Here is a 48,369-nt window from a genome sequence, read left to right as displayed (position 1 = left end):
TCGGCCGGGTGCCGCACGCCTCCCGGGCGGACGTGGACCGGGCCGTGGCCGTGGCGCGCCGCGCCTTCGATCAGGGGCGCGGGGAACTGCGCGATCAGCCACAGCGCACCCGCAGATGCAGACCGGCCGCCCCACCCCGTTCCCCCGCCCAGCGCAATACGCTCCCCAGCCGTTCGTGTACGGTCCGCGACACTCCCCTGCACCCGCCGATCGCAGAGTTCACGCACCGTTTGCCTCTATTCGATAACGGCGTCGCGAGAGGTGTTTTTCTGACATCTACGCGCGTTACGATGCCGCGAAGCCGACGCCGCCGGGGCGTCTCGGCCCGAGCACTGGCATGGTGCTCACATCAAGCGCCGACATGGCGCTCAGGTCAGGTGAAGGAGCCTTCCCGTGCGCCGGGTAGCCAAGCTTTCCGCTGCGGTTGTCGCATCCGCAGCTCTCGCCATGTCTGCCACCGCGTGTGGCAGCACCTCCTCCGACAACTCCTCCTCGTCCTCGTCCTCCGGCGGCGGCAAGGGTGTCAAGATCGGCCTCGCCTACGACGTCGGCGGCCGTGGTGACCGCTCCTTCAACGACTCCGCCGCCCGCGGTGCCGACAAGGCCGAGAAGGAGTTCGGCGGCTCGATCAAGGAGCTGACCGCCAAGACCTCCGACACCGAGGCCGACCGTGAGCAGCGGCTGACGGACCTCGCGGACGCCGGCTACAACCCGATCGTGGCCGTCGGCTTCTCCTACGCCACCGCGATGGGCAAGGTCGCCGCGAAGTACCCGAAGACCAGCTTCGGCATCGTCGACTCGGTCGTGGACGCCAAGAACGTCGACAGCATCACCTTCACCGAGGAGCAGGGCTCCTACCTGGCCGGCGTCGCCGCCGCGCTGAAGACCAAGAAGGACCACGTCGGCTTCATCGGCGGTGTCGACACCCCGCTGATCAAGAAGTTCGAGGCGGGCTACGTCCAGGGCGTGCACGACACCAACGCCAAGGTCAAGGTCGACGTCCAGTACCTGACGCACGGCTCCGACCTGTCCGGCTTCTCCAGCCCCGACAAGGGCAAGGCCGCCGCGCAGGGCATGCTCGACAAGGGCGCCGACGTCATCTACACGGCGGCCGGCTCCTCCGGCAACGGCGCGATCGAGGCCGTCAACGGCACCAAGGGCGCCTGGGCGATCGGCGTGGACTCCGACCAGTACAACATCCCGGGTCTGGCCAAGTACAAGAGCTCGATCCTGACCTCGATGGTCAAGAACGTCGACGTCGGCGTCTACGACTTCATCAAGTCCGTGCACGACGGCAAGCCGCTGACCGGCAACCAGGTCTACTCGCTGTCCAAGGGCGGCGTGAAGCTGGCCACCAGCGGTGGCTTCATCGACGACATCCAGCCCAAGCTGGACGCCGCGAAGAAGAAGATCGTCGACGGCACCATCACGGTCAAGACCGCCCCGTGACCTGATGCGTCCGACCCCGGCGGGACCCGCACCGGTCCCGCCGGGCCCCGGCTCGGCGCAGGGGCGCGGCCCAGTCCTCAGGGCCTGTACGCCACGTCCCTCGCCGAGCCATAACAATGTGTCAACTCTACGCGTGTAGCGCGGAGTTGCCGCGCTAGCGTCGCCGACGCCTGCCCTCCCCTACGCAGCCCCTTTCCCCGAGGAGAGTGCGCCATCAACGCGTCCAGCCCTCCCGCTGCCGTCGAACTGCGCGGCATCACCAAGCGCTTCCCCGGCGTCGTCGCCAACCGCGACATCGACATCACGGTCCGCACGGGCACCGTCCACGCCCTGTGCGGTGAGAACGGCGCCGGCAAGTCCACCCTGATGAAGATCCTCTACGGCATGCAGCAGCCGAACGAGGGCACCATCACCGTGAACGGCGAGCGGGTCACCTTCAAGACCCCCGCCGACGCCATCGCCTGCGGCATCGGCATGGTGCACCAGCACTTCATGCTCGCCGACAACCTCACCGTCCTGGAGAACGTGGTCCTCGGGGCGGAGAAGCTGTACGGCATCGGCGGCAAGGCGCGGGGAAAGATCAAAGAGATCTCCGAGGCGTACGGACTGAACGTCCGCCCGGACGTCCTCGTCGAGCAGCTGGGCGTCGCCGACCGCCAGCGCGTGGAGATCCTCAAGGTCCTCTACCGCGGCGCCAAGACCCTCATCCTCGACGAGCCCACCGCCGTCCTCGTGCCGCAGGAGGTCGACGCGCTCTTCGACAACCTGCGCGAGCTGAAGGCCGAGGGCCTCACCGTCATCTTCATCTCCCACAAGCTGGGCGAGGTGCTGTCCGTCGCCGACGAGATCACCGTCATCCGGCGCGGCACCACCGTCGGCACGGTCGAGCCGAAGTCGACCACCACCAAGCAGCTCGCCGAACTGATGGTGGGCAGCCAACTGCCCACCCCCGAGACCGCCGAGTCCACCGTCACCGACGTCCCGATGCTGGACGTCGCCGGACTGCACCTGGCGCAGACCGACCTCGACGGCATCGAGCGCATCATCCTCGACCAGATCTCCCTGACCATCCACAAGGGCGAGGTCCTCGGCATCGCCGGCGTCGAGGGCAACGGCCAGTCCGAACTGGTCGAGGCGATCATGGGCATGCGGCAGCCGGACGCCGGCACCATCACCCTCGACGGCACCGACATCTCCCAGGACGCCACCCGCCGCCGCCGCGAGGCCGGCATCGGGTACATCCCCGAGGACCGCCACCGCCACGGCCTCCTGCTGGAAGCCCCGCTGTGGGAGAACCGCATCCTCGGGCACGTCACCGAGAAGCCCAACTCCCGCGGCGGACTCCTCGACCCCCGGGCCGCGCGCTCCGACACCGAGCGGATCGTGCAGGCGTACGACGTCCGCACCCCCGGCATCGAGGTCACCGCGGCCTCCCTGTCCGGCGGCAACCAGCAGAAGCTGATCGTCGGCCGCGAGATGAGCCACAGCCCCAAGCTGCTCATCGCCGCCCACCCCACCCGCGGTGTGGACGTCGGCGCGCAGGCCGCCATCTGGGACCACATCCGTGAGGCCCGCCGCGAGGGCCTGGCCGTGCTGCTGATCTCGGCCGACCTGGACGAGCTGATCGGCCTGTCCGACACCCTGCGGGTGATGTACCGCGGCCGCCTGGTCGCCGACGCCGACCCCGCCACCATCACCCCCGAGGAGCTGGGCTCCGCCATGACGGGCGCCGCGGCCGGCCACCTGGAGCATGGCGAGCAGACGGACCCGGAGCAGACGGGCGGCCCGGAGCAGACAGAGGACGACGAGCGATGAAGAAGCTGACCGCACGGATCGACAAGGAGCGGCTGCTCCTCGGGATCGCCGCCCCGCTGCTGGCGATCGTCGCCGCGATCATCGTCACCACCCTGGTGATCCTCGCCACCGGCAAGAACCCGGGCCCCGCCTTCAGCGACATGCTGAACTACGGCTCCGCCAGCGACAGCCAGGTCTACATCCTCAACAAGGCGACGACCTACTACCTCGCGGGTGTCTCGGTGGCCATCGGCTTCCGGATGAACCTGTTCAACATCGGCGTCGACGGCCAGTACCGGCTCGCCGCGTTCTTCGCCGCCGTCCTCGGCGGCGCGCTCGCCGTGCCCGGCTGGCTCGCCATCCCGCTGATCATCATCTGCGCCATGGCGACCGGTGCCGTGTGGGCGGGCATCGCCGGTGTCCTCAAGGTGACCCGAGGGGTGAGCGAGGTCATCTCCACGATCATGCTGAACTCGATCGCCACCGCGATCATCGCCTACCTGCTCCAGCCCGGAAAGCTCGGCGAACTCCAGCAGGGCGGCACCCTGGTCTCCACCAAGCCGCTGCCGCACGCCTCGTTCCTGCCCAACATCAACGCGGGCCCGGCCGGCTCGGTCGACAGCCTGATCATCCTCGCCGTGCTCGTCGGCGTCGCCTACTGGTTCGTCCTCGGCCGCACCCGCTTCGGCTTCGACCTGCGCACCGTCGGCCAGTCCGAGACGGCCGCCGCCGCGAGCGGTGTCGGCGTGAAGAAGATGGTCGCCACCAGCATGATCATCTCCGGTGCGGTGGCGGGCCTGGTCGGCCTGCCCACACTGCTCAACGAGAGCCACCAGTTCGACAACAGCTTCCCCGCGGGCATCGGCTTCACCGGCATCGCGATCGCGCTCCTCGGCCGCAACCACCCCATCGGCATCGCGCTCGCCGCCCTGCTCTGGGGCTTCCTGGAGCGCACCACCAACCACCTGGAGTTCCAGGGCTACGACAAGGAGATCCTCGGCGTCATCCAGGGCGTCATCGTCCTCTGCGTCGTCATCGCCTACGAAGTCGTACGCCGCTACGGCCTCAAGCGCCAGCAGCAGCGGGTCGGCGCCGAACTCGCCGCCCAGGCCGCCGCCACGACGAAGAAGCAGGAGGTGGCGTGATGACTGCCACGATGACCGACGCGCCGCCGCCCGCGGCGCCCAAGGCGGACGCCGCGGCCACCCGTTCGGGCCGCTCCCTCGGCCAGATCCTCATGCTCGTCGCCGGCGCGCTGATCCTCCTCGCCGCGATCCGCATGATCACCGGCTCCGACCAGCTCGACTCCGCCGGACAGGTCAGCGCCGCGCTGGGCCTGGCCGTACCCATCGGCCTCGCCGGACTCGGCGGCCTGTGGGCCGAACGGTCCGGCGTGGTCAACATCGGCCTCGAAGGCATGATGATCCTCGGCACCTTCGGCGCCGGCTGGATCGGCTGGCAGACCAGCCCCTGGCTCGGCCTGCTCTGCGGCATCGGCTTCGGTGTCCTCGGCGGCCTGCTGCACGCCGTCGCCACCGTCACCTTCGGCGTCGACCACATCGTCTCCGGTGTCGCGATCAACCTGCTCGCGCTCGGCGCCACCCAGTACCTCGCCAAGATCTTCTTCGCCACCGGCAAGGCCGCGGAGGCGGGCGGCGACCCCAAGCAGTCCCCGCCCGTGGACTCGCTGCCCAACGTCACCGTGCCCGGCCTCTCCGACGGCCTCGCGTCGATCGAGAAGCACCACTGGTTCTTCGTCTCCGACATCGCCGGCATCCTCGGCGGCCTCGTCACCAACCTGTCCGTGGTCACGATCCTCGCCGCCGTCCTGTTCGTCGGCAGCTGGTGGATCCTGTGGCGCACCCCGTTCGGCCTGCGGCTGCGCTCCTGCGGCGAGAACCCGACCGCCGCCGAGTCCCTCGGCGTCGACGTCTACCGCTACAAGTACGCGGCCGTCGCCGTCTCCGGCGGCCTCGCCGGACTCGGCGGTGCCTTCCTCTCCCTGGTCACCTCGCACATCTACCTGGAGAACCAGACCGGCGGCCGCGGCTACATCGGCCTCGCGGCGATGATCTTCGGCAACTGGCGTCCCGGCGGCCTCGCCATGGGCGCCGGCCTGTTCGGCTACTCCGACGCGCTCCAGCTGCGCAACGGCGGCGTCACCGTGCACGCCCTGCTCCTGCTGCTGGTCGTCCTCCTCGCGGTCCTGGCCGGCTGGAAGATGTACCGCAAGGCGCTGTGGCAGGGCGTGATCAGCGCCGTCATGGCCGCGCTGGTCCTCGTCTGGTACCTGGTCACCGACGAGGTCCCGGGCGACTTCGTGGGTGCGACGCCGTACGTCGTCACGCTCCTCGTGCTGTCCCTGTCCGCCCAGCGGCTGCGCATGCCGAAGGCGGACGGCATGCGGTACCGGAAGGGCCAGGGCAAGTGACCGCCGCGGACCGGGCGGCCGGGTTCGACTGGGAGGCGCTGCGCGCCGAGGCACGGGACGCCATGTCCCACGCCTACGCCCCCTACTCCGGCTACCCGGTCGGCGTGGCGGCCCTCGTCGACGACGGCCGCACCGTCACCGGCTGCAACGTGGAGAACGCCTCCTACGGCCTCGGCCTGTGCGCCGAGTGCGGCCTGGTCTCTCAGCTCCAGCGCACGGGCGGCGGCCGCCTCACGCACTTCACCTGCGTGAACGGCGAGGGCGAGCTGCTCGTGCCGTGCGGCCGCTGCCGCCAGCTGCTGTACGAGTTCGGCGGCGCCGGCCTGCTCATGGACACCCCCGGCGGGATCCTCCCGCTCTCCGAGATGCTCCCGCAGGCCTTCGGCCCGGACCACCTCACCAAGTAACTCCGGTACGGCCCCTCCGCCCCGCGCGGCAGGGGCCGTACAGTTCCACACCCCCGGAAGGGAAAGTCATGGCCATGGACGCCATCTCCGTCATCCGCAGCAAGCGGGACCGCGGCGAGCTGACCGACGAGCAGATCGACTGGGTCATCGACGCGTACACCCGCGGCGAGGTCGCCGACGAGCAGATGTCCGCGCTCGCCATGGCGATCCTGCTCAACGGCATGAACCGGCGCGAGATCGCCCGCTGGACCGCGGCCATGATCGCCTCCGGCGAGCGCATGGACTTCTCCTCCCTGACCCGCCCGACGGCCGACAAGCACTCCACTGGCGGCGTCGGCGACAAGATCACCCTCCCGCTGGCCCCCCTGGTCGCGGCCTGCGGCGCGGCCGTCCCCCAGCTCTCCGGCCGCGGCCTCGGCCACACCGGCGGCACCCTGGACAAGCTGGAGTCGATCCCGGGCTGGCGGGCCCTGCTCTCGAACGACGAAATGCTCTCGGTCCTGGACGGCACCGGCGCGGTGATCTGCGCGGCCGGCGACGGGCTCGCCCCGGCCGACAAGAAGCTGTACGCCCTCCGGGACGTCACCGGCACGGTGGAGGCGATCCCGCTGATCGCCTCCTCCATCATGTCCAAGAAGATCGCCGAGGGCACCGGCTCCCTGGTCCTGGACGTCAAGGTCGGCTCGGGCGCCTTCATGAAGACCCTGGACGACGCCCGGGAGCTGGCCTCCACGATGGTGGGCCTGGGCACCGACCACGGAGTCCGCACGGTCGCCCTCCTCACCGACATGTCCACCCCCCTCGGCCTCACCGCCGGCAACGCCCTGGAGGTCCGCGAGTCGATCGAGGTCCTGGCCGGCGGCGGCCCCGCCGACGTCGTCGAACTGACCCTCGCCCTGGCCCGCGAGATGCTCGACGCGGCCGGGGTGAAGGACACCGACCCGGCGAAGGCCCTCGCCGACGGCTCCGCGATGGACGTCTGGCGCCGCATGATCACCGCCCAGGGCGGCGACCCCGACGCGCCCCTGCCCACCTCCCGCGAACAGCACGTCGTCAAGGCCCCCTCCTCCGGCGTCCTCACCCGCCTCGACGCCTACGACATCGGCATCGCCGCCTGGCGCCTCGGCGCCGGCCGCGCCCGCAAGGAGGACCCGGTCCAGGCCGGCGCCGGCGTCGAACTCCACGCCAAGCCCGGCGACACCGTCACCGCGGGCCAGCCCCTCCTCACCCTCCACACCGACACCCCGGACCGCTTCGACTACGCCCTCCAGGCGGTCGAGGGCTCCTACGACGTCGCAGCCCCGGGCACCGGCTTCACCCCGTCCCCGGTGGTGCTGGAGCGCATCGCCTGACCAGTGCTTTCCCCCTTCGGGTGAACGGGGCCGGTGGACCGACGCCGGTCCCGTTCGGCATGCTGGGATCGGTGACGCACCGATGGGAGAAACCGCCATGAGCGCACTCAGCGTCGAGTCCGAGCTTCCTGAGGGATCGGGCTGGGACGAGATCGTCCGTGTCTGGGAGGAGACGGGCGCACCCGAGGGCAGCAAGGTGGAGATCATCGAAGGGATCGTCACCGTGTCGCCGCCACCGACCGAAGAGCACAACGACACCACCGAGCTGCTTCACGAACGTCTCTACGGCGCCATCCCGCAGGGCAGTGACTGGGGCATCTACCAGACACTCGGGCTGCTGTGTCCAGAGACGGGCGGTCTGTTCGTCCCCGACCTGTGTGTGGTGCCGCGGAGTGCCCTACGCCGCAAGACACGGGTACACGCCGGCGAAGCCGAACTGGTCGTCGAGGTCACCTCGAAGAGCAATGCGAACCACGATCGCATCAAGAAGGCCCATGGCTACGCCGTGGCCGGTGTGCCGTTCTACCTACTCCTGGACGCCTGGCAGTCGGGTCGTCCCACGGCAACGCTCTACGGGGAACCGCAGAAGGGTACGTACCGCGTCCTTGCCTCGGTCGAGTACGGCGAGGAACTGACACTGCCCGCGCCGTTCAAACTCGTCCTCGACACCGGGATCCTGCCGTTGGACTGACGCCAGTCACCCCAGCACCGCCGCCACCCCCACCAGTACCGGTACCGATACCACCGTGGACAGCAGGATGGACTCGCGAGCCAGGGATTCGGCGACGTGGTAGCGCTTGGCGTAGGTGAAGAGGTTCTGGGCGGCGGGGAGCGCCGAGGTGACGACCACGTCGAGGAGGGGCGCGCCGTGGAGGCCGAAGACGGCACTGGCCAGGGCCCAGGCCGCGAGGGGCTGGCCGACTGACTTCAGGGCCACGGAGAGCAGGACCAGGCTGCGGTCCCGGCCGCGGCCGGGGGCCGCGCTGCCGTGCAGGGACATGCCGAAGACCAGCAGGGCCGCCGGCACGGACATGTTGCCGATCAGGGTGAGTGGCTCCAGCACCGGGCCCGGAATGCGCCAGCCCGCCGCCGAGACGACCACACCCGACAGGGAGCCCACCGCGATGGGGTTGCGCAGCGGGGTCAGCAGACGACGCCACAGCGTGCCCTTCTCGCCCATGCCGGACAGGTCCAGCACCGTGAGCGCGACCGGCGTGACCAGGACGACCTGGAACAGCAGGACCGGTGCCACCAGGGACGCGTCGCCCAGGACGTACGCGGCGATGGGAATCCCCAGGTTGCCCGAGTTGACGTAACCGGAGCACAGGGCGCCGATCGTGGTCCGGCCGATGCCCCAGTGCCGTACCGCGCCCACCGCCAGGAACACACCGGCGACGGCCACCGTGCTCAACGCGGTCACCAGCAGCCGGCTGGAGAACAGCAGCGTCAAATCGGCCTTCGCGAGGGTCGTGAAGAGCAGGGCCGGACCGGCCACCGTGAACGCCAGCCGCGTCAGTACCTCCCCGGCCTGCTCACCGAGCAGCCCACGCCACCCGAGCACATAGCCCACCCCGATGACGACCGCGATCACTGCGAACCCGCTCAAGACCCCCTGCACGCCCCAACCCTCCGGGGCGCGGCCCCGCCAGGTCAATGTGATTCTCGCCGGACCCCGGCCGATGAGTTCCGCCCGTCACCGCGGTCTACCGGACGTGGATGCCAGGACACCGCCCGTACTCGTGCTGCCCGGCCCCGATCCGCTCGCGGCGGACGAGGTGGCGGGGTGGTGTGCCGCCGTGCGGGAGCTGGTGGGGGGCGGCGGGGTCGTGGTGTGCGACGTCGGGGCGGTCAGGGCGCCGGCGCTGGGTGTCGTCGAGGTGCTGGCCCGGCTCGAGCTGGCCGCCCGGCGCGGCGGTGGGCGGATCCGGCTGCGCGCACCCGCCCCGGGCCTACTCGCCCTGCTGGACCTCGTCGGGCTCCGCCTCGAGGTGGAGGGGCAGGTCGAAGAGGGGAAACCAGCGCTTGGTGTCGAGGAAACAGTGGAAACCGGTGATACGGCCCTCTGACAGCTCCAGCACCTGCACCGCCCACGGAGTGAAGCCGCCCGCCTCCTCGTCCGGCTTGTAGTGGGCGAAGCCCGGCAGCCCGTTCGCCGTGACCGGCAGCAGACGGGAACCCGCGCAGGAGGCGCCCAGCGTCGTCATGAAACCGGTGATGTCGGACGGACCGCGCAGCCACAGGTCGAACGGCGGCATCGTCATCACCGCGTCCTCGTGAAGCAACGCCGTCAGCGCCGACATGTCGTACCCCTCGAACGCCTTCACATAGCGCTCCAGGAGTCTTTGCTGCTCCTCGTCCAGCGGATCGGACACCGCCCCGGCCGGCCCCGCGTCCCCGCGCTCGGCGAGCGTCGCCCGCGCCCGCTGCAACGCGCTGTTGACCGACGCGACCGTGGTCCCCAGCAGCTCGGCCACCTCGCTCGCGCGCCAGGCCAGCACCTCGCGCAGGATCAGCACCGCCCGCTGCTTGGGCGGCAGTTGCTGGAGGGCCGCCATGAACGCCAGCCGCACCGACTCCTTGGCGACGGCGGCCTCCGCCGGATCACCGGTCGTCGGCAGCACGCGCGCGTCCGGCACCGGCTCCAGCCACGTGTTGTCCGGGCGCGGTGCCAGGGCCGCCTGCGCGAGCGGCGTCGACTCCGTCAGGTCCATCGGCCGGGCCCGCTTGTTCCCGGCCGACAGCATGTCCAGGCACACGTTCGTCGCGATCCGGTACAGCCACGAACGCAGCGACGAGCGGCCCTCGAACTTCTCGTAGCTCCGCCACGCCCGCACCAGGGTGTCCTGCACCGCGTCCTCGGCCTCGAAGGACGAGCCGAGCATCCGGTAGCAGTACCCGGTCAGCTCGGTCCGGTGCTTCTCCAGTGCGACGTCCAGATCCGCCGTCGCCGTGCCGTTGCCCATCGTCGTCCACCCGCCCCTGTGGCCGTCCCGCAGCGCCGGTGCGCTCCTTCAATGACAAGACGGACGCTACCGTGCCCCACTGACATTCGGCCTGCGGAATGGGGAAACAGGAGGTCAGCGCAGTGCCGTAGGCTCCGCGCCCGTCGCCGCCGCCCGGGCCGCCCGGGAGCCGAGGACCGTGATCGCCACGACGCCCAGCACCGCCAGGCCACCCACCCCGACCGTGCCGCCCCAGCCGCCCGCGTGAAACGCCATCGCACCCACCGTGCTGCCCGCGCTGGAACCGATGTAGTACGTCGACTGGTACAGCGCGGCGGCCTGGGCGCGGCCGTGCGTGGCCGTCCTGCTCACCGCCGACGACGCCACCGCGTGGCCCGCGAAGAACCCCGCCGTGATCAGCACCAGACCCAGCAGCACCAGAGGCAGCGAGCCGGCCAGGGACAGCAGCAGCCCCGCGGCCGTCGTCCCGGCCGCCAGGTACAGCGCGCCCCGGCGTCCGAGCCGGCCCACCAGGCGCCCGGCGGTCGACGCGGACACCGTCCCCACCAGGTAGACCAGGAAGACCGAGCCGACGATGCCCTGGGGAAGACCGAACGGCGCCCCCGTCAGGCGGTAGCCGATCACCGTGTAGACGCCGCCGAACACCACCATGAACAGCGCGCCGATCGCGTACAGCCGGCGCAGCAGCGGGTCGGCCAGATGGTCGCGGACGGTACCGGCCAGCACCCGCGGCCGCAGCGAGCCGGCCGTGAAGTGCCGCGGCGCCGGCAGCAGCAGCCGGAACGCCACCGCGCACCCCACCGCGATCACACCGACGACACCGACGGCCACCCGCCAGCCCCACGCCTGCGCGACCCAGCCGGTGATGACCCGGCCGCTCATCCCGCCCACGCTGTTGCCCGCGACGAACAGCCCGATCGCCGTGACCAGCGCCTTCGGCCGGACCTCCTCCGCCAGGTACGCCGTCGCCGACGCCGGCAGCCCGGCCAGCGCAGCGCCCTGCACCGCCCGCAACGCCACCAGCGCCCCGATCGACGGCGCGAACGGCACCACCAGTCCCACGGCCACCGCGACGGCGAGCGATCCCGTCATGACCGTACGCCGTCCGAACCGCTCGGACAGGGCGCTCATCGGCAGCACGAACAGGGCCAGACCGCCGGTCGCCGCCGCCACCGTCCAGCTCGCCTCGCCCGCCGCGACCCCGAACTCCCCGGAGATCAACGGCAGCAGGGCCTGGGTGGAGTACAGCAGCGCGAAGGTCGCGACACCGGCGAGGAACAGGGCGAAGCTCATCCGGCGGTAGCCGGGACCGCCGGGGAACATGCGCGCGTCGACGGTCGTGGCGGCGTCGGAGTCGGGGGCGGAGGCGGACGGTGCGGCGCTCACGCGGGTGAGCGCCCCGGTACTGGCGGGAGACATGCCTCGAAGCTACGGACGGGCCGCTCATCCGTCCAATGCATGGATTCGTCATAATCGTTCCCATGCAGCATCAGCAGAGGTCACAGCCCCGCCTGTCACCGTCCGGTGACACAGAAGACATGGCGCTGTTGCTCGCGCCACGGCTCGCCCACTTCGCCGGGGTCGCCCGCACCGAGCACGTCACCCGCGCCGCCCGGGACCTGAACGTCCCCCAGTCGACCCTGTCCCGCGCGATGGGCCGCCTGGAACAGGACCTCGGTGTCGACCTGTTCGCCCGGCACGGCCGTACCGTCTCCCTCACCCCCGCCGGCCGCACCTTCCTGGTCTCGGTCGAGCGGGCCCTCGCCGAGATCGAGCGGGCCGCCGAAGAGGTCCGCGCCGACGCCGACCCGGCCACCGGCAAGGTCGCCTTCGGCTTCTTGCACACCATGGGCGCCGAGACCGTACCCGGCCTCCTGCACGCCTTCCGCGCCGACCACCCGCGCATCCGCTTCAGCCTCGTCCAGAACTACGGCGAGGCCATGCTGGAACGCCTCCGCGCCGGTGAACTCGACCTCTGCCTGACCTCCCCGGTCCCCGACGCCCCCGACCTCGTCGCCCGCCGGCTGGACGAGCAGAAACTCCGGCTGGTCGTCCCCGCGGACCACTCCCTGGCCGTCCGCAGGCGCATCCGCCTCGCCGAGGCCGCCGACGAAACCTTCGTCACCCTGGAACCCGGCTACGGCCTGCGCCGCATCACCGACGACCTCTGCAGCCAGGCCGGCTTCCGCCCCCGGGTCGCCTTCGAGGGCGAGGAGGCGGAGACCCTGCGCGGCCTGGTGGCGGCCGGCCTCGGCGTCGCCCTCCTCCCGCCCCCCACGGTCCCAAGACCCGGTGTCGTGGAACTCACGGTCACCGCCCCCAAGGCAGCCCGCGAAATCGGCGTAGCCTGGCTCGCCGACCGCCCGGACACCCCACCCGTCGCCGCCTTCAAAAAGTTCCTCCTCTCCAAAAGGGGCCAACTACTACCCACCTAGGGGCGCGGGGAACTGCGCGACAAGCCCCCCCACACACACCCGCACCCCGAATCCAACCCAAGCCCCCCGAGCTCTACCGCCGCACAGACTTCCCGAACCCAGAAGCCAAGGGCATCCTCAAACCGATCGGCGGCGGCGCAGCCAACGCGTCCTGGACCGGCCGGGACACCCGGCACCCGAACAACGCCCCCAGCACGAAGTCCACCGCCAGGCACCGCACTTCCTCCCGGTGCTGCCGCAACCCGTGCCCGTCCGAATGGACCTCGAACCGGCACACGTCCCGGTTCGCCTTCTTCGCCCGCGCCGCCAGCCGGAACGACAGCTCGGGGTCGGTCCGTTCGTCGTTCGTGCCGTGCACGATCAGCACCCGCCGCCCCACCAGCTGCTTCACCGGCTCGACGGGTGCGGCCACATCGTCCTCGGGAAGCCAGGGCGCGATGGCCACCACCGAGTTGACGGCCTCGTGCCCGGCCGAGCGGAGGGCCGCGCGGCCGCCCATGTCGAGTCCGACCAGGCACACGGGGACATCGCCGTAGCGTCGTACGACCTCGTCGACGGCCCAGGCGGCGTCGGCGGCGGGGTGGGCGTCGGTGCCGTTCCAGCCCCGGTAGCGGTAGTGGACGGGGTGGACGGCGAGCCCCTCCGGCCGCCCGGCGCGGGCGAGCCGGCGGCCGAGGGAGCGGATGTGGACCGTCGCCCGGACGGCGGACGGCCGGCGGACGGAGGTCTCCTCACCGCCGGGGAGCAGCAGGACCGCCCCGCACGCGGTCGCCGGTTGTGCTCCGACTGCCTTGCCGAGCCTGGCCGTTCGGGCCGGCGTCGTTCGCTCTCCCATGCCAGAACAGTGTCAGAAGGCGCCGTGGTCCAAACCTGTCCCGGCGGTCACTGTTGCGTATCGGCGGAAATCCGGGGCGTGTCGAGCGGCCAAGGCCGCGACATCACGTGACATCGCGCCGACACGGCGCTCTCTACGCGCGTAGGAGATAAAGTGCGGAGATGACGAGCCAGACTGCACCGACGGGGAGTAGCCCGGGGAACGCTCCGAGGAACATCCCGACCGAGGATCAGATCCGACGCGCTCCCAAGGTTCTGCTACACGATCATCTCGACGGCGGTCTCCGCCCCGAAACCGTCGTCGAACTCGCCCACGAGGCCGGCTACACCCAGCTCCCGGACACCGACCCGGACAAGCTGGGCCTCTGGTTCCGGGAGGCCGCCGACTCCGGTTCGCTCGAGCGGTACCTGGAGACGTTCTCGCACACCGTCGGCGTGATGCAGAACCGGGACGCGCTGGTCCGGGTCGCCCGCGAGTGCGCCGAGGACCTCGCCGAGGACGGGGTCGTCTACGCCGAGGTGCGGTACGCCCCCGAGCAGCACCTGGACGGCGGACTGAGCCTCGAAGAGGTCGTCGAGGCGGTCAACGAGGGGTTCCGGCAGGGCGAGCGCCTGGCCCGCGAGAGCGGCCGCCGGATCAGGGTCGGCGCCCTGCTCACCGCGATGCGGCACGCCGCCCGGTCCCTGGAGATCGCCGAACTCGCCAACCGCTACCGGGACTTCGGCGTCGTCGGCTTCGACATCGCCGGCGCCGAGGCCGGCCACCCGCCCACCCGGCACCTGGACGCGTTCGAGTACCTGAAGCGGGAGAACAACCACTTCACCATCCACGCCGGGGAGGCCTTCGGGCTGCCCTCCATCTGGCAGGCCCTGCAGTGGTGCGGCGCCGACCGGCTCGGGCACGGCGTGCGGATCATCGACGACATCGAGGTCGGTGAGGACGGTTCCGTACGGCTCGGGCGGCTGGCGTCGTACGTCCGGGACAAGCGGATCCCGCTGGAGCTGTGCCCCAGCTCCAACCTGCAGACCGGGGCCGCGGCCTCCTACGCCGAGCACCCCATCGGGCTGCTGCGCCGGCTGCACTTCCGGGCGACGGTCAACACCGACAACCGGCTGATGTCCCACACCAGCATGAGCCGGGAATTCGAGCACCTCGTCGAGGCATTCGGATACACGCTCGATGACCTGCAATGGTTCTCCGTCAATGCGATGAAATCAGCGTTCATTCCTTTCGATGAACGACTCGCCATGATCAATGACGTGGTGAAGCCCGGGTATGCCGAGCTGAAATCCGAATGGCTGTTCAGGGAGACCGCCTCCACCAGCGGTTCTTCCGGTTCGGAGAAGTAGGCTAGGGAGAAGGTGCGCACGGAATGCGGACGGCCTTTCACGGGTCGTCCGCATTTCGGTGTTTGCGGGGCCAGGTCCGCCGTGTTTACGGTCGGGCACCGCTCAGATCGTCAGTGATCACCCGTCTCCGCATTCAAGGACGCATTCACCATGAAGCAGTCTGCTGCCAAGACCCTCGGTGTCGCCGCCCTCGGTGCCGCCTTCGCCGCCGTCGGCGCGGGCGCGGCCGACGCGGCCCCGGCCGTCCCGCAGTCCCAGGCTCTGGACTCCGTCACCCGGACGCTGCCGGCCGAGAACGTCTCCCAGGCGCTGCCGGGTGCCACCGAGGCGCTCAGCCAGGGCCAGGGCGCGCTCAGCGCCGGGGTCGCCGCGGCCAAGCCGACCGCCGACCAGGTGCTCAGCAAGGGCCCGACCGCGCCGGTCGCCGGGATGCTCGGCGGGCTGCCGGTCAAGGGCCTCCCGACGCACGGCCTGCCCGTGAACGGGATCCCGGTGGGCTGACCCGCCCCGAACCCCCATGACGCCGTTGGGGCGCCCCCGGTACGGAACCGGGGGCGCCCCAACGGCGTGTGCGTTCGCTGCTGGTGTGCGGCCGCGTCACCAGGCCGTCCGGGCCTTGTCCTCCGCCGGGAGCAGGATCCACAGGGCTATGTAGAGCAGGAACTGCGGGCCCGGCAGCAGGCAGGACAGCAGGAAGATCACCCGCATCGTCGTCGCCGAGGTGCCGAAGCGCCGAGCCAGCGCTGCGCACACTCCGCCGATCATGCGGCCGTGGGTGGGGCGGGCAAGGCGGGACATCCGCGACTCCTTCGTGAGTACCGGCGAGGCGGCCGGCCGGCTGCCTCATCTGCCCTCAACGGTACGGAGACGAACGGGGCGAAGAGTCGCTCTACGGGGCGATCCCGACCCTGGGAATCGTCGGGGTCCTACCCTGAGCCGGCTCCTCCTGGAAGACGGTCGTACGACCGCTCGTGGCACCGCCGTCCCGCGCGCCCCGCCGGCGCAGCAGCCAGGTCCGTCCCGCCGGCACCACGGCCAGATGGGCCACGGCCACGCCCACGGTGTTCAGCAGCACCGAGTCGACGTCCACGATCCGGCCGGGCACACCGGTCTGCAGCAGGGCGATGCCGACCGAGACGAGGGCGCCCGCGGCCGTGGTACGGACCAGGGATGCCAGACGGGACCCGGTGAGCCTGCCGTGCGCCATCGGCAGCAGCACGCCCAGGGGGGCGAGCAGCGCCAGCCCCTCCCCGATCCGCCGGGCCGCCTCGGGCCGGCCCAGCGCCAGGTCGGCACGGATACCGGCCAGCGGGTGCAGATTGGGTGGCGTCACCCACGGCACGTCCAGGGGCCGCAGCATCAGCCAGGCGACGAACGCGAGATGGACGACGAGGAGGACACCCCCCGCCGCGCGAACCCGGACCGCGGCGCTGTCACCGATGAAGCCTTGACGCTGCACGCCCCCCTAGACGCACCCCCACACACGATCGGTTCCCCACCCCCACGCCCCGGCGCAAGAGGCACCCGCCACACCCGCCCGGCCACCCCCACTGGACGCCAACCCACGAAACGGCCACCACCGCGCGACGGAACCGCCCACGCTCCACCGGCCACGGCCGCAAGCTCACCGCGGCCTCCGGGCCCTGCGCCCCTCGACCCCCGGCCCCGGGCGGCCCCGCGGTCCTCGGGTGGCCCTGCGGTCCTCGGGTGGCCCTGCGGTCCTCGGGTGGCCCTGCGGCCCCCGGCCTTCGGCGGCTGCCCCATGTCGTAGTACTCGACCCCCGGCCCCCGGCCCCCGGCTCCCGGCTCCCGGGCCCCGCGGCCTCGCCCCCGGCCCGCGGTCTCCGGCTCCCGGCCCGCGGTCTCCGGCTCCCGGGCCCTAGCCTCCCGGCTCCCGGGCCCTAGCCTCCCGGCCCTGGCTTCCCGCCCCCGGAGCCCACCTGGCCCCCGAGTCGCCCCAGCCCCGCGCACGCGGATCCCTCAGCCGCTCTTGACCTCGCCGGACGGCGGTTTCGTTTCGCCCGGGTGGGAGCGGACGTCGTCGGTGCAGTCGTAGCGGCGTAGGGGGGAGGGTGCGGGGCCGCCCAGGATGACCGAGCCGTCGCCCTCGGTCGCGGAGGAGTCGGAGAGGGTGCAGACCAACTGGGCCAGGGCGTACGACGTGAGCCCGGCCGGGGGTGTGCTCAGGCGCAGGGTGTCCTCGGGGTCCTTCGGGCCGGGCCCGGTCACGCCGATGCCGCCGGGCACGTACGTCAGGTAGCCCGCCGCCTTCTCCGCGGCCGACGGGGACGCGGCCAGCTGGTCCAGCAGACCCTGCGCCACGATGACCCGGCGCCGCGCGTCCGGCGTGCCCTCCGGGACCCGGACCGTGCGGTCGACCGTCACCAGGGAGGAGCCGCACAGCAGGAAAATCTGGACGGGCACCCCGTGCGCGGTCTGCGTGGACGTGTCGGGGCTCGCCAGCGAGCACGGCGTCCGCGAGGGCGCGCCACCGAAGTCGGTCGGCACCTCGGTGGCCCGGATCCCGCACCCGGTGAGCAGCGCGGCGAGGAGCGCGGCGAGGAGGGGCAGTGTCGGCAGGCGTCGTACGCTCATGCCCCTTCCCCCTCCGTGCCCCGGGCACCCCCGGTGTCCCCGGCGTCCGCGGCGCCCTCCTCCGTCAGCCGGGCCGCGTCCCTCGGCAGCCGCAGCGTGAACACCGCGCCGCCCTCGGGGGAGTTGGCCGCGGTGATCTCGCCGCCGTGGATGTGGGCGTTCTCCATCGCGATGGACAGGCCGAGGCCGCTGCCCTCGGAGCGCGGCCGGGAGGCGCTGGCCTTGTAGAAGCGGTCGAAGACGTGCGGCAGCACGTCCTCGGGGATGCCGGGCCCGTGGTCGCGTACGGCGATCACCAGGTCGTCCCCGTCGATGCGCACGGACACCCGGACCGGGGACCCGCCGTGCTTGAGCGCGTTGCCGATCAGGTTGGCGAGTATGACGTCGAGGCGGCGCGGGTCCAGCTGGGCGTGGATACCGCGCTCGGCGTCCAGTTCGACCGCGTCCAGCCAGGCGCGGGCATCGATGCAGGCGGTGATCTGGTCGGCGAGGTCGACGTCGTCCAGGACCAGCCGGGCCGTGCCCGCGTCGAAACGGGTGACCTCCATCAGGTTCTCGACGAGGTCGTTCAGCCGCCGGGTCTCGCTCACCACGAGCCGGACCGCGGGCTCGATCATCGGGTCGATGCCGCCGCTCTCGAACTCCAGCTCCTCCTCCAGCACCTCCGTCACGGCGGTGATGGCGGTCAGCGGCGTCCGCAGCTCGTGGCTCATGTCGGCGACGAACCTGCGGGACGCGTCGTCCCGTGCCGCCATGTCGGCGACCCGTTTCTCCAGCGCCTCGGCCGCGTTGTTGAACGTCCGCGACAAGTCGGCGAGTTCGTCGGTCCCGGAGACCCTGAGCCGGGTGTCCAGCTTGCCCTCGCCGAGCCGCCGCGCCGCGACACCCAGCCGGTGCACGGGCTTCAGTACGGTCGTGGCGGCGGCCTGCGCCAGCAGCGCGGAGCCGATCAGTGCCAGGCCCGTCGCGATCCCCAGCGACCAGGCCAGCGAGTTGAGGTCCTTCGCCTCCGGCTCCAGCGACTTCGCCATGTAGCCGGTCGGACCGCCCCCGATGACCTTCGTGCCGGCCACCAGGTAGGGCGTGCCGTGGTCGACGATCCGCTGCCAGTACAGGTGGTACGCCGACTTGTTGCCGTCGGACACCTCCTGCCGCTTGTTCACCGCCGTACGCAGCGACCTGGGCACGTCCTCCAGCGAGAACCCGTTCAGGGCGCCCGAGTTGCCGTAGACCGTCTTGCCGTTCGCGTCCTGCCCGACCAGCAGCACGCTGAAGCGCTGGCTGCTGCCCGCCATCTGGCCCGCCGCGCGCTGCAGTTCGTCCTGCGTGGGATGGGCCGGCAGCGCGCCCGCCCGGTTCTGCATCTCCTGCTGGAAGTCGCGCAGCACCGCGTCCTGGGCGCGGGTGAGGACCGCCTCCCGGTTCAGCCAGTAGGCGATGCCCGACGCCGACACCGCGGCGGTGAGCGCGACCAGCCCGAACACCACCACGAGACGCAGCCGGAGGCTGGTGAACCTGAGCCGCGACAGACTTCCCCTGCGCCCCGCGGCCCAGCCGCGCAGCCCCCCTTGCGTGTCGGTCACTGAGGCGCGTCCAGGCGGTAGCCGACACCACGGACCGTACGGATCAGGGTCGGGGACGACGGCACGTCCTCCACCTTGGCGCGCAGCCGCTGCACGCACGCGTCCACCAGGCGCGAGTCGCCCAGGTAGTCGTGCTCCCACACCAGCCGCAGCAGCTGCTGCCGGGACAGCGCCTGACCGGGCCGCCGGCTCAGCTCCAGCAGCAGCCGCAACTCGGTCGGCGTCAGCTGGAGGTCCTCGCCGTTCTTCGTGACGGTCATCGCCGACCGGTCGATGACCAGGCTGCCGAAGGTCGCCGAGTCCGTGGACTCGCGCTCCCCGCGCCGCAGCACGGCCCGGATCCGGGCGTCCAGCACGCGGCCCTGCACGGGCTTGACCACGTAGTCGTCGGCGCCGGACTCCAGCCCCACGACCACGTCGATGTCGTCGCTGCGCGCGGTCAGCAGAATGATCGGCAACTGGTCCGTGCGCCGGATGCGCCGGCACACCTCGAACCCGTCGATGCCGGGCAGCATCACGTCCAGCACGATCAGGTCCGGCCGCTGCTCACGCAGCAGCTTCAGACCGTCCTCGCCGCTGGCAGCGGTGGCCACGCGGTGTCCCTGGCGGGTCAGGGAGAGCTCCAGGGCCGTACGGATGGCGTCGTCGTCCTCGATCAGCAACAGGGAAGGCACGAGGCTCATTCTGGCCCATGAAGGGGGTGCCGTACGACCTGTGGGCCCGATACCGCGCGGACGGCGACCACCTGTGTGCCCCGTGTGATGACCATGTGACGAACCCCTGTGACAGGTCTGTGACAGTCGGCGGACACGGCGATGAAGTGCCCCGGGCAAGCTTTTCGGCACAAGGCAACACCGCAATACCGCAACACGGCGACACCGCACCACAGGCAAGACGAACTACCGGAAGTCCACGACGGGGGGCGCGAGATGAACACGCTGCACAGCACCAGCACCAGCGCAGTGATCACGCGTCTGCACGACGTGAACGGGGGACTGAACGGGGGCCGGGGTTCGGAGAAGTCCGGCGCAGTGAGCGGACGGGGGTGCGCTCGCGGCGCCGGGCGTCAGCACACCGGGTACATGACGGTGGTTGACGCGCACGAGGGGGGAACGCACGGGGGTTCCGCGTACAGGGAGGACTCGGGGGAGTGTCGTCGCTCGCTGTCGGAGGCGGAGTTCACCGCCTACGTCCAGGAGCGCCGCGCCTCCCTGTACGCCACCGCCTACCACCTGACCGGTGACCGCTTCGAGGCCGAGGACCTGCTGCAGAGCGCGCTGTTCTCGACGTACCGGGCGTGGGACCGGATCAGCGACAAGGCCGCCGTCGGCGGATACCTGCGTCGCACCATGACGAACCTGCACATCAGCGCGTGGCGCCGCCGCAAGCTGAACGAGTACCCGACCGAGGAGCTGCCGGAGACGCCCGGCGACACGGACGCGATGCGCGGCACCGAGCTGCGCGCGGTCCTGTGGCAGGCGCTGGCACGGCTGCCCGAGCTCCAGCGCACCATGCTGGTCCTTCGCTACTACGAGGGCCGCACGGACCCGGAGATCGCGGACATCCTCGGCATCAGCGTCGGCACGGTGAAGTCCAGCATCTGGCGGTCGCTCCGCCGGCTGCGCGAGGACGAGGTCCTCAGCTTCGGCCGTGACGAGGAGAGCGCCTTCGGCGAACTGGTCGCCTGAGGTCAGGGGGGAGCACCGGGGGGAACGGGGTCACGGGGGACCACGGGGGAGCCACTGGGGGGTGGATCCCACGAGGATCGGGGCTCACGGGGGAGAAAAGGGAGCGGGACCGGAAGGCCGAAGGCCGATCCGGTCCCGTTTTCCTTGCGGTCGTTCTTTGCGTCACGCCGCCGTCTGGCGCTGCCGCACCTGCCGGCCCGCGGCCGCCGCCAGCCGGCCGAGGGCCTCCTCGCGCCCGCAGGGATGCGCGCCCAGCGACACCTGGCGGGCCACGATCGACCGCTCGGCACGCATCAGCCGCCAGCCGCGGCGCAGCAGGAACGGCACCGACTTGCGGCCCTCCTTCAGATCGCGCAGGAAGCGCCGCCGGAAGGTGGTGACCGGGCCGCGGGACAGGCACAGCGCGTCCGCGAGGACCCCCCGCTCCCGGCAGCGTTCGACGATCTCCGCCGCGAAGATGCCCTCCGCGATGAACAGCGGGGTGCGTCCGATGTGCAGGGCCTCCTCGCCGGTGCGGGCGCTCAGCGAGAGGTCGTACACCGGTACGGGCGTGGAGCCGGTGGCGCACAGCCGGGCGATGGCGTCGACGGCCACGTCCGCGTCCCAGGAAAGCGGGTGGTCCCAGTCGATGTCCGAACTGCTGTCCACCAGGGGCAGGGTCGGGTCGTCGCCCTCCTTGTAGAAGTCGTCGAGGCGCAGCACGGGCAGCCCGGAGCGGGCGGCGACGAGGGACTTGCCCGAGCCCGAGGGGCCGCAGAGCAGCACGACGCGGGCGGGAGACGGCGGAAGAGGGCTCACGGAACACCAGTTTGACGCATGGGGGCGCCGCTGCCGACCCCGCGGGTCGGCTTTGGTGTGCGCGTCACACCTCAACTACCCTACGTGTCGACCGTATTACCCTGCGCACCAGAAGGCGGCACCAGCGATGGCCCGACACACTTCGTCCCAGCATCCGGTCGCACAGCGCGCCCTGATCGCCCTGGCGACCGCCGGCGCGGCCCTGGGGGCGGGCGCGGCCACGGCCCACGCGGACTCGGGCGCCGCCGAGCTCGTGAACGTGCCCTGGCGCCCGACCTCGCTCGGCAACATCAACCCGGAGGCCGGTCTCGCGAGCCTGACCGGCACGGCCGGCTACGTCACCGGCCCGGTGGCCGGCCTCAAGCCCAACCCGCTGGCGGGCACGGGCGTCGACCCCCTCGACAACGGCGTCGGCACCCAGCTCGCCGACTTCAAGCCGGTCGGCTCCCGGATGGTGACGGCACCCGTCGCCGAGGCGGAGTCGGTGGGCGAGATCCCCGTGGTGAGCGGCGTGACGCAGCTGCTGGGCGGCTGAGCACGCGAGCAGCGGCGGGCCGCGTTCCCCTTGACGGGGGGCGCGGCCCTTTCCGTGCGCTGACGCAGTGGTCGTGCGTACCAGCGGCTATGACTCGGGCTCCGGCTCTGGCTGGGCGGGGTCGACCACCACACAGCAGCGGCCGGGACGGGGGGCCAGGACCGCGCGGGCGGGAGGCTGGCCGCCCGCTTCGAGCATGCCGCGCACCAGGTGCAGGTTGAGCCAGCAGACCAGTTCGGTGTGCTCGCGGGCGAGCCGGTGGAAGGGGCAGTTGCGCAGGTCGATGGTGCCGTCGTCGGTGGGTGAGGGTTCGTAGCCGCACGCGGTCAGCGCGGCCGTCAGGTCCGGGCCGCCCGCCGCCCGCCCGGTCGCGCGCGCGGCCTCGGCCACCGCCTCCCGCGCGGTGCCGGACCGGTCGGCGGCCATCGCCCCGGCCAGCACCTCGGCCAGCAGGCCGTAGTCGCGCGGGGGCGCGCTGACGGTCAGCTCGCGCTCCGCGCGCGCGTAGCGCTTGGCGGGCCGGCCCGCGCCCGGTCCGCCCCGGCCGGCGGCGCGGGCGTAACTGATGTCCAGCAGTCCGGCGTCGGCCAGCTTGTCCAGGTGGTAGGCGGCCAGTGTGCGGCTGATGCCCGCCGCTCTCGCGGCGTCCTCCCGGTCCACGGGGTCGTCACAGCTGCCGACGTACTCGTACAGCCGCCGCCGCACCGCGTCCTCCAGGCTGCTCAGCTCGCTGATCGCATCCCTGTCACGGCCCTCGCTCGTACCCACGCGTCAACTGTAACACCAATGAGATTTGACAAATGGGAGCGGGTGTGACCAATCTCTAAAAACAAAAGAAGTTGCCGATACATTCGGCCCGTCGACACAAGGAGGCCGTCATGGCTGCTCCTGCTGTGCCCGTGGACCCCCCGAGCGCGCGCTCCGGGGAAGAGATCCTGCGCCGAGCCCGCCGCGAACCGGCCTACGGCGCCTTCTGGCTGATGCGCATCGGGTACGCGGTGCTGCCGATCTGGATGGGCGCGGACAAGTTCGCCAACGCCCTCACCGACTGGCCGCACTACCTCGCGCCCTGGATCGTCGACCTGCTGCCCTTCTCCGCGCAGACCGCCATGTACGTCGTCGGCGCGATCGAGATCGTCGCGGGCATCGCCGTGGCCATCAAGCCGCGCTACGCGGCGTACGTCGTCGCCCTCTGGCTCACCGGCATCATCGTCAACCTGCTGACCTACTCCGGGTTCTACGACGTGGCGCTCCGCGACTTCGGCCTGCTCCTCGGCGCGCTCACCCTGGCCCGGCTCGCCGTCGTCTACGACACCGCCTGGCACGGACGCCGCGGCGGCACCGGCGCGGGGGTGGGCGAGTGAACGCCACGGCCGTGCTGCAGGTGGTGCAGGAGTCGACCGGCCCCGACCTGGAGGCCGCCGAACAGGCGGCCCGGGAGTTCCTGCGGGCCCTCGGGGTCCTGGACGACACCGAGGGGACGCGGGACACACCGGGCCGGATGGCCCGCGGTTACGCCGAACTGCTGACCGCGCGCCCGTTCCGGATGACCACCTTCCCCAACGAGGAGGGCTACGACGAACTCGTCCTGGCCCGGGACATCCCCGTCCGGTCGGTCTGCCAGCACCACATGCTGCCCTTCGTCGGCGTGGCCCACGTCGGCTATCTGCCCGGCGCCCGGATCCTCGGCCTCTCGAAGCTGGCGCGGGTCGTGGAGCACTTCGCCTGCCGGCCCCAGGTCCAGGAGCGGCTGACCAAACAGACCGCGGACTGGCTCGCCGACCACCTCCAGCCCAAGGGGGTCGGAGTGGTCATCGAGGCCGAACACACCTGCATGACCCTGCGCGGGGTGCAGGCCACCGGATCGAGGACCGTCACCTCCACCCTGCTCGGCACCCTGCGGAACAACCCGGCCTCCCGGCACGAGTTCCTGGCCCTCACCGGCGTGCACCGATAGCAGCGCCCCGCATCCTTCGTACAGGAGACGTCATGAGCACACCGCACCGCGTGGTGATCGTCGGAGCGGGACTGGCCGGCGCGTCGGCGGCCGCCGCACTGCGCGAACAGGGCTTCACCGGCGAAGTGACGCTGTTCGGCCGGGAAGCCCACCACCCCTACGAACTCCCGCCGCTGTCCAAGGGCATCCTGCTCGGCGAGCGCGACGAACCCGACTGGGTCCGCGCAGACGGCTACTACCGCGACCACGCGATCGACCTGCGCCGCGGCTCCGCCATCACCGCACTGCGCCCGGCCGAGCACACCGTCGTGGACGCCGACGGCACGGAACACCCCTACGACCGCCTCCTCCTGGCCACCGGCTCCCGCCCCCGCACCCTGCCGGGCCTCGCCGGCCCCGGGGTCCACCTCCTGCGCACCCTGGACGACGCCCTGGCCCTGCGCACCGAACTGACCCCCGACGCCCGTGTGGTCATCATCGGCGCAGGGTGGATCGGCTGCGAGGCCGCCGCCGCGGCCCGCACCCGCGGGGCGCAGGTGACCCTGGCCGACCCCGGCCGGACGCCCCTGCGCCGGGTCCTGGGCGACGAGATCGGCGACGTGTTCCGCACCCTCCACACGGACCACGGCGTCACCTTCCACCTCGGCGCGGCCGTCACGGGAGCGGACACCGGGGTGGTGCGTCTGACCAACGGAAGGGAACTGCCCGCCGACGTCGTGATCGCCGGAGTCGGCGCCGTACCCCGCACCGAACTGGCCGAAGCGGCCGGCCTGACCCTCGCGGCGGGCGGCGTGGCCGTCGACGCCACGCTGCGCACCTCCGCCCCGGACGTCTACGCCGTCGGGGACATCGCCGCCCACGACCACCCCCGCTACGACGGCCGCGTCCGCGTAGACCACTGGGCCAACGCCAAGAACCAGGGCGCCCACGTCGCCGCCAACCTCCTCGGCGCCGACGCCCCCTACACCGCCGACCCCTACTTCTTCTCCGACCAGTACGACCTCGGCTGCGAGTACCGCGGCCTCGCCGACCCCGACCACGACGAACTCGTCCTCCGGGGCGACCCCACCACCCGCGAGTTCCTCGCCTTCTGGCTCCGCGACGGCCACATCACCGCCGCCCTGAACGTCAACTCCTGGGACCACGGCGACACCCTCCGCGAACTGGTGGCCACCCGGGCCCGGGTCACGCCCCGCCAACTCGCCGAGGACGCTCTGGAGACCCTGGCCACCGCAGAAGCACCGCGCACGACCTGAGCGAACCAATCCCGAAGCTTCGATGAGATCAAGCAGGACGGTGACCCGGAACGCCTGCCCAATGAGTGCCACGGCTTCAACTGCAACACGCTGGTGTTCATCGCGCACTTCGACGCGGTGGTCAGCTACTACCTGTGCCTCAACCCGGACGTTCCAGCCACTGAATCCGGGTGCCCGGCCGAGGACACGGTCTTCATCAAGACGGTGACGGTCAAGGGTCTGAGCAAGAAGGTCAAGGTATCCGCCCTGGACGTGACGTTCGACGTCTGGAAAGGCATCGCCAAGTCGATCGAGGGGGACTTCACCGGCTGCTACCACAAGGTCACCGGTGACGGCGACGGCAGCCTCAGCGACTGCGCCTGGGCTGCCACCTGGCTGCCGCTCGGCGGCCCGCTCGGGAAGATCACCGAGGCGATCCGAAGCGTGGACGCCGCGATGCGGTCAGGGAAGGGGGTGGAAGACGCCCTGAAGGCCCTGAAGGCGCTGGACGTGGACGCGAAGACGCTGGCCGAAATCGAGCGGCAGGCGAAGGTCTACGAGGAGGCGCGGACCGCCTGCTCGGTCAACAGCTTCCCCGGCTCGACCGAGGTGCTTCTGGCGAACGGCGGCCACAAGGCACTCCGTGATGTCCGTGTCGGCGACCTGCTGCTGGCCACCGATCCGGCCACGGGCCGCGCTCAGGGAGAGCCGGTCACGCGCACCTTCCACCACGTCACCGAAGACCTGGTCGATGTCGCTCTCACCGACGGCGGGCACCTGACCAGCACCCCGGGTCACCGGTTCTTCGTCATCGGGCGTGGTTGGATCCTGGTGTCCGATCTGCGGCGCGGTGACGGTCTGCGCAGCCCGGACGGAGCTGTCCGTACGGTGGCCGCGTTGCTCGACCGGGAACAGTTGCGGCCCCGGGCGGTGTACGACCTGACAGTGTCGGGCCTGCACACCTTCTACGCGGTGGCCGGCGCAAGTCCGGTATTGGTCCACAACTGCGATGACCTTGTGGCTGACGCACAGAGGTTTCCCGGTCTGGCGCATTCCCTCGATGAGCACACCGCTGGATATGTCAGCCGGGCACGGGCCGTGGAGCTGGCTACAGGTAAGTCGTCGCTCAAGAACGGTGTTTTCGTCGATCTCCAGACGGCTCAGCAAGTCGTGGACTATGCACTGGCGGGCAAGGCTCAAGAGATCGCCAACTGGTTGCGCGGCAACCAGCAGCAGAAGGTCCTGACGGGATCCTTCGGAGCGAAGAATTCCCTCGGGTACGTGGCGCACGCGGATGGAACCTTCACTGACGCAGGCAATGCTTACCGAATCATCCTCAAGCGGGCGCCAGGACATAGATTCGGCTACTACGTGTACACCGCGTTCCCAGTCTAGGAGGTGAGCGGCAAATGAAACGGTTCGATGACAGCGACTTCGGCCTCACATGGCTGATGGCTATGTTTCATCAGGACTGGTCACACAACGGAGCCACCGGTGAGGAGGCGGCCAGGTATCACCTGGTCCCGGACCTCGAACCTGAAGCGGTCTTGGCCATCCGCCAGGATGCGCAGAGTCTCCTGGACAACCTCGATGCGGCAGAGATCGAAGCAGTGTGGCAGGCAGGAACCTGTCCGGAGGGCAAGTTCTTCAACCCAAGGTGGGGCTTCACGACGGGCCCCGTATGGATGGAGACCCTCATCCAGCTGTGCGATGCATGGCTGGCCGTGAAACCGGACGTCCGACCGCTCACCGGAGAGAGTGCGGCGGACGGCGCGGACATGGCGGACGCTGTTCTGGCCGAGATCGATCGCACTCGGTTCTTGCCGGACGTCACCAGACATGCGCTGGCCGAGTGCGTCCGCCGCTGTAGCCCCGACCTCGCGTTCAGGCTATTGCTTAGGGCGATCTCGGAGGTTGGGCTACTGTCCGGTGCCTCGCTCGATCCGGATCAATACGCGAGGCTGGAGTCCATCGGCTCGGCGCTTCAGTACGGCGAGTTTGTCGTGGACAACGTCAAGTACCTCGTCGAGGACGAATGAGGGGTACGGAGGCGGGCTGAGTGTCTCGCCGGCCGCCTTGTTCCGAACGGGTCCTGGAACGACTTCCAGGACCCGTTCTTGTCGTACGGCTTACAGGGTGCCGTTCGTGACACCGGTGATGAACGGATGCCAGGCCGCGGAGGTCAGCAGGACGACCGGGCCGGTCGGGTTCTTGCTGTCGCGGACGGGGATCGTGCCGGGGAGGTCGTCGGAGATCTCGATGCACTCGGCCCCCTCCTGGCCTCCGCTGTAGGAGGATTTGCGCCAGCGGGCGGTGCTCAGGTCCTGGGTGACTCGCATGGCTCGTATGTCTCCATCGCTGCTTCGATCAACGCCGCCGACTCATGTGGAGAGAGGGCGCAGGCCTTCATCCGATCGTACTCTCGCATACAGCGGCGGACGGTCTCCTGGTCGTCGTAGATCTCCCCGTTCCAGGGCCCTTCGTGGTACACGGTCGTGGAGTTGTCCGGGAGCGTGAGCATGATGAGGGTGCCGTTCATCAAGGCGCAGGCACCCAACTGGAACGGAGCCACCTGGATCGTCGTGTGGCGCCCGTACACCAGGGGCAGGAGCGAGGTGAGTTGTTCACGCATCACCGCCGGCCCACCCACGGCCTGCCGCAGGGTCGCCTCGCCGAGGATCCACCAGAAGTCCGGTGGGCAGTCGCGTCGCAGGATCTCCTGACGGCCCAGACGGGCCGCTACCAGGCCGTCGATCTCCTGCGGGGTCCTTCCTGGATCGGCTCGCAGAAACAACTCCCGCATATACGCCTTCGTTTGCAGCAGTCCCGGGATGAGGCTCGCCCCGAACGCCTGGATCCGCGCCGCCCGTACCTCCAACTCCAGGCAATGATCGAACCGACGCGCCGTGTGCTCCCTCTTCACCGCCCCCCACAGCCCCTGGAACAACTCGCCCGTGCCGAAGGCCACGTCCAGCTTCTCCGAGATCGGGGGGAGGGGGAGCCGTTCGCCCGTCTCCACCCCGTGCAGGTGCGTCTTGCTGTAGTTGACGATGTCCGAGAGGCGGTCCAGGGAGAGGCCGGCGAGTTGGCGTTGGCGGTGGAGTTCGACGCCGTAGAGCTCGCGGGCCGAGCGGGCGGGGTTGAGGTCGCGGGCGGGCTGGGTCATGGGGTCCCCCTGGTCGTTCCGCGTCCCTGAGGGGACGTCATCTCCGGGCCACGGTAGTCGCGTTCAGTGACAGTTTGGATGCGAAACGTGAAAGGGGGCAGGTGGGAGCCGTTCCGGATGTGGGTGCGGAACGGCTTCACCCTGGTCTGCCTGGCGGTGGGCCGTGACGCTGAATGGCGAGAAGCAGACACCGCCGCCGAGGAGGCACCGTTGAGCCGCTCCACCAGCCCCCGTCCCCTTCCCGTCGGGCTGCCCGCCTACGACACCCGGCGTGACCGGCGCGGGATCGTCATGGACCACCTCGACGGGTACGTGTGGCTGCGGCCGCCCGCCGGAGGTGTCGAGTGGACGGCGTTGCCCGGTGACGTCGAGCCGGAGGGCGGGGAGGGGGCGGCGGTTCGGGCGCGGGTCGCCGAGGCCAACGCGCGCAGTCGAGGTGAGGTGCTCTGACGAAGAGAGCCGCGCTTCCCCTGGACGGAGGGGAAGCGCGGCTCTCGTCTGTGTGGCGGCTTGCCGCCCGGAGACTGGAAGGCGAGGGTCAGTAGGCGGAGCCTGACGCGCCCAGGGAACCCGTGGGGTGCCAGACCGTCTTCGTTTCCAGGAAGGCCGTCATGCGGTCGATGCCGGGGGTCGCCGACCAGTCGTCCACAGGCTGTGGACGCAGGACGCGCTTGAGGTTGTCGGCCGAGGCGATCTCCAGCTCCTTGGCCAGCACCTCGTCCGCGCCCGCGAGGTCGATCGCGTTGACGTCCTGGTGGGCGGCCAGCGGGATCGCGATCTCCGCCGTACGGCCGGACAGGACGTTGACCACGCCGCCCGGGACGTCGGACGTGGCCAGGACCTCGCCGAGGGAGAGAGCGGGGAGCGGGGACTTCTCGGAGGCGATGACGATCGCCGTGTTGCCGGTGGCGATCACGGGGGCGAGGACCGAGACCAGGCCCAGGAAGGAGGACTCCTGGGGGGCCAGGACGGCCACGACACCCGTCGGCTCCGGGGAGGAGAGGTTGAAGTACGGGCCCGCGACCGGGTTGCCGCCGCCCACCACCTGGGCGATCTTGTCGGTCCAGCCGGCGTACCAGACCCAGCGGTCGACGGTGGCGTCCACCAGGGCGGCAGCCTTGGACTTGGACAGGCCCTGGGCGTCGGCGACCTCGCGGGTGAACTGCTCGCGGCGGCCCTCCAGCATCTCGGCGACACGGTAGAGGACCTGGCCCCTGTTGTACGCCGTCGCGCCCGACCAGCCGCCGAACGCCTTGCGGGCGGCCACGACCGCGTCCCGGGCGTCCTTGCGGGAGGAGAGCGGCGCGTTGGCCAGCCACTTGCCCTTTGCGTCGGTCACCTCGTACACCCGGCCGCTCTCGGAACGCGGGAACTTCCCGCCGACGTACAGCTTGTAGGTCTTGAGGACGGACAGTCGTCCCGCGGCGGAGCCGCTGATTGATTCAGTGGACATCGAGGTACGCCTCCAGACCGTGGCGGCCGCCCTCGCGGCCGAAGCCCGACTCCTTGTAGCCGCCGAACGGCGAGGTCGGGTCGAACTTGTTGAACGTGTTGGACCAGACGACGCCGGCGCGCAGCTTGTTCGCGACGGCGAGGATCCGCGAGCCCTTCTCGGTCCAGATGCCCGCCGACAGTCCGTACGGGGTGTTGTTGGCCTTGGCGACGGCCTCGTCGGGGGTGCGGAAGGTCAGCACCGACAGCACCGGGCCGAAGATCTCGTCGCGGGCGATGGTGTGCGCCTGGGTGACGTTCGTGAAGAGGGTGGGAGCGAACCAGTAGCCTGAGGAGGGCAGTTCGCAGGCGGGAGACCAGCGTTCGGCGCCCTCCGACTCGCCCCGCTCCACGAGCGAGGTGATCCGGGTCAGCTGCTCCTCGGAGTTGATCGCGCCGATGTCGGTGTTCTTGTCCAGCGGGTCGCCGAGGCGCAGCGTGGACAGGCGGCGCTTCAGGGAGTCCAGCAGCTCGTCCTGGATCGACTCCTGGACCAGGAGTCGGGAGCCCGCGCAGCAGACCTGGCCCTGGTTGAAGAAGATGCCGTTCACGATGCCCTCGACGGCCTGGTCGATCGGGGCGTCGTCGAAGACGATGTTGGCGCCCTTGCCGCCCAGTTCGAGGGTGAGCTTCTTCCGGGTGCCCGCCACCGTGCGGGCGATCTCCTTGCCGACGGCCGTGGAGCCGGTGAAGGCGACCTTGTTCACGTCCGGGTGCGCGACGAGCGCGGCGCCCGCGTCGCCGTAGCCGGGCAGGATGTTGACGACACCCTTGGGCAGGCCCGCCTGGCGGCAGACGTCCGCGAAGAACAGGGCGGACAGCGGGGTCGTCTCGGCGGGCTTGAGGACCACCGTGTTGCCCGTCGCCAGCGCCGGGGCGATCTTCCACGCCAGCATGAGCAGCGGGAAGTTCCACGGGATGACCTGGCCGGCCACGCCGAGGGGGCGCGGGTCCGGGCCGAGGCCGGCGTGGCCGAGCTTGTCCGCCCAGCCGGCGTAGTAGAAGAAGTGGGCGGCGACCAGGGGGAGGTCCGCGTCCCGCGTCTCCTTGATCGGCTTGCCGTTGTCCAGCGTCTCCAGGACCGCCAGCTCACGGCTGCGCTCCTGGATGATCCGGGCGATGCGGAACAGGTACTTGGCGCGCTCGGAGCCGGGCAGCGCGGACCACTTCTCGAAGGCCTTGCGGGCCGCCTTCACGGCCCGGTCGACGTCCTCGGCGTCGGCCTGCGCGACCTCCGACAGCACCTCCTCCGTGCTGGGGGAGACGGTCTTGAAGACCTTGCCGCCGGCCGCCTCCACGAACTCGCCGTCGATGAACAGGCCGTAGGAGGGGGCGATGTCGACGATCGAGCGGGACTCGGGCGCCGGTGCGTACTCGAACGCGGATGAAGGTACGGATGCGGGTGCCATGGTGATCAGTCCACCGTCACGTAGTCGGGGCCGGAGTAGCGGCCGGTGGCCAGCTTCTGACGCTGCATCAGCAGGTCGTTCAGGAGCGAGGAGGCGCCGAAGCGGAACCAGTGGTTGTCCAGCCAGTCCCCGCCGGCGGTCTCGTTGACCAGGACCAGGAACTTGACGGCGTCCTTGGAGGTGCGGATGCCGCCGGCGGGCTTCACGCCCACCTGGACGCCGGTCTGGGCGCGGAAGTCCCGCACGGCCTCCAGCATCAGGAGCGTGTTGGCGGGAGTCGCGTTGACGGCGACCTTGCCGGTGGACGTCTTGATGAAGTCCGCCCCGGCCAGCATGCCGAGCCAGGACGCGCGGCGGATGTTGTCGTACGTCGACAGCTCGCCGGTCTCGAAGATGACCTTCAGGCGGGCGCTCGCCCCGCAGGCCTCCTTCACGGCGACGATCTCGTCGTACACCTTCATGTACCGGCCGGAGAGGAACGCGCCCCGGTCGATGACCATGTCGACCTCGTCGGCGCCCGCGGCGACGGCGTCGCGCACGTCGGCCAGCTTCACGTCGAGGGCGGCACGGCCGGCCGGGAACGCGGTGGCGACCGAGGCGACCTTGACGCCCGAGCCGGCGACGGCCTCCTTGGCGACGGCCACCATGTCGGGATAGACGCAGACCGCGGCCGTCGCCGGTGCCGTACGGTCCGTCGGGTCGGGGCGGACCGCCTTGGCGCCGAGCGCCCGGACCTTGCCCGGGGTGTCCGCGCCTTCCAGCGTCGTCAGGTCGACCATCGAGATGGCGAGGTCGATGGCGTACGCCTTCGCGGTGGTCTTGATGGATCGGGTGCCGAGGGACGCTGCGCGCGCCTCCAGGCCGACCGCGTCGACGCCGGGCAGCCCGTGGAGGAAGCGGCGCAGCGTGCTGTCGGACGCGGTGACGTCAGCAAGTGCGTGGGGTGCGGTGGTGGGCATGGTCACCAGACGAGCATATCTACGCGCGTAGCGGATGTATAGCCCCGGGGACTGGTTCGGGCCGCTTTGCCGCTCATCCTCCGGCCGGAGATCACGGATGAGCGGCGGATACGGGGCTCGGCGGAACGTTGTCGGTGGCGTCGGGCACAATCGGGACCATGACGACCCCGGACCACCCGACCCCCACGCCACAGCCTCCGGTGCCCGCGGCCAAGGACCGGATCTACCGCTCGCCCATGGCCCTGGTGGCGGGCGTGCTGCTGCTCGTGATCGTCGGCTGGCTCGGCTTCGACGCGCTGTTCCGCGGCCACGGCCGGACGCAGTGGCTGGCGCTCGCCGGGATGATCCTGCTCTTCCCGCTGGTCATCGCCTTCACCCTGCGCCCGGCGGTCTTCGCCGGTGACGACCGGCTGCGGATCCGCAACCCGTTCCGGGTGATCAGCGTGCCCTGGGGCGAGATCGCCACCCTGCGATCGAGCTTCTCCAACGAGGTCGTCGCGAAGTCCGGCACCAAGTACCAGCTCTGGGCCATCCCGGTCTCGCTGCGCGCCCGCAAGAAGGTCGAGCGGCGCCAGGCCCGCGCGGCGTCGGACGCGGCCCGTGGCGGCCGGTCCCAGCGGGTCAGACCCGTCGGCATGAACCTCGGCGGCATCGGAGGGCTCGGCGGCTTCGGCGGCGGCGCCGACGCGGACGCCGGCAGCCCGGCCCGCGCCGACATGGACCAGGCCATGGCCGACCTCCGCGAGATCCACGAGCGCCGCGGGGAGGCGGAGGCGGCCCAGGGCGAGATCAGCGTGCGCTGGGCTTACGAGGTGGCGGGGCCCGCGCTGGCCGGAGCGGTGGTGCTGGCGATTCTGCTGGCCAGGGGCTGAGGGCGCGGCTGCGGCTTCGGTTGCGGCGCCGCTTCGGTTGTGTGTCGGCCGCCGGCCCGTTGCGGCTGGTCGCGCAGTTCCCCGCGCCCCTTTGGGGCGCGTGCCGGCCGCCGTGTACGGGCGGTGGGTTCGCCGGGGCCTCTTTGGGGTGCGTGCCGGCCGCCGTGCGTGAGCGGTGGGTTCCCCGCGTGTCAGACCGGCCGGGGCTAGAGTGCGCCCTTCGGTGAGCGCGGAGGGGGAGCGGCGTGGCGGGCGGCGGTGCGGAGGTCGGAGTCGTCGAGGGGGCGGGGGCGGTACGCGGTGGGCCCTTGCGGAACGCCGGGTTCCGGCGGTTCGTCGGGGCCAATCTGATCTCGGCCACCGGTTCCGCCATGGCTCCGCTCGCGCTGGCCTACTCCGTCATCGACGCGGGCGGCGGGGCCGGTTCGCTGGGGCTCGTGCTGGCCACGAACACCGTGCCGACGATCGTGTTCCTGTTGGCCGGCGGTCTGCTGGCGGACCGGCTCTCCCGTAGCCGGATGCTGTTCCTCGGCAATCTCCTGGCGGCCCTCGCGCAGGGCGCCCTCGCGGTCACCGTCGCCGCCGGGCACGCGACCACGGCGTCGATCGCCGTCTGCGGCTTCCTCTCGGGGACGGCCACGTCCCTGACCGTGCCGGCCGCACAGGGGGCCGTCGCCCAGATCGTGCCCGCCGAGCAGCTCCAGCGGGCCAACGCGCTGCTGCGGCTGCCCGGCAACGCCGTGAAGGTGCTGGGGCCGGTCGCCGGGGGCGTGGTGGTCGCCGCAAGTGGTCCGGCCTGGGCGCTGGCGTGGGACGCGCTCACGTTCGCCGTCGCGGCCGTACTGCTGCTCGGGCTGCGGCTGGCCGCGCCGGTCGCCGTCGGCGGCGTGGCTGCGGATCTGCGGGCCGGGTGGACCGGGTTCTGGTCGCGCACCTGGCTGTGGACCTACACGGCCGCCGGGACCGTTCTCGTCGCCGCGTGGCTGGCCGGGTTCCAGCTCCTCGGGCCGCTCGTCGCCGCCCGGGAGTACGCCGGGGCGCGGGACTGGGGGCTGATCCAGGCCGGTTTCGCCGCCGGGCTGCTGGCCGGGACGCTGGTGTGCCTGCGCTGGAAGCCGTACCGGCTGCTCACCGTCGCGGTCGTGACGAGCGGGGGGCTCGCGCTGCCGCTGGCCACCATGGGGGCCGGGCTGCCCCTGGCCGTCGTGCTGGTGGCCGCCCTGCTCGCCGGGATCGGGCTCGACATCGCGATCGTCGCCTGGACGACCGCGTTCCAGCAGCACGTCCCGCAGCACGAGCAGGGGCGCATGAGCGCGTTCAACGGCGTGGGCGAGCGGCTCGCCATCCCCCTCGGCTACCTGGTCACCGCGCTCGCCGCGCACAGCTGGGCCGACGAGACCGTGCTGCTGGCCTGCGCCGGACTCGTCGCGGCGGCCGTGGTCCTCAACCTGTGCGTGCCGGACGTGTACCGCGTCAACCGGCTGGAACAGCAGGCGGGTTGACGCGGTACACCGATCCGTCTCAGATGCCGGCCGCCGCCGACAGGTCGCGCTTGACCGCGTCGAGCAGTTCGGTGGCCCGGGCGCGGGCGGCCGGGAGAGCGTCGTGGTCGCCGACCGGGACGACGACCTCCAGGTAGCACTTCAGCTTGGGCTCGGTGCCGCTGGGGCGGACGACGACGCGGGCGCCGTCGAGGGTGTAGCGCAGGCCGTCGGTGGGCGGCAGGGTGTCCGTGCCCCGGGTCAGGTCCTCGGCCCGGGTGATGGCCAGGCCCGCCAGCTCGGTCGGCGGGTGCTCGCGCAGCCGGCGCATGGCGTCCGCGATCACGGAGAGGTCCTCGACGCGGACCGAGAGCTGGTCGGTGGCGTGCAGTCCGTGCTCCACGGCCAGGTCGTCCAGCAGGTCCAGGAGGGTGCGGCCCTCCTCCTTGAGCACCGACGCCAGCTCGGTGATCAGCAGCGCGGCGGTGATGCCGTCCTTGTCGCGCACGCCCTCCGGGTCGACGCAGTAGCCGAGGGCCTCCTCGTAGCCGTAGCGCAGGCCGTCGACGCGGGCGATCCACTTGAAGCCGGTCAGGGTCTCCTCGTACGGCAGGCCCGCCTTCCCGGCGATACGGCCGAGGAGGGAGGAGGAGACGATCGACTCCGCGAAGGTGCCGGTGGCCCCGCCGCGGACCAGGTGGGCGGCGAGCAGGGCGCCGACCTCGTCGCCGCGCAGCATCCGCCAGTCGCCGCCGTCCTTGACGGCCACGGCGCAGCGGTCGGCGTCCGGGTCGTTGGCGACGACCAGATCCGGGCCGGTGGCGTGGGCGGCGGCGAACGCGAGGTCCATCGCGCCCGGCTCCTCCGGGTTGGGGAAGGAGACCGTCGGGAAGTCCGGGTCCGGCTCGGCCTGCTCGGCGACCAGTACCGGCTCGGGGAAGCCCGCGCGGGCGAACGCGGCGAGGAGGGTGTCCTTGCCTACGCCGTGCATGGCCGTGTAGACGGTGCGGGCGGTGCGCGGGGAGCCGGGGGTCAGTACGGCGTCCGTACGGGCCAGGTAGGCGTCCAGGACCGCGTCGTCCAGGGTGTCCCAGCCGGCGTCGGGGCGGGGTACGTCGTGCAGCGAGGCGATCGCGTCGATCTCGGCGGCGATGCCCGTGTCGGCGGGCGGCACGATCTGGGAGCCGTCGCCGAGGTACACCTTGTAGCCGTTGTCGCGGGGCGGGTTGTGGCTGGCGGTGACCTCCACGCCCGCGACCGCGCCGAGGTGCCTTATGGCGAACGCGAGGACAGGGGTGGGCAGCGGGCGGGGCAGTACGGCGGCACGCAGGCCGGCGCCGGTCATCACGGCGGCGGTGTCGCGGGCGAAGTCGGCGGACTTGTGGCGGGCGTCGTAGCCGATGACGACGAGACCGGCGTCGTCGCCCCCGTGCGGGGTGCCGTTCTTCTTCAGGTACGCGGCGAGGCCGGCGGCGGCGCGGATGACGACGGTGCGGTTCATGCGCATCGGGCCGGCGCCGAGTTCGCCGCGCAGGCCCGCGGTGCCGAACTGCAGGGTTCCGCCGAAGCGGGCCGACAGTTCCTTGGTGTCGCCGGCGTCGATCAGCCGGGCCAGTTCGTCGCGGGTCTCCTGGTCGGGGTCCTCGGCGAGCCAGGATTTGGCCCGGGCGATGAGATCGTCGTGCACGTCGTGGTCAACCTCTCCGTGTTTGCGTGGTCCACCGGGGGCTCCGCCCCCGGTCCCCCCTTTTCCCACTTGCCCACCCGACTCGGTCGGTCGAGGGGTGAACGCCCGGGAGCCCCGTCTCCGGCGCGGCGCTCAGCCAGGTGCCCGGCGCCGCGGCCCGCGGTGGGCCGGTCCGTGGCTCCCGCGCCTGCCGACAGCCCGCCCGGCACCGCGCCCCGCCGGGCCGGCCGCCGCTTACAGCTTGCCCAGTACCTCGGTCAGCAGGGCGCCCATGCGGGCCGCCGAGTCGCGGCCGGCCTGGAGGACCTCCTCGTGGTTGAGGGGCTCGCCCGTCATGCCGGCGGCGAGGTTGGTGACGAGGGAGATGCCCAGCACCTCGGCGCCCGCCTCGCGCGCGGCGATGGCCTCCAGGACCGTCGACATGCCGACCAGGTCCGCGCCGATCACGCGGGCCATGCGGATCTCGGCCGGGGTCTCGTAGTGCGGGCCGGGGAACTGCGCGTAGACGCCCTCCTCCAGGGAAGGGTCGATCTCCTTGCACAGGGCGCGCAGCCGCGGCGAGTACAGGTCGGTGAGGTCGACGAAGTTGGCGCCGACGATCGGGGAGGTCGCCGTGAGGTTGAGGTGGTCGCTGATCAGGACCGGCTGGCCGGGGCGCATGCCCGCGCGCAGACCGCCGCAGCCGTTCGTGAGCACGATGGTCTTGCAGCCGGCGGCGACGGCCGTACGGACGCCGTGCGCGACGGCGGCCACGCCACGGCCCTCGTAGTAGTGCGTGCGGCCCAGGAAGACCAGCGCGCGCTTGTCACCGGTGGAGTACGAGCGGACCCGGCCGCCGTGCCCCTCGACCGCCGGCGGCGGGAAGCCGGGCAGCTCGGTGACCTGGAACTCGGCGTCGGGCGCGCCGAGGGCGTCGACGGCCGGGGCCCAGCCGGAGCCCATCACGAGGGCGACGTCATGGGTCTCGGCGCCGGTGAGTTCGCGTAGGCGCGCGGCGGCGGCGTCGGCGGCGGCCCGGGGGTCCTGGGGGGCGGCGCCCTGGATGTCGTCCGGAAGAAGAGATGCGTTCACGCGACGAGCGTAGCCGCTCTTCGCCTACGCGCGTAGATGACAGAGCGCACGGGATGGCGATCGTTGTCTTGTTGTTTCCGACGAGGAGGCGCTTCCCGGCCCTGCTCAGGCGTCCGGGACGAGGACGTCCGCGTCGTCGAAGACCTCGACCGTGACGATCGGCACGCGCCGCGGACTGACCACGTATTCGACCAGGATCTCGCGGGTGAGCCGCAGCAGGCGGGTCTCCACGGTGGCGCCGACGGGGCGGGAGACGGCCGGGAACGGATCGCGGGACAGCGCGGCGATCCCCCGGTCGAAGACGGGACGCCGCCGGTCGTCCAGGCGGTCACGCGCCGCCGCGACTCGTTCGACGTAGCAGACCTAGCAGACCTAGCAGACCTAGCAGGCCGGAGTCGTCACCCGGCAGAGTCTGCCGGACCGAGGTGACAGAGTCTGCCGGACCGAAATGACAGGCCCTAGCAGGGGCGCTTGCGCAGCTCCATCACGTAATCGTGTGGTGCCCCCGCCGATTCCGCCGCGTCCGCGACCTCGCCCAGGTAGCGGGCCGAGGGGAGGCCGCCCTCGTAGCCGTTGAGGACGTACGTCCAGGCCTGCTCCTCGCCGTCGAGGGTGTGGACGCGGATCCGGGTGCGCCGGTACACGCCGAGGCCGACGCCCTCCCAGCGGTCCAGGGACTCCTCGTCCGGTGGGGCGATGTCGTACAGCGCGACGAAGACCTGCGAGAGCGGGTCCTCGACCAGCGTCGCCAGCGCACCCTCCCAGCCCAGCTGCTCGCCCCCGAAGGTCAGCCGCCAGCCGTTCAGCCAGCCGGTGGCGCGCAGCGGGGAGTGCGGAGCGCGGCGGGACATCAGGCGCGCGTCGAGGTTGCCAGCGTACGCGGCATAGAGCGACATGCACAGAGGGTACGGCAGTGGAAACCTGCGTCACTCGGGTCCCACGGACCCCTGTCGCGCACACCCCGCACGCCCCCGGGCAGTAGCACCTTGAGGCGTGCGGGACAATGGGGTACGTGACTCGGATCGTGATCATCGGTGGCGGACCCGGCGGATACGAGGCGGCCCTGGTGGCCGCCCAGCTCGGCGCGGAGGTGACCGTCGTCGACTGCGACGGTCTGGGCGGGGCGTCGGTGCTGACCGACTGCGTGCCGTCGAAGACCCTTATCGCCACGGCCGAGGTGATGACCACCTTCGACTCCTCCTACGAGGAGCTGGGCATCATCGTCGCCGACGACACCCCGCCGCTGGAGCAGGCGGCCCGCGTGGTCGGCGTGGACCTGGGGAAGGTCAACCGCCGTGTGAAGCGCCTGGCGCTCGCCCAGTCCCACGACATCACCGCCTCCGTGACCCGGGCCGGCGCGCGTGTGATGCGCGGCCGCGGCCGGCTCGACGGCATGCAGGCCCTCGACGGGTCCCGGAAGGTCGTCGTCACCGCCGCCGACGGCACCGAGGAGACCCTCGTCGCGGACGCCGTCATCATCGCCACCGGAGGCCACCCGCGCGAGGTGCCGGACGCCCAGCCCGACGGCGAGCGCATCCTCAACTGGACCCAGGTCTACGACCTCACCGAGCTGCCCGAAGAGCTGATCGTGGTCGGCTCCGGTGTGACCGGGGCCGAGTTCGCCGGCGCCTACCAGGCGCTGGGCTCGAAGGTCACCCTCGTCTCCTCCCGCGACCGGGTGCTCCCGGGCGAGGACCCCGACGCCGCCGCCGTCCTGGAGGACGTCTTCCGGCGCCGCGGCATGAACGTGATGTCCCGCTCCCGCGCGCAGTCCGCCAAGCGCGTCGGCGACCAGGTGGAGGTCACGCTGGCCGACGGCCGGGTCATCACCGGCTCGCACTGCCTGATGGCCGTCGGCGCCATCCCCAACAGCGCCGGGCTCGGCCTGGAGGAGGCCGGCGTCAAGCTGCGCGAGTCCGGTCACATCTGGACCGACAAGGTGTCGCGCACGACCGCCCCCGGCGTCTACGCGGCCGGTGACGTGACGGGCGTCTTCGCCCTCGCCTCGGTGGCCGCCATGCAGGGCCGCATCGCCGTCTACCACTTCCTCGGCGACGCGGTGGCCCCGCTCAACCTCAAGACCGTCTCCTCCAACGTCTTCACCGACCCCGAGATCGCCACCGTCGGCTACAGCCAGGCCGACGTCGACGCCGGCAAGATCGACGCCCGCGTCGTCAAGCTGCCGCTCCTGCGCAACCCGCGCGCCAAGATGCAGGGCATCCGGGACGGCTTCGTGAAGATCTTCTGCCGCCCGGGCACCGGGATCGTGGTCGGCGGTGTGGTCGTGGCGCCGCGCGCCTCGGAACTCATCCATCCCATCTCGATCGCCGTCGACAACAATCTGACGGTCGAACAGATCGCGAACGCCTTCACCGTGTACCCGTCCCTTTCGGGCTCGATCGCGGAAGTGGCACGGCAGTTGCACACCCGCAAGGCCACCGGCGAGGGCTGACGACCCGTCCGGCCTCTGGCACGTTCCCGCTGGTCACGGGGAGTTGTCGAGCATGCGTACGGCATAGTCGGGGCGGGTAGGCCCTATACCACCTCCCGCCCCACCATGCGAACAACTTCTGTTATTCGGCGCAAACTGCTGAAAGCAGACGGTCGTTGGGGTTACTGTCAGTTTCGTGTTCGCTGCAGAACGTCGCCAATTGATCCTCGAAATGGTGCGAGCGAACGGGGCCGTGTCGCTCCGTGAACTCGCCCGCGTCGTCCAGACCTCCGAAGTGACCGTACGGCGGGACGTGCGCGCACTGGAGGCAGAAGGACTCCTCGACCGCCGGCACGGCGGTGCGGTACTGCCGGGCGGGTTCACGCGAGAGTCCGGCTTTCCGCAGAAGTCCCATCTCGCGACCGCCGAGAAGACGGCCATCGCCGATCTCGCCGCGAGCCTCGTCGAAGAGGGCGAGGCCATCGTGGTCGGGGCGGGTACCACCACGCAGGAGCTGGCCCGCCGGCTCGCACGGGTGCCCGGGCTGACGGTCGTCACCAACTCCCTGCTGGTCGCCCAGGCGCTCGCCCACGCCAACCGGGTCGAGGTCGTGATGACCGGCGGGACGCTGCGGGGCTCCAACTACGCCCTCGTCGGCTCCGGAGCCGAGCAGTCCCTCCAGGGACTCCGGGTGTCCAAGGCCTTCCTGTCCGGCAGCGGGCTCACCGCCGAGCGCGGGCTCTCCACGTCCAACATGCTGTCGGCGTCCGTCGACCGGGCGCTGGTGCAGGCCGCCGCGGAGGTGGTGGTGCTCGCCGACCACACCAAGCTGGGCGCCGACACGATGTTCCAGACCGTGCCCACGGATGTGATCAACCGGCTGGTGACCGATGAGCCGCCGGCGCATGACGACCGGGCGGGTACGGAGTTGCAGGCGCTGGCGGATCAGGGCGTGCAGGTCGCTGTCGCTGGGACTGGGGCGGGGAGTGAGGGGGCGTCTGCCGGGCGGCAGAGGGCGCCTTTGCCGGGGCCTCGACGGGGGGTGCCTGGCGCCGGTGGCGGGCTTCGGGGGGTGCTGGAGCCCTCCGGGGGTTCGGAGCGGGGACGCGTTGCCGATCTTCGGCGGCGGTGAGGGGTTGTATTCGCCCTAGGGGTTCGGTGCGTGGGTGGGTGCGGGCGCGTTGTGGCTTGTCGCGCTCGCGCGGCGGAGCCGCATATTGTTACAGCCCCGCGCCCCTGGGTGGGTGCCCTTGAGCGGCGTTGGCAGGGCACGCTCGTAGACGCGGGCGCCTGGTGGCTTGTCGCGCTCGCGCGGCGGAGTCGCATATTGGTACAGCTCCGCGCCCGTGGGTGGGTGCCCTTGAGCGGCATTGACAAGGCACGCTCGGAGACGCGGGCGCCCGGTGGCTGGCCCCTGGTGGCGTTGGTCAGGGCGTCGCTGGAAAAGACTTGACGCCCGGCGGGACTTTCGGTCGCCGGGCGTCGTTGCCTTGGTGCTGGGGGTCAGTCCTTGATCTCGCAGATGGGGGCGCCTGAGGTGATGGAGGCGCCTACCTCTGCGGTGAGGCCCTTGATGGTGCCGGCCTTGTGGGCGTTGAGGGGCTGTTCCATCTTCATGGCTTCGAGGACGACGACGAGGTCGCCTTCCTTGACCTCCTGGCCCTCCTCGACGGCGATCTTGACGATCGTGCCCTGCATCGGGGAGGCGAGGGTGTCGCCGGAGGCCACGGGGCCGGACTTCTTGGCCGCGCGACGCTTCGGCTTGGCGCCGGCCGCCAGGCCCGTGCGGGCCAGGCTCATGCCGAGCGAGGACGGCAGTGAGACCTCGAGGCGCTTGCCGCCGACCTCGACGACGACCGTCTCGCGGGCCGAGTCCTCGTCCGCCTCGGCGTCGGCCGGAGCCGCGAACGGCTTGATCTCGTTGACGAACTCCGTCTCGATCCAGCGGGTGTGGACCTTGAAGGGCTCGGTGGAGCCGGTCAGTTCGGGGCCGAAGGCCGGGTCCCGGACCACCACGCGGTGGAACGGGATGGCCGTGGCCATGCCCTCGACCTGGAACTCGTCCAGCGCGCGGGCGGCCCGCTCCAGGGCCTCCTTGCGGGTACGGCCCGTCACGATCAGCTTGGCGAGCAGCGAGTCCCACGCCGGGCCGATGACCGAACCGGACTCCACTCCGGCGTCCAGGCGGACACCGGGGCCGGTCGGCGCGTCGAACCGGGTGACGGTGCCGGGGGCCGGGAGGAAGTTACGGCCCGGGTCCTCACCGTTGATGCGGAACTCGAACGAGTGACCGCGCAGTGGCGGGTCGTCGTAACCCAGCTCCTCGCCGTCGGCGATGCGGAACATCTCGCGGACCAGGTCGACGCCGGCGACCTCCTCGGTCACCGGGTGCTCCACCTGGAGGCGGGTGTTCACCTCCAGGAAGGAGATCGTGCCGTCCTGGCCCACCAGGAACTCACACGTGCCGGCGCCCTCGTAGCCGGCCTCCTTCAGGATCGCCTTCGAGGCGCGGTACAACTCGGCGACCTGCTCCTCGGAGAGGAACGGCGCCGGGGCCTCCTCCACCAGCTTCTGGTGGCGGCGCTGCAGCGAGCAGTCCCGGGTGGAGACCACGACCACGTTGCCGTGCTTGTCCGCCAGGCACTGGGTCTCCACGTGGCGGGGGCGGTCCAGGTAGCGCTCGACGAAGCACTCGCCGCGGCCGAACGCGGCGACCGCCTCACGGACCGCGGAGTCGTACAGCTCCGGAACCTCTTCCAGGGTCCGGGCGACCTTCAGGCCGCGGCCGCCGCCACCGAAGGCGGCCTTGATGGCGATCGGCAGGCCGTGCTCCTCGGCGAAGGCCACGACCTCGTCGGCACCCGACACCGGGTCGGGGGTGCCGGCCACCAGCGGGGCGCCGGCCCGCTGTGCGATGTGGCGGGCGGCGACCTTGTCACCCAGGTCGCGGATGGCGTGCGGCGGCGGGCCGATCCAGTTCAGACCCGCGTCGAGGACCGCCTGGGCGAACTCGGCGTTCTCCGACAGGAAGCCGTAGCCCGGGTGGATGGCGTCGGCACCCGACTCGCGTGCCGCGTTCAGGATCTTGTCGATCACGAGGTAGCTGGTCGCCGGGGTGTCACCACCCAGGGCGAACGCCTCATCCGCGGCGCGGACATGCAGAGCGTCCCTGTCCGGGTCGGCGTAGACGGCCACGCTCGCGATCCCGGCATCCCGACAGGCCCGGGCCACGCGGACAGCGATTTCGCCACGGTTGGCGATGAGCACCTTGCGCACGATTGAGGCTCCCTCCTTGAAACAAGCCGAGTTTAGGGACTGCCGACACGACACATCGACCCGTCCCCAATGGTGAGCTTGCCCACACGGAGCGTTAATCGAGGCTCGCTCGACCCGCGAAAGCCCTTGTCGCACCGAGGTACGCAGGACTCCTGCGGGCAACCCTAGCGCTGTCGTGTGGTCAAGGTCTCTGTGAGGGCGTGCCGCGGCCCACTTCGTTTCTTTGTCGAGTCCCTACGAATGGCCCAATGATTCTTTGCCACCGACCGGACTCTTGTCCCAGGGTTTACCCGTTAGTAGCGTTCGGTCTGACTCGAACGTACTTCGGGTAACAGCGGGTAACAACGGTCACAGCAGCCCTGTTGGGGGCTTCGGCGCGGCGAAAGTGGGTGGGACCGGTGGTGCGCAGACCGGTGGCGTGGGTCGTGGCGGTCGTACTCCTCGCCGAGGCGTTCGGCGTCGCCTGGCTGAACTGGTTCCTCGGCATCGTCGTCGACCGGCAGAAGATGTCCCTGGCCGGACTCGACCCCGACGTCATGTCGACGTCCTCGAAGATCGGCGGTCTGGTCTTCGGCCTGTACTTCGTGCTGTGTGCGGTGGTGGCCGTCCTCGTCGCCGTCCGCGACCGCGCCCCCGCCGGGCTCGGCCGCGTCCTGCTGATCAGCGTCGCCGTGGTGCACGCACTGCTCGGCGCCTTCGTCTGGGCCATGGTGAGCTTCTCGGCGTTCCTGTTCATGATGGTCGTGTTCGCGCTCGTCGTCCTGCTCCTGATGACGTACGACCGTGCGCCCGGCCCCGAGCAGGATGCCTCCGGCGGGGCTGCCGGGCAGGGGGGTGACCCCGCGGCCGAGAACGAGCCGGGTGCGGGCGCGGATGCGGCGGTGGGCGCGGGGCCGAGTCTGGAGAAGGGCGCGGGGTCCCGGAGCGGGGGTCTGCCGCCCCGGGACGGGGACGAGCCCCAGGACACCGTGCCAGGTCAGCGGCTCAGCGCGGCGGTGCCGGTGCCCACAAGTCGGTGATCCCGACGCCCAGTTCGGCCAGCAGCCGCCGTACGAGCGGCAGGCTGATGCCGATCACGTTGCCGTGGTCGCCCTCGATGCCCTCGATGAACGGCGCAGAGCGACCGTCGAGGGTGAACGCGCCGGCGACGTGGAGGGGCTCGCCCGAGGCGACGTAGGCGGCGATCTCGTCGTCGGTGGGGCTGCCGAAGCTGACCACCGTGGACGCGGTCGCGGATACGTACCTGCCGGCCGTGGTGTCCCAGACGCAGTGGCCCGTCTGGAGGACCCCGGCCCGGCCGCGCATCGCCTTCCAGCGGGCGGTCGCCTCCTCGGCGTCGGCCGGCTTGCCCAGCGCCTGCCCGTCCAGCTCCAGCACCGAGTCGCAGCCGATCACCAGGGCGCCGTTCACCTCCGGCTTCGCCGCCACGACCGACGCCTTCGCCTCGGCCAGGGCGAGGGCCAGCTCGGCGGGTGTGGGCGCGGTGACGGCCTCCTCGTCCACCCCGCTCACGATGACCTCGGGCGCGAGGCCCGCCTGGCGCAGGAGGCCGAGGCGGGCGGGGGACTGGGAGGCGAGGATCAGGCGCCTTCTGGGCGACGTGGGAGTCATGCGGTCAGGTTAGTCACCCGGCGCCTCCGGGATCATCCCGGTTCACCTCAGGCCGATCACGATCATGGCCAGGACCATGGCAAGGGCCATGAGGAGGCCGAGCCGCCGCAACATCTCCTGCATGTCGCGGAGTTCTTTGGGGGGCTCGTTCTCGGGGTCTGACCACAGCATGCCACCAGCGTGGGGCTTCGGCCGGTGGGGCGCCTGAGTAGAGGTACTCAAGTTGGCGCCCCACGTCTCACTTCTGTGCGCCCGCGCGGCTCAGCCGCATATCGACACAGCCCCGCGCCCCTGAGGTGGGTCGGGCTTAGCTCGGCCAGTAGGTGCGGGTCCAGGACGCCGGGCCCGGGGCGGGGACCCGAGTCGTTGCGATACGGGCGGGGTCCGACCAGGCTGCGCTCGCGCCTCGCGCGCCGGACGGCTGTTGTGCCGTCGCGGCGCGGGCGTGGACCACCGCCAGGGCGGCGGCCAGCTCCTCCGCTGTGGGGTTGCCTCGTACGACCTTGATGTTCATGTCGGCTCCGGGGTCCGGTGACTGCACCTAGAGGGGGATGTTGCCGTGCTTCTTCGGAGGCAGGGATTCCCGCTTGGTGCGCAGTTGACGCAGGCCGCGGACGATGTGGGCCCTGGTGTCGGACGGCATGATCACCGCGTCGACGTAGCCACGCTCGGCCGCCACGTAGGGGTTCAGGAGCGTGTCCTCGTACTCCTGGATCACCCGTGCGCGGGTCGCCTCGCCGTCCCCGGCGGCCTCCGCCTCCGCGATCGTCCGGCGGTGCAGGATGTTGACCGCTCCCTGCGCGCCCATGACCGCGATCTGCGCCGTCGGCCACGCCAGGTTGAGGTCCGCCCCCAGGTGCTTGGAGCCCATGACGTCGTACGCGCCGCCGAACGCCTTGCGGGTGATGACCGTGATGAGGGGGACCGTCGCCTCGGCGTACGCGAAGATCAGCTTCGCGCCGCGGCGGATGATGCCGTCGTGCTCCTGGTCGACGCCGGGCAGGAAGCCGGGGACGTCGACGAAGGTGAGGACGGGGACGTTGAAGGCGTCGCACGTGCGGACGAAGCGGGCCGCCTTTTCGCTCGCCGTGATGTCCAGGCAGCCCGCGAACTGCATCGGCTGGTTCGCCACGATGCCGACCGGGTGTCCCTCGACCCGGCCGAAACCGGTGACGATGTTCGGCGCGAACAGCGCCTGCGTCTCGAAGAACTCCGCGTCGTCCAGCACGTGCTCGATCACCGTGTGGATGTCGTACGGCTGGTTCGCGCTGTCCGGCACCAGGGTGTCCAGCTCGCGGTCCTCGTCCGTGACGGCGAGGTCCGCCTCCTCCGGGAAGACCGGGGCCTCCGAGAGGTTGTTCGAGGGGAGGTACGACAGCAGTTGCTTGACGTACTCGATCGCGTCCTTCTCGTCGCCCGCCATGTGGTGGGCCACCCCGGAAGTGGCGTTGTGCGTGCGGGCGCCGCCGAGTTCCTCGAAGCCGACGTCCTCACCGGTGACCGTCTTGATGACGTCCGGGCCGGTGATGAACATGTGGCTGGTCTGGTCGACCATCACCGTGAAGTCCGTGATCGCCGGGGAGTAGACCGCGCCGCCCGCGCACGGGCCGACGATCAGGCTGATCTGGGGGATGACGCCGGAGGCGTGCGTGTTGCGGCGGAAGATCTCGCCGTACGCGCCGAGGGAGGCGACGCCCTCCTGGATGCGGGCGCCGCCCGAGTCGTTGATGCCGATGACCGGGCAGCCCGTCTTCAGCGCGAAGTCCATGACCTTGACGATCTTCTGGCCGTAGACCTCGCCGAGGGCGCCGCCGAAGACCGTGAAGTCCTGGGAGAAGACCGCGACGGGGCGGCCGTCGACCGTGCCGTAGCCGGTGACGACGCCGTCGCCGTACGGGCGGTTCTGCTCCAGGCCGAAGTTGGTGGAGCGGTGCCGGGCGAACTCGTCCAGCTCGACGAACGAGTCCTCGTCGAGGAGGAGTTCGATCCGCTCACGGGCCGTCAGCTTGCCCTTGGCATGCTGCTTCTCGACGGCGCGTGCGGAGCCGGCGTGCGTCGCCTCGTCGATGCGCCGCTGGAGATCGGCGAGCTTCCCAGCGGTGGTGTGGATGTCGATCTCTTGACGCTCTTCCGGCTCGGACATCGGGATGCGGCTCCCTGCCTGCTCAAAAGGGGGGACGGTTACTCATCCGTAGAGTAGTGCTGGGCTCAGCGATCAGCACTGCGGCCTTTCCCACACCTACTGTGGGTTGCATGACGCCGCGAGATGCCTCTTCTTCGTCCAGTGACAGCCGTTGGTCCGATCTGGGCCGTCCGCCCCTGAACGTGGGCTCGCTGCGGCGGGCGCTCGTGCGGGAGGGGAGTCTGTGGACCGGTGTCGACGTGGTTCAGCGGACCGGGTCCACCAACTCCGACCTGGTCGCCCGGGCTGTCGCGGGTGAGGTGGAGGAGGGGGCCGTGCTCGTCGCCGAGGAGCAGACCGCCGGCCGGGGGCGGCTCGACCGGCAGTGGACGGCTCCGCCGCGCTCCGGGCTGTTCTTCTCCGTGCTGCTGCGGCCCGTCGAGGTGCCGGTGGCCCGGTGGGGGTGGCTGCCGCTGCTCACCGGGGTGGCGGTGGCGACGGGGCTGTCGCGGGCGGCCGGCGTGGACACGGCGCTGAAGTGGCCGAACGATCTGCTGGTGACCGTGGGTGGGGAGGAGCGGAAGGCCGGGGGGATCCTCGCCGAGGCGGCGGGGGAGGGTGGTGTCGTCGTCGGGGTCGGTCTGAACGTCACGCTGCGGGCGGAGGAGCTGCCGGTACCGGCGGCGGGGTCGCTGGCGCTGGCCGGGGCGGTGGGGACCGACCGGGATCCGCTGCTGCGCGCCGTGCTGCGGTCGCTGGAGTCCTGGTACGGGCGGTGGCGGGCGGCGGCTGGGGACCCGCTGGTCAGCGGGTTGCAGGAGGCGTACGTGGCGGGGTGCGCGACGTTGGGGCGGACCGTGCGGGCGGAGTTGCCGGGGGAGCGGGCCGTGGTGGGCGAGGCGGTGGCCGTGGACGGGGACGGGCGGCTGGTCATCGCCACGGAGGAGGGGGTCCGGGAGCCGGTGGGAGCGGGGGACATCGTGCACTTGCGGCCGGCGTGAGACGTGCCTGTGCCTGCGGCGCTTGATGGGAGGGGCCGCGGGTGCCTTCGGGTGCCTGCGGGTACCTGCGGCGCTGGGTGGGGTGCGGGTGCGGGGCGTGGTGGCGGGTGGGGGCCCGGTGCGGGGCGTGGTGGCGGCTGAGGCCCGGTGCGGTGTGTGGTGGCGGGTGGGGACGCGGGTGCCGGTGGGTGGGGGGTTGCCTGCGGCGCATGTGCCGGGGTGTGGGGGTGCGCGGTGCGCGTCGCGTGGTCTGGGGTGCGGGGGCGGGGCGGGGGGTGTCCGTCCTCGGAACGGCGCGAAATCTGGTGTTCAACAGCGAGGGCGTTGACGCGCCGCCCCTGCGGGCGGACACCCCGGAAGAGCGTGGTGGTGGGAAGGAGTGTACA

General features: G+C 71.3%; 50 protein-coding genes. 25 read left to right on the top strand and 25 right to left on the bottom strand.

What is annotated here, in order from left to right; translation table 11 throughout:
* Nucleotides 1–393: 393 nt before the first annotated feature.
* From ABZ854_RS31905 to ABZ854_RS31875, 7 genes are all read left to right on the top strand, one after another.
* Entirely contained in the window at nt 394–1,449 is a 1,056-nt protein-coding gene (locus tag ABZ854_RS31905) for a BMP family ABC transporter substrate-binding protein (protein WP_361217883.1), read from the top strand.
* A 213-nt stretch (nt 1,450–1,662) separates the two neighbouring features.
* Nucleotides 1,663–3,264, top strand: coding sequence for an ABC transporter ATP-binding protein (locus ABZ854_RS31900; protein WP_361217895.1), 1,602 nt, complete (start codon nt 1,663–1,665; stop codon nt 3,262–3,264).
* Nucleotides 3,261–4,388, top strand: a complete 1,128-nt coding sequence (locus ABZ854_RS31895; protein ID WP_361217880.1) for an ABC transporter permease — start codon at nt 3,261–3,263, stop codon at nt 4,386–4,388. Before ABZ854_RS31900 ends, ABZ854_RS31895 begins: the two co-directional genes overlap by 4 nt.
* Nucleotides 4,388–5,674, top strand: coding sequence for an ABC transporter permease (locus tag ABZ854_RS31890; RefSeq protein WP_361217877.1), 1,287 nt, complete (start codon nt 4,388–4,390; stop codon nt 5,672–5,674). Before ABZ854_RS31895 ends, ABZ854_RS31890 begins: the two co-directional genes overlap by 1 nt.
* Entirely contained in the window at nt 5,671–6,081 is a 411-nt protein-coding gene (locus ABZ854_RS31885) for a cytidine deaminase (protein ID WP_361217874.1), read from the top strand. Before ABZ854_RS31890 ends, ABZ854_RS31885 begins: the two co-directional genes overlap by 4 nt.
* A 68-nt stretch (nt 6,082–6,149) precedes the next feature.
* Nucleotides 6,150–7,433, top strand: a complete 1,284-nt coding sequence (locus ABZ854_RS31880) for a thymidine phosphorylase (protein WP_361217872.1) — start codon at nt 6,150–6,152, stop codon at nt 7,431–7,433.
* A 97-nt stretch (nt 7,434–7,530) separates the two neighbouring features.
* Nucleotides 7,531–8,124, top strand: coding sequence for a Uma2 family endonuclease (locus ABZ854_RS31875; RefSeq protein ID WP_361217869.1), 594 nt, complete (start codon nt 7,531–7,533; stop codon nt 8,122–8,124).
* A 6-nt stretch (nt 8,125–8,130) separates the two neighbouring features.
* Here the strand turns inward: ABZ854_RS31875 and ABZ854_RS31870 are convergent, their stop codons facing one another.
* Nucleotides 8,131–9,051: an AEC family transporter gene (locus tag ABZ854_RS31870; RefSeq protein WP_361217866.1), complete on the bottom strand. Its 921-nt coding sequence runs from the start codon at nt 9,049–9,051 to the stop codon at nt 8,131–8,133.
* Here ABZ854_RS31870 and ABZ854_RS31865 point away from each other — a divergent pair.
* On the top strand, nt 9,008–9,499 hold the full coding sequence (locus ABZ854_RS31865; protein WP_361217864.1) for an STAS domain-containing protein: 492 nt from the start codon (nt 9,008–9,010) through the stop codon (nt 9,497–9,499). The two genes, ABZ854_RS31870 and ABZ854_RS31865, sit on opposite strands and share 44 nt — an antisense overlap.
* On the opposite strand, the gene ABZ854_RS31860 is transcribed toward ABZ854_RS31865, so the two are convergent.
* The gene (locus tag ABZ854_RS31860; protein WP_361217861.1) at nt 9,383–10,396 is read right to left on the bottom strand and encodes a sigma-70 family RNA polymerase sigma factor; all 1,014 of its coding nucleotides are present in this window, start codon (nt 10,394–10,396) and stop codon (nt 9,383–9,385) included. The genes ABZ854_RS31865 and ABZ854_RS31860 overlap by 117 nt on opposite strands.
* A 114-nt stretch (nt 10,397–10,510) precedes the next feature.
* Nucleotides 10,511–11,815, bottom strand: a complete 1,305-nt coding sequence (locus ABZ854_RS31855; protein ID WP_361217858.1) for an MFS transporter — start codon at nt 11,813–11,815, stop codon at nt 10,511–10,513.
* 62 nt (nt 11,816–11,877) lie between these two features.
* Between ABZ854_RS31855 and ABZ854_RS31850 the strand changes: the two genes are divergently transcribed.
* A complete protein-coding gene (locus ABZ854_RS31850) occupies nt 11,878–12,831 on the top strand; it encodes a LysR family transcriptional regulator (RefSeq protein ID WP_361217855.1) in 954 nt (317 codons plus the stop codon).
* 73 nt (nt 12,832–12,904) lie between these two features.
* On the opposite strand, the gene ABZ854_RS31845 is transcribed toward ABZ854_RS31850, so the two are convergent.
* A complete protein-coding gene (locus ABZ854_RS31845) occupies nt 12,905–13,666 on the bottom strand; it encodes a prolyl oligopeptidase family serine peptidase (protein WP_361217852.1) in 762 nt (253 codons plus the stop codon).
* A gap of 161 nt (nt 13,667–13,827) precedes the next feature.
* Here ABZ854_RS31845 and ABZ854_RS31840 point away from each other — a divergent pair, with 161 nt between their 5' ends.
* Nucleotides 13,828–15,015, top strand: coding sequence for an adenosine deaminase (locus tag ABZ854_RS31840; RefSeq protein ID WP_361217849.1), 1,188 nt, complete (start codon nt 13,828–13,830; stop codon nt 15,013–15,015).
* Nucleotides 15,016–15,165: 150 nt separating this feature from the next.
* A complete protein-coding gene (locus ABZ854_RS31835) occupies nt 15,166–15,516 on the top strand; it encodes an ATP-binding protein (RefSeq protein ID WP_129307188.1) in 351 nt (116 codons plus the stop codon).
* Between the two features lie 96 nt (nt 15,517–15,612).
* Here the strand turns inward: ABZ854_RS31835 and ABZ854_RS31830 are convergent, their stop codons facing one another.
* From ABZ854_RS31830 to afsQ1, 5 genes are all read right to left on the bottom strand, one after another.
* A complete protein-coding gene (locus ABZ854_RS31830) occupies nt 15,613–15,813 on the bottom strand; it encodes a PspC domain-containing protein (RefSeq protein WP_129307187.1) in 201 nt (66 codons plus the stop codon).
* Nucleotides 15,814–15,904: 91 nt separating this feature from the next.
* A complete protein-coding gene (locus tag ABZ854_RS31825; RefSeq protein WP_361217845.1) occupies nt 15,905–16,474 on the bottom strand; it encodes a VanZ family protein in 570 nt (189 codons plus the stop codon).
* 521 nt (nt 16,475–16,995) lie between these two features.
* Nucleotides 16,996–17,610 carry a hypothetical protein gene (locus ABZ854_RS31820; RefSeq protein ID WP_361217842.1) on the bottom strand — a complete coding sequence of 205 codons (615 nt, stop codon included), beginning with the start codon at nt 17,608–17,610 and terminating at the stop codon, nt 16,996–16,998.
* Complete coding sequence (locus ABZ854_RS31815; RefSeq protein ID WP_361217839.1) at nt 17,607–19,193, bottom strand: HAMP domain-containing sensor histidine kinase; 1,587 nt, start codon at nt 19,191–19,193, stop codon at nt 17,607–17,609. The genes ABZ854_RS31820 and ABZ854_RS31815 overlap by 4 nt, the downstream gene beginning before the upstream one ends.
* Nucleotides 19,190–19,867 (bottom strand): two-component system response regulator AfsQ1, encoded by a 678-nt coding sequence (afsQ1, locus tag ABZ854_RS31810; RefSeq protein WP_361217837.1) that lies wholly within the window; start codon nt 19,865–19,867, stop codon nt 19,190–19,192. The genes ABZ854_RS31815 and afsQ1 overlap by 4 nt, the downstream gene beginning before the upstream one ends.
* A gap of 255 nt (nt 19,868–20,122) precedes the next feature.
* On the opposite strand from afsQ1, the gene ABZ854_RS31805 reads away from it, so the two are divergent.
* Nucleotides 20,123–20,881, top strand: coding sequence for a SigE family RNA polymerase sigma factor (locus tag ABZ854_RS31805; RefSeq protein ID WP_361217834.1), 759 nt, complete (start codon nt 20,123–20,125; stop codon nt 20,879–20,881).
* 162 nt (nt 20,882–21,043) lie between these two features.
* On the opposite strand, the gene ABZ854_RS31800 is transcribed toward ABZ854_RS31805, so the two are convergent.
* Nucleotides 21,044–21,646, bottom strand: a complete 603-nt coding sequence (locus tag ABZ854_RS31800; RefSeq protein WP_361217892.1) for a uridine kinase — start codon at nt 21,644–21,646, stop codon at nt 21,044–21,046.
* A 160-nt stretch (nt 21,647–21,806) separates the two neighbouring features.
* Between ABZ854_RS31800 and ABZ854_RS31795 the strand changes: the two genes are divergently transcribed.
* Nucleotides 21,807–22,214 carry a hypothetical protein gene (locus tag ABZ854_RS31795; RefSeq protein WP_361217831.1) on the top strand — a complete coding sequence of 136 codons (408 nt, stop codon included), beginning with the start codon at nt 21,807–21,809 and terminating at the stop codon, nt 22,212–22,214.
* Nucleotides 22,215–22,301: 87 nt separating this feature from the next.
* Here ABZ854_RS31795 and ABZ854_RS31790 read toward each other — a convergent pair whose 3' ends face one another.
* Complete coding sequence (locus ABZ854_RS31790; RefSeq protein WP_361217828.1) at nt 22,302–22,982, bottom strand: helix-turn-helix domain-containing protein; 681 nt, start codon at nt 22,980–22,982, stop codon at nt 22,302–22,304.
* A 110-nt stretch (nt 22,983–23,092) separates the two neighbouring features.
* On the opposite strand from ABZ854_RS31790, the gene ABZ854_RS31785 reads away from it, so the two are divergent.
* The 5 genes from ABZ854_RS31785 to ABZ854_RS31765 all read left to right on the top strand — a co-directional run bounded on the left by ABZ854_RS31785 (nt 23,093) and on the right by ABZ854_RS31765 (nt 27,445).
* The gene (locus ABZ854_RS31785; protein WP_361217826.1) at nt 23,093–23,578 is read left to right on the top strand and encodes a hypothetical protein; all 486 of its coding nucleotides are present in this window, start codon (nt 23,093–23,095) and stop codon (nt 23,576–23,578) included.
* Nucleotides 23,575–24,171, top strand: a complete 597-nt coding sequence (folE, locus tag ABZ854_RS31780; RefSeq protein ID WP_361217823.1) for a GTP cyclohydrolase I — start codon at nt 23,575–23,577, stop codon at nt 24,169–24,171. Before ABZ854_RS31785 ends, folE begins: the two co-directional genes overlap by 4 nt.
* A gap of 32 nt (nt 24,172–24,203) precedes the next feature.
* On the top strand, nt 24,204–25,427 hold the full coding sequence (locus ABZ854_RS31775; protein ID WP_361217820.1) for an FAD-dependent oxidoreductase: 1,224 nt from the start codon (nt 24,204–24,206) through the stop codon (nt 25,425–25,427).
* Between the two features lie 93 nt (nt 25,428–25,520).
* Entirely contained in the window at nt 25,521–26,801 is a 1,281-nt protein-coding gene (locus ABZ854_RS31770; RefSeq protein ID WP_361217817.1) for a polymorphic toxin-type HINT domain-containing protein, read from the top strand.
* A gap of 14 nt (nt 26,802–26,815) precedes the next feature.
* On the top strand, nt 26,816–27,445 hold the full coding sequence (locus ABZ854_RS31765) for a hypothetical protein (RefSeq protein WP_361217814.1): 630 nt from the start codon (nt 26,816–26,818) through the stop codon (nt 27,443–27,445).
* Nucleotides 27,446–27,535: 90 nt separating this feature from the next.
* Here the strand turns inward: ABZ854_RS31765 and ABZ854_RS31760 are convergent, their stop codons facing one another.
* Complete coding sequence (locus ABZ854_RS31760; RefSeq protein WP_361217812.1) at nt 27,536–27,745, bottom strand: DUF397 domain-containing protein; 210 nt, start codon at nt 27,743–27,745, stop codon at nt 27,536–27,538.
* Nucleotides 27,724–28,572, bottom strand: a complete 849-nt coding sequence (locus tag ABZ854_RS31755; protein ID WP_361217809.1) for a helix-turn-helix transcriptional regulator — start codon at nt 28,570–28,572, stop codon at nt 27,724–27,726. Before ABZ854_RS31755 ends, ABZ854_RS31760 begins: the two co-directional genes overlap by 22 nt.
* A 117-nt stretch (nt 28,573–28,689) precedes the next feature.
* Here ABZ854_RS31755 and ABZ854_RS31750 point away from each other — a divergent pair, with 117 nt between their 5' ends.
* Nucleotides 28,690–29,022 carry a hypothetical protein gene (locus tag ABZ854_RS31750; protein ID WP_361217806.1) on the top strand — a complete coding sequence of 111 codons (333 nt, stop codon included), beginning with the start codon at nt 28,690–28,692 and terminating at the stop codon, nt 29,020–29,022.
* Between the two features lie 88 nt (nt 29,023–29,110).
* Here ABZ854_RS31750 and ABZ854_RS31745 read toward each other — a convergent pair whose 3' ends face one another.
* From ABZ854_RS31745 to deoC, 3 genes are read right to left on the bottom strand one after another with little or no spacing between them, the layout of a single operon-like run.
* Nucleotides 29,111–30,025, bottom strand: a complete 915-nt coding sequence (locus tag ABZ854_RS31745; RefSeq protein ID WP_361217803.1) for an aldehyde dehydrogenase family protein — start codon at nt 30,023–30,025, stop codon at nt 29,111–29,113.
* Nucleotides 30,015–31,472, bottom strand: a complete 1,458-nt coding sequence (locus ABZ854_RS31740; protein WP_361217800.1) for an aldehyde dehydrogenase family protein — start codon at nt 31,470–31,472, stop codon at nt 30,015–30,017. The genes ABZ854_RS31745 and ABZ854_RS31740 overlap by 11 nt, the downstream gene beginning before the upstream one ends.
* A 5-nt stretch (nt 31,473–31,477) precedes the next feature.
* Entirely contained in the window at nt 31,478–32,431 is a 954-nt protein-coding gene (gene deoC / locus ABZ854_RS31735) for a deoxyribose-phosphate aldolase (protein ID WP_361217889.1), read from the bottom strand.
* A 158-nt stretch (nt 32,432–32,589) separates the two neighbouring features.
* On the opposite strand from deoC, the gene ABZ854_RS31730 reads away from it, so the two are divergent.
* Nucleotides 32,590–33,303, top strand: coding sequence for a PH domain-containing protein (locus ABZ854_RS31730; RefSeq protein WP_361217797.1), 714 nt, complete (start codon nt 32,590–32,592; stop codon nt 33,301–33,303).
* Nucleotides 33,304–33,611: 308 nt separating this feature from the next.
* A complete protein-coding gene (locus ABZ854_RS31725; protein ID WP_361217886.1) occupies nt 33,612–34,805 on the top strand; it encodes an MFS transporter in 1,194 nt (397 codons plus the stop codon).
* A 19-nt stretch (nt 34,806–34,824) separates the two neighbouring features.
* Here ABZ854_RS31725 and ABZ854_RS31720 read toward each other — a convergent pair whose 3' ends face one another.
* The 4 genes from ABZ854_RS31720 to ABZ854_RS31705 form a co-directional block, all read right to left on the bottom strand.
* Entirely contained in the window at nt 34,825–36,471 is a 1,647-nt protein-coding gene (locus ABZ854_RS31720) for a phospho-sugar mutase (protein WP_361217794.1), read from the bottom strand.
* Nucleotides 36,472–36,705: 234 nt separating this feature from the next.
* The gene (locus ABZ854_RS31715; protein WP_361217791.1) at nt 36,706–37,542 is read right to left on the bottom strand and encodes a purine-nucleoside phosphorylase; all 837 of its coding nucleotides are present in this window, start codon (nt 37,540–37,542) and stop codon (nt 36,706–36,708) included.
* Between the two features lie 105 nt (nt 37,543–37,647).
* Complete coding sequence (locus ABZ854_RS31710) at nt 37,648–37,773, bottom strand: hypothetical protein (protein WP_361217788.1); 126 nt, start codon at nt 37,771–37,773, stop codon at nt 37,648–37,650.
* 227 nt (nt 37,774–38,000) lie between these two features.
* Nucleotides 38,001–38,438, bottom strand: a complete 438-nt coding sequence (locus ABZ854_RS31705) for a gamma-glutamylcyclotransferase (protein WP_361217785.1) — start codon at nt 38,436–38,438, stop codon at nt 38,001–38,003.
* 107 nt (nt 38,439–38,545) lie between these two features.
* On the opposite strand from ABZ854_RS31705, the gene ABZ854_RS31700 reads away from it, so the two are divergent.
* Nucleotides 38,546–39,994, top strand: a complete 1,449-nt coding sequence (locus ABZ854_RS31700) for an NAD(P)H-quinone dehydrogenase (protein WP_361217782.1) — start codon at nt 38,546–38,548, stop codon at nt 39,992–39,994.
* A 175-nt stretch (nt 39,995–40,169) separates the two neighbouring features.
* Nucleotides 40,170–41,105 carry a DeoR/GlpR family DNA-binding transcription regulator gene (locus ABZ854_RS31695; RefSeq protein WP_361217779.1) on the top strand — a complete coding sequence of 312 codons (936 nt, stop codon included), beginning with the start codon at nt 40,170–40,172 and terminating at the stop codon, nt 41,103–41,105.
* A 371-nt stretch (nt 41,106–41,476) separates the two neighbouring features.
* Here the strand turns inward: ABZ854_RS31695 and ABZ854_RS31690 are convergent, their stop codons facing one another.
* Nucleotides 41,477–43,249 carry a biotin carboxylase N-terminal domain-containing protein gene (locus ABZ854_RS31690; protein WP_129307161.1) on the bottom strand — a complete coding sequence of 591 codons (1,773 nt, stop codon included), beginning with the start codon at nt 43,247–43,249 and terminating at the stop codon, nt 41,477–41,479.
* Between the two features lie 398 nt (nt 43,250–43,647).
* On the opposite strand from ABZ854_RS31690, the gene ABZ854_RS31685 reads away from it, so the two are divergent.
* Complete coding sequence (locus tag ABZ854_RS31685; protein ID WP_361217776.1) at nt 43,648–44,268, top strand: hypothetical protein; 621 nt, start codon at nt 43,648–43,650, stop codon at nt 44,266–44,268.
* On the opposite strand, the gene ABZ854_RS31680 is transcribed toward ABZ854_RS31685, so the two are convergent.
* The 4 genes from ABZ854_RS31680 to ABZ854_RS31665 form a co-directional block, all read right to left on the bottom strand.
* On the bottom strand, nt 44,234–44,860 hold the full coding sequence (locus ABZ854_RS31680) for a nucleoside triphosphate pyrophosphatase (RefSeq protein ID WP_361217773.1): 627 nt from the start codon (nt 44,858–44,860) through the stop codon (nt 44,234–44,236). The genes ABZ854_RS31685 and ABZ854_RS31680 overlap by 35 nt on opposite strands.
* A 42-nt stretch (nt 44,861–44,902) precedes the next feature.
* Nucleotides 44,903–45,031: a hypothetical protein gene (locus ABZ854_RS31675; RefSeq protein WP_361217770.1), complete on the bottom strand. Its 129-nt coding sequence runs from the start codon at nt 45,029–45,031 to the stop codon at nt 44,903–44,905.
* Nucleotides 45,032–45,167: 136 nt separating this feature from the next.
* Complete coding sequence (locus ABZ854_RS31670; protein ID WP_361217767.1) at nt 45,168–45,374, bottom strand: acyl-CoA carboxylase epsilon subunit; 207 nt, start codon at nt 45,372–45,374, stop codon at nt 45,168–45,170.
* Between the two features lie 27 nt (nt 45,375–45,401).
* Nucleotides 45,402–47,003, bottom strand: coding sequence for an acyl-CoA carboxylase subunit beta (locus tag ABZ854_RS31665; RefSeq protein ID WP_361217764.1), 1,602 nt, complete (start codon nt 47,001–47,003; stop codon nt 45,402–45,404).
* A gap of 110 nt (nt 47,004–47,113) precedes the next feature.
* Between ABZ854_RS31665 and ABZ854_RS31660 the strand changes: the two genes are divergently transcribed.
* On the top strand, nt 47,114–47,983 hold the full coding sequence (locus tag ABZ854_RS31660; protein WP_361217761.1) for a biotin--[acetyl-CoA-carboxylase] ligase: 870 nt from the start codon (nt 47,114–47,116) through the stop codon (nt 47,981–47,983).
* Nucleotides 47,984–48,369 lie beyond the last annotated feature (386 nt).

It is taken from the genome of Streptomyces sp. NPDC047028, assembly GCF_040644095.1.
Classification (GTDB): domain Bacteria; phylum Actinomycetota; class Actinomycetes; order Streptomycetales; family Streptomycetaceae; genus Streptomyces.
The sequence above is the reverse complement of the archived record's forward strand: the minus strand, read 5'-3'. Positions and strand labels throughout refer to the sequence as shown.

Bases quoted from the DNA above. Each gene is read 5' to 3' on its own strand.
- ABZ854_RS31895 (WP_361217880.1), top strand. From the start codon at position 3,261: ATGAAGAAGCTGACCGCACGGATCGACAAGGAGCGGCTGCTCCTCGGG.
- ABZ854_RS31890 (WP_361217877.1), top strand. From the start codon at position 4,388: ATGACTGCCACGATGACCGACGCGCCGCCGCCCGCGGCGCCCAAGGCG.
- ABZ854_RS31880 (WP_361217872.1), top strand. From the start codon at position 6,150: ATGGCCATGGACGCCATCTCCGTCATCCGCAGCAAGCGGGACCGCGGC.
- ABZ854_RS31875 (WP_361217869.1), top strand. From the start codon at position 7,531: ATGAGCGCACTCAGCGTCGAGTCCGAGCTTCCTGAGGGATCGGGCTGG.
- ABZ854_RS31865 (WP_361217864.1), top strand. From the start codon at position 9,008: ATGACGACCGCGATCACTGCGAACCCGCTCAAGACCCCCTGCACGCCC.
- ABZ854_RS31860 (WP_361217861.1), bottom strand. From the start codon at position 10,396: ATGGGCAACGGCACGGCGACGGCGGATCTGGACGTCGCACTGGAGAAG.
- ABZ854_RS31855 (WP_361217858.1), bottom strand. From the start codon at position 11,815: ATGTCTCCCGCCAGTACCGGGGCGCTCACCCGCGTGAGCGCCGCACCG.
- ABZ854_RS31850 (WP_361217855.1), top strand. From the start codon at position 11,878: ATGCAGCATCAGCAGAGGTCACAGCCCCGCCTGTCACCGTCCGGTGAC.
- ABZ854_RS31845 (WP_361217852.1), bottom strand. From the start codon at position 13,666: ATGGGAGAGCGAACGACGCCGGCCCGAACGGCCAGGCTCGGCAAGGCA.
- ABZ854_RS31840 (WP_361217849.1), top strand. From the start codon at position 13,828: ATGACGAGCCAGACTGCACCGACGGGGAGTAGCCCGGGGAACGCTCCG.
- ABZ854_RS31835 (WP_129307188.1), top strand. From the start codon at position 15,166: ATGAAGCAGTCTGCTGCCAAGACCCTCGGTGTCGCCGCCCTCGGTGCC.
- ABZ854_RS31830 (WP_129307187.1), bottom strand. From the start codon at position 15,813: ATGTCCCGCCTTGCCCGCCCCACCCACGGCCGCATGATCGGCGGAGTG.
- ABZ854_RS31820 (WP_361217842.1), bottom strand. From the start codon at position 17,610: ATGAGCGTACGACGCCTGCCGACACTGCCCCTCCTCGCCGCGCTCCTC.
- ABZ854_RS31805 (WP_361217834.1), top strand. From the start codon at position 20,123: ATGAACACGCTGCACAGCACCAGCACCAGCGCAGTGATCACGCGTCTG.
- ABZ854_RS31795 (WP_361217831.1), top strand. From the start codon at position 21,807: ATGGCCCGACACACTTCGTCCCAGCATCCGGTCGCACAGCGCGCCCTG.
- ABZ854_RS31785 (WP_361217826.1), top strand. From the start codon at position 23,093: ATGGCTGCTCCTGCTGTGCCCGTGGACCCCCCGAGCGCGCGCTCCGGG.
- ABZ854_RS31775 (WP_361217820.1), top strand. From the start codon at position 24,204: ATGAGCACACCGCACCGCGTGGTGATCGTCGGAGCGGGACTGGCCGGC.
- ABZ854_RS31765 (WP_361217814.1), top strand. From the start codon at position 26,816: ATGAAACGGTTCGATGACAGCGACTTCGGCCTCACATGGCTGATGGCT.
- ABZ854_RS31760 (WP_361217812.1), bottom strand. From the start codon at position 27,745: ATGCGAGTCACCCAGGACCTGAGCACCGCCCGCTGGCGCAAATCCTCC.
- ABZ854_RS31755 (WP_361217809.1), bottom strand. From the start codon at position 28,572: ATGACCCAGCCCGCCCGCGACCTCAACCCCGCCCGCTCGGCCCGCGAG.
- ABZ854_RS31750 (WP_361217806.1), top strand. From the start codon at position 28,690: ATGTGGGTGCGGAACGGCTTCACCCTGGTCTGCCTGGCGGTGGGCCGT.
- ABZ854_RS31745 (WP_361217803.1), bottom strand. From the start codon at position 30,025: ATGTCCACTGAATCAATCAGCGGCTCCGCCGCGGGACGACTGTCCGTC.
- ABZ854_RS31740 (WP_361217800.1), bottom strand. From the start codon at position 31,472: ATGGCACCCGCATCCGTACCTTCATCCGCGTTCGAGTACGCACCGGCG.
- deoC (WP_361217889.1), bottom strand. From the start codon at position 32,431: ATGCCCACCACCGCACCCCACGCACTTGCTGACGTCACCGCGTCCGAC.
- ABZ854_RS31730 (WP_361217797.1), top strand. From the start codon at position 32,590: ATGACGACCCCGGACCACCCGACCCCCACGCCACAGCCTCCGGTGCCC.
- ABZ854_RS31705 (WP_361217785.1), bottom strand. From the start codon at position 38,438: ATGTCGCTCTATGCCGCGTACGCTGGCAACCTCGACGCGCGCCTGATG.
- ABZ854_RS31700 (WP_361217782.1), top strand. From the start codon at position 38,546: ATGGGGTACGTGACTCGGATCGTGATCATCGGTGGCGGACCCGGCGGA.
- ABZ854_RS31680 (WP_361217773.1), bottom strand. From the start codon at position 44,860: ATGACTCCCACGTCGCCCAGAAGGCGCCTGATCCTCGCCTCCCAGTCC.
- ABZ854_RS31675 (WP_361217770.1), bottom strand. From the start codon at position 45,031: ATGCTGTGGTCAGACCCCGAGAACGAGCCCCCCAAAGAACTCCGCGAC.
- ABZ854_RS31670 (WP_361217767.1), bottom strand. From the start codon at position 45,374: ATGAACATCAAGGTCGTACGAGGCAACCCCACAGCGGAGGAGCTGGCC.
- ABZ854_RS31665 (WP_361217764.1), bottom strand. From the start codon at position 47,003: ATGTCCGAGCCGGAAGAGCGTCAAGAGATCGACATCCACACCACCGCT.
- ABZ854_RS31660 (WP_361217761.1), top strand. From the start codon at position 47,114: ATGACGCCGCGAGATGCCTCTTCTTCGTCCAGTGACAGCCGTTGGTCC.